This is a genomic window from Pseudoalteromonas sp. AWH4_217, from assembly GCF_056161105.1.
In genome coordinates this window covers 1-57,671 of the sequence record NZ_JBSWYM010000003.1, presented here as the reverse complement: position 1 = coordinate 57,671, position 57,671 = coordinate 1, and the positions used below count along the sequence as shown (strand labels likewise).

General features: G+C 46.9%; 46 protein-coding genes and 2 tRNA genes (1 of these 48 running past the window's edge). 9 read left to right on the top strand and 39 right to left on the bottom strand.

Annotation, left to right across the window (positions count from 1 at the left end):
• The 23 genes from ACXAH1_RS03685 to nhaR all read right to left on the bottom strand — a co-directional run.
• Window positions 1-1,668, bottom strand: the beginning of a protein-coding gene (locus tag ACXAH1_RS03685; protein ID WP_475193902.1) for an NAD-glutamate dehydrogenase. The gene continues 3,171 nt to the left of window position 1, outside the view; 1,668 of the gene's 4,839 nt are visible here — the first part of the coding sequence; it begins with the start codon at window positions 1,666-1,668; its stop codon lies beyond the left edge, outside the window.
• Window positions 1,669-1,870: 202 nt separating this feature from the next.
• Entirely contained in the window at window positions 1,871-4,201 is a 2,331-nt protein-coding gene (locus ACXAH1_RS03680; protein WP_475193900.1) for an efflux RND transporter permease subunit, read from the bottom strand.
• Complete coding sequence (locus ACXAH1_RS03675; protein ID WP_475193897.1) at window positions 4,201-5,199, bottom strand: WD40/YVTN/BNR-like repeat-containing protein; 999 nt, start codon at window positions 5,197-5,199, stop codon at window positions 4,201-4,203. Before ACXAH1_RS03675 ends, ACXAH1_RS03680 begins: the two co-directional genes overlap by 1 nt.
• Before the next feature lie 109 nt (window positions 5,200-5,308).
• A complete protein-coding gene (locus tag ACXAH1_RS03670; RefSeq protein ID WP_475193896.1) occupies window positions 5,309-6,676 on the bottom strand; it encodes a DUF1329 domain-containing protein in 1,368 nt (455 codons plus the stop codon).
• Window positions 6,677-6,687: 11 nt separating this feature from the next.
• Window positions 6,688-8,805 carry a DUF1302 domain-containing protein gene (locus ACXAH1_RS03665; protein WP_475193894.1) on the bottom strand — a complete coding sequence of 706 codons (2,118 nt, stop codon included), beginning with the start codon at window positions 8,803-8,805 and terminating at the stop codon, window positions 6,688-6,690.
• Window positions 8,806-9,041: 236 nt separating this feature from the next.
• Window positions 9,042-9,263 carry a DUF2835 domain-containing protein gene (locus tag ACXAH1_RS03660; RefSeq protein ID WP_082353332.1) on the bottom strand — a complete coding sequence of 74 codons (222 nt, stop codon included), beginning with the start codon at window positions 9,261-9,263 and terminating at the stop codon, window positions 9,042-9,044.
• Window positions 9,264-9,305: 42 nt separating this feature from the next.
• Complete coding sequence (gene pepN, locus ACXAH1_RS03655) at window positions 9,306-11,897, bottom strand: aminopeptidase N (RefSeq protein ID WP_475193893.1); 2,592 nt, start codon at window positions 11,895-11,897, stop codon at window positions 9,306-9,308.
• Between the two features lie 193 nt (window positions 11,898-12,090).
• Entirely contained in the window at window positions 12,091-13,566 is a 1,476-nt protein-coding gene (nhaC, locus tag ACXAH1_RS03650; RefSeq protein ID WP_138550612.1) for a Na+/H+ antiporter NhaC, read from the bottom strand.
• A gap of 241 nt (window positions 13,567-13,807) precedes the next feature.
• Window positions 13,808-15,844: a carboxy terminal-processing peptidase gene (gene prc / locus ACXAH1_RS03645; protein ID WP_475193890.1), complete on the bottom strand. Its 2,037-nt coding sequence runs from the start codon at window positions 15,842-15,844 to the stop codon at window positions 13,808-13,810.
• A gap of 10 nt (window positions 15,845-15,854) precedes the next feature.
• A complete protein-coding gene (gene proQ / locus ACXAH1_RS03640) occupies window positions 15,855-16,526 on the bottom strand; it encodes an RNA chaperone ProQ (protein ID WP_475193887.1) in 672 nt (223 codons plus the stop codon).
• An 8-nt stretch (window positions 16,527-16,534) separates the two neighbouring features.
• Window positions 16,535-16,819, bottom strand: coding sequence for a hypothetical protein (locus ACXAH1_RS03635; protein WP_138546150.1), 285 nt, complete (start codon window positions 16,817-16,819; stop codon window positions 16,535-16,537).
• Window positions 16,820-17,278: a GAF domain-containing protein gene (locus ACXAH1_RS03630; protein ID WP_054017184.1), complete on the bottom strand. Its 459-nt coding sequence runs from the start codon at window positions 17,276-17,278 to the stop codon at window positions 16,820-16,822. It abuts the gene before it with no gap.
• Between the two features lie 122 nt (window positions 17,279-17,400).
• Window positions 17,401-17,778, bottom strand: a complete 378-nt coding sequence (locus tag ACXAH1_RS03625; RefSeq protein ID WP_475194444.1) for a hypothetical protein — start codon at window positions 17,776-17,778, stop codon at window positions 17,401-17,403.
• 88 nt (window positions 17,779-17,866) lie between these two features.
• Entirely contained in the window at window positions 17,867-21,097 is a 3,231-nt protein-coding gene (locus tag ACXAH1_RS03620; protein WP_475193885.1) for a complex I subunit 5 family protein, read from the bottom strand.
• The gene (locus ACXAH1_RS03615) at window positions 21,094-22,608 is read right to left on the bottom strand and encodes a complex I subunit 5 family protein (RefSeq protein ID WP_475193884.1); all 1,515 of its coding nucleotides are present in this window, start codon (window positions 22,606-22,608) and stop codon (window positions 21,094-21,096) included. Before ACXAH1_RS03615 ends, ACXAH1_RS03620 begins: the two co-directional genes overlap by 4 nt.
• Complete coding sequence (locus ACXAH1_RS03610; RefSeq protein ID WP_475193881.1) at window positions 22,608-22,895, bottom strand: NADH-quinone oxidoreductase subunit K; 288 nt, start codon at window positions 22,893-22,895, stop codon at window positions 22,608-22,610. Before ACXAH1_RS03610 ends, ACXAH1_RS03615 begins: the two co-directional genes overlap by 1 nt.
• Window positions 22,892-23,653: a hydrogen gas-evolving membrane-bound hydrogenase subunit E gene (mbhE, locus tag ACXAH1_RS03605; protein WP_475193878.1), complete on the bottom strand. Its 762-nt coding sequence runs from the start codon at window positions 23,651-23,653 to the stop codon at window positions 22,892-22,894. Before mbhE ends, ACXAH1_RS03610 begins: the two co-directional genes overlap by 4 nt.
• Window positions 23,654-23,686: 33 nt before the next feature.
• Window positions 23,687-23,929, bottom strand: coding sequence for a hydrogenase subunit MbhD domain-containing protein (locus ACXAH1_RS03600; protein WP_475193876.1), 243 nt, complete (start codon window positions 23,927-23,929; stop codon window positions 23,687-23,689).
• The gene (locus ACXAH1_RS03595; protein WP_475193873.1) at window positions 23,916-24,260 is read right to left on the bottom strand and encodes a monovalent cation/H(+) antiporter subunit G; all 345 of its coding nucleotides are present in this window, start codon (window positions 24,258-24,260) and stop codon (window positions 23,916-23,918) included. The genes ACXAH1_RS03600 and ACXAH1_RS03595 overlap by 14 nt, the downstream gene beginning before the upstream one ends.
• Complete coding sequence (locus ACXAH1_RS03590; RefSeq protein WP_138546157.1) at window positions 24,257-24,514, bottom strand: MrpF/PhaF family protein; 258 nt, start codon at window positions 24,512-24,514, stop codon at window positions 24,257-24,259. The genes ACXAH1_RS03595 and ACXAH1_RS03590 overlap by 4 nt, the downstream gene beginning before the upstream one ends.
• Window positions 24,511-25,071, bottom strand: a complete 561-nt coding sequence (locus tag ACXAH1_RS03585) for a Na+/H+ antiporter subunit E (RefSeq protein ID WP_475193870.1) — start codon at window positions 25,069-25,071, stop codon at window positions 24,511-24,513. The genes ACXAH1_RS03590 and ACXAH1_RS03585 overlap by 4 nt, the downstream gene beginning before the upstream one ends.
• Entirely contained in the window at window positions 25,068-27,830 is a 2,763-nt protein-coding gene (locus ACXAH1_RS03580) for a cation-transporting P-type ATPase (protein WP_475193868.1), read from the bottom strand. Before ACXAH1_RS03580 ends, ACXAH1_RS03585 begins: the two co-directional genes overlap by 4 nt.
• Window positions 27,831-27,976: 146 nt before the next feature.
• A complete protein-coding gene (gene nhaR / locus ACXAH1_RS03575) occupies window positions 27,977-28,879 on the bottom strand; it encodes a transcriptional activator NhaR (RefSeq protein ID WP_475193865.1) in 903 nt (300 codons plus the stop codon).
• 170 nt (window positions 28,880-29,049) lie between these two features.
• Here nhaR and ACXAH1_RS03570 point away from each other — a divergent pair, with 170 nt between their 5' ends.
• Complete coding sequence (locus ACXAH1_RS03570) at window positions 29,050-29,355, top strand: hypothetical protein (protein WP_475193864.1); 306 nt, start codon at window positions 29,050-29,052, stop codon at window positions 29,353-29,355.
• 59 nt (window positions 29,356-29,414) lie between these two features.
• On the opposite strand, the gene ACXAH1_RS03565 is transcribed toward ACXAH1_RS03570, so the two are convergent.
• Window positions 29,415-29,505 (bottom strand) — tRNA-Ser (locus tag ACXAH1_RS03565).
• A 58-nt stretch (window positions 29,506-29,563) separates the two neighbouring features.
• A tRNA-Ser gene (locus ACXAH1_RS03560) sits at window positions 29,564-29,654 on the bottom strand.
• Between the two features lie 261 nt (window positions 29,655-29,915).
• On the opposite strand from ACXAH1_RS03560, the gene ACXAH1_RS03555 reads away from it, so the two are divergent.
• The 5 genes from ACXAH1_RS03555 to ACXAH1_RS03535 are packed head-to-tail and all read left to right on the top strand — an operon-like array spanning window position 29,916 to window position 31,949.
• On the top strand, window positions 29,916-30,581 hold the full coding sequence (locus tag ACXAH1_RS03555; RefSeq protein WP_138550624.1) for a Bax inhibitor-1/YccA family protein: 666 nt from the start codon (window positions 29,916-29,918) through the stop codon (window positions 30,579-30,581).
• Between the two features lie 54 nt (window positions 30,582-30,635).
• Entirely contained in the window at window positions 30,636-30,989 is a 354-nt protein-coding gene (locus ACXAH1_RS03550) for a DsrE family protein (RefSeq protein ID WP_475193861.1), read from the top strand.
• Window positions 30,986-31,345 carry a sulfurtransferase complex subunit TusC gene (gene tusC, locus ACXAH1_RS03545; RefSeq protein WP_475193860.1) on the top strand — a complete coding sequence of 120 codons (360 nt, stop codon included), beginning with the start codon at window positions 30,986-30,988 and terminating at the stop codon, window positions 31,343-31,345. Before ACXAH1_RS03550 ends, tusC begins: the two co-directional genes overlap by 4 nt.
• The gene (locus ACXAH1_RS03540; RefSeq protein ID WP_475193857.1) at window positions 31,342-31,617 is read left to right on the top strand and encodes a hypothetical protein; all 276 of its coding nucleotides are present in this window, start codon (window positions 31,342-31,344) and stop codon (window positions 31,615-31,617) included. The genes tusC and ACXAH1_RS03540 overlap by 4 nt, the downstream gene beginning before the upstream one ends.
• 2 nt (window positions 31,618-31,619) lie before the next feature.
• Window positions 31,620-31,949: a TusE/DsrC/DsvC family sulfur relay protein gene (locus ACXAH1_RS03535; RefSeq protein WP_010386021.1), complete on the top strand. Its 330-nt coding sequence runs from the start codon at window positions 31,620-31,622 to the stop codon at window positions 31,947-31,949.
• 12 nt (window positions 31,950-31,961) lie between these two features.
• On the opposite strand, the gene ACXAH1_RS03530 is transcribed toward ACXAH1_RS03535, so the two are convergent.
• The 7 genes from ACXAH1_RS03530 to ACXAH1_RS03500 all read right to left on the bottom strand — a co-directional run bounded on the left by ACXAH1_RS03530 (window position 31,962) and on the right by ACXAH1_RS03500 (window position 45,194).
• A complete protein-coding gene (locus tag ACXAH1_RS03530; RefSeq protein WP_475193856.1) occupies window positions 31,962-33,950 on the bottom strand; it encodes a propionyl-CoA synthetase in 1,989 nt (662 codons plus the stop codon).
• Window positions 33,951-34,075: 125 nt separating this feature from the next.
• Window positions 34,076-35,773, bottom strand: coding sequence for a hypothetical protein (locus tag ACXAH1_RS03525; protein ID WP_475193854.1), 1,698 nt, complete (start codon window positions 35,771-35,773; stop codon window positions 34,076-34,078).
• A 315-nt stretch (window positions 35,774-36,088) separates the two neighbouring features.
• Window positions 36,089-38,743, bottom strand: a complete 2,655-nt coding sequence (locus ACXAH1_RS03520; RefSeq protein ID WP_475193851.1) for an ATP-binding protein — start codon at window positions 38,741-38,743, stop codon at window positions 36,089-36,091.
• 66 nt (window positions 38,744-38,809) lie between these two features.
• On the bottom strand, window positions 38,810-41,041 hold the full coding sequence (locus ACXAH1_RS03515; protein WP_475193849.1) for a TonB-dependent receptor: 2,232 nt from the start codon (window positions 41,039-41,041) through the stop codon (window positions 38,810-38,812).
• Window positions 41,042-41,206: 165 nt separating this feature from the next.
• On the bottom strand, window positions 41,207-43,444 hold the full coding sequence (locus ACXAH1_RS03510; protein WP_253045717.1) for an NAD(P)-binding protein: 2,238 nt from the start codon (window positions 43,442-43,444) through the stop codon (window positions 41,207-41,209).
• A gap of 9 nt (window positions 43,445-43,453) precedes the next feature.
• On the bottom strand, window positions 43,454-44,416 hold the full coding sequence (locus ACXAH1_RS03505; protein WP_253045718.1) for an acetoacetate decarboxylase family protein: 963 nt from the start codon (window positions 44,414-44,416) through the stop codon (window positions 43,454-43,456).
• 163 nt (window positions 44,417-44,579) lie between these two features.
• Entirely contained in the window at window positions 44,580-45,194 is a 615-nt protein-coding gene (locus tag ACXAH1_RS03500; RefSeq protein ID WP_475193847.1) for a dienelactone hydrolase family protein, read from the bottom strand.
• 291 nt (window positions 45,195-45,485) lie between these two features.
• Between ACXAH1_RS03500 and ACXAH1_RS03495 the strand changes: the two genes are divergently transcribed.
• Window positions 45,486-46,370: a hypothetical protein gene (locus ACXAH1_RS03495; RefSeq protein WP_475193845.1), complete on the top strand. Its 885-nt coding sequence runs from the start codon at window positions 45,486-45,488 to the stop codon at window positions 46,368-46,370.
• 7 nt (window positions 46,371-46,377) lie between these two features.
• Here ACXAH1_RS03495 and ccoG read toward each other — a convergent pair whose 3' ends face one another.
• From ccoG to ACXAH1_RS03470, 5 genes are all read right to left on the bottom strand, one after another.
• Window positions 46,378-47,763, bottom strand: a complete 1,386-nt coding sequence (ccoG, locus tag ACXAH1_RS03490) for a cytochrome c oxidase accessory protein CcoG (RefSeq protein ID WP_475193844.1) — start codon at window positions 47,761-47,763, stop codon at window positions 46,378-46,380.
• 137 nt (window positions 47,764-47,900) lie between these two features.
• Window positions 47,901-49,337, bottom strand: coding sequence for a sigma-54 interaction domain-containing protein (locus ACXAH1_RS03485; protein WP_475193842.1), 1,437 nt, complete (start codon window positions 49,335-49,337; stop codon window positions 47,901-47,903).
• Window positions 49,338-49,401: 64 nt separating this feature from the next.
• A complete protein-coding gene (locus ACXAH1_RS03480; protein ID WP_475193841.1) occupies window positions 49,402-50,745 on the bottom strand; it encodes a DUF1501 domain-containing protein in 1,344 nt (447 codons plus the stop codon).
• Between the two features lie 12 nt (window positions 50,746-50,757).
• On the bottom strand, window positions 50,758-52,806 hold the full coding sequence (locus ACXAH1_RS03475; protein WP_475193839.1) for a DUF1800 domain-containing protein: 2,049 nt from the start codon (window positions 52,804-52,806) through the stop codon (window positions 50,758-50,760).
• 73 nt (window positions 52,807-52,879) lie between these two features.
• Window positions 52,880-53,833 (bottom strand): GlxA family transcriptional regulator, encoded by a 954-nt coding sequence (locus tag ACXAH1_RS03470; RefSeq protein WP_475193838.1) that lies wholly within the window; start codon window positions 53,831-53,833, stop codon window positions 52,880-52,882.
• 97 nt (window positions 53,834-53,930) lie between these two features.
• Between ACXAH1_RS03470 and ACXAH1_RS03465 the strand changes: the two genes are divergently transcribed.
• Entirely contained in the window at window positions 53,931-54,338 is a 408-nt protein-coding gene (locus tag ACXAH1_RS03465; protein ID WP_475193836.1) for an MAPEG family protein, read from the top strand.
• Window positions 54,339-54,378: 40 nt separating this feature from the next.
• Window positions 54,379-55,167 carry a metal-dependent hydrolase gene (locus ACXAH1_RS03460; protein WP_475193834.1) on the top strand — a complete coding sequence of 263 codons (789 nt, stop codon included), beginning with the start codon at window positions 54,379-54,381 and terminating at the stop codon, window positions 55,165-55,167.
• A gap of 52 nt (window positions 55,168-55,219) precedes the next feature.
• On the opposite strand, the gene ACXAH1_RS03455 is transcribed toward ACXAH1_RS03460, so the two are convergent.
• Both ACXAH1_RS03455 and ACXAH1_RS03450 read right to left on the bottom strand, forming a co-directional pair.
• Complete coding sequence (locus ACXAH1_RS03455) at window positions 55,220-56,632, bottom strand: glycosyl hydrolase family 18 protein (RefSeq protein WP_475193832.1); 1,413 nt, start codon at window positions 56,630-56,632, stop codon at window positions 55,220-55,222.
• A gap of 127 nt (window positions 56,633-56,759) precedes the next feature.
• A partial coding sequence (locus ACXAH1_RS03450; protein ID WP_475193830.1) for a hypothetical protein occupies window positions 56,760-57,671 on the bottom strand: 912 nt, incomplete at its 5' end.

The window sequence follows — 57,671 nt, the reverse complement described above, 5'->3', positions numbered from 1 at the left end:
GTAGAAAAGCATTTCCAGCTTTTTCTCATCGCTCAGTTGCTCCAGCTTCTCAATGTCGACCACTGCGGCACTAGGTAAAACCTGATCTTTGTATGAGTGTGGGAACGCGTTAGCATATTTGCGGTTTAGCTCGTTACCACGGGTTTCTCCATTACTGCCAAGCAATGCAGATTGTAGTTTATCTTCCCAAGTGCGAGCGGCTTCTGCCAGATTGTTTTCGATGTCTTTCACGTTGTACTTAATACTGTTATCTGCCACACGCACGATGTAATGCGTTCTCGCCAGTGTGGACTCTGAGAAAAAGGTCGTAAACTCAACTTTTTCATTGGACTTAAATGCATCTGCCAATAACTTTTGAGTTTCACGACGTAGTGCCGTGTTATAGCGCTCACGTGGTACATAGACCATACATGAGAAGAAACGTCCGTATACATCACGGCGGACGAACAGACGACACATGTCGCGTTCCTGAATTTGCAAAACACCTGTCGCAACTTCTAATAGCTCGGCTTCGCGGGCCTGCACGAGTTCATCACGCGGGTACGTTTCCAGCAGGTTCAGTACCGCCTTGTAAGCGTGCGTCCCTTCAGCAAAGTCACACTGCTCCATAATGCGTTGGATCTTGCTCTTAAGGACTGGTACATCTGCCGCACTATTATTATAAAAACTTGATGAGAACAAACCAATGAAGCGGTCTTCGCCGATCACATTGCCCTGCTCGTCAAAACGCTTAATACCGACATAATCAATGTAAGCTGGACGATGAACACGAGACAATGAATTAGTCTTAGTTAAAATCAGCAGGTTTTTACTGCGCGCTTCTTTACGCGCAACTTCTGGCAATTCTGAAAGCAGACGGCCACCATCGTGGCTTGAGTTTTTCATCAAACCCAGGCTGGTGTCTGGCACTGCCCGTAATTCGTGATCCCCTTGTACAGGCACTAAGTCATATTGACGATAGCCCATAAAGGTGAAGTTATCTGAAGATAGCCATTCAAGGAACTCAACCGCTTCATCGACTTCTGCCTGAGAGCAGTCATGGTGACGCGATGGGATTTCTTTACTGACTGCAACCAGCTTATCGCGGATTGGCTTCCAGTCTTCAACGGCCACAGACACGTCTTTTAATACTGATTCCAGTTCCTCGGTGAACTCTTTGATTGCCTTAGCATCGGTCTGACGATCAATCTCAATGAAAAACACCGTCTTGGTCGACGATGATTCTTGATCTGCTTTTAAATTTGATAGTGCAGTGATCTTATTATTACTGTCGCGCTTGATTTTAAGCGGGCTATGTAACAGTAGGTGAGACACGATGTTTTTACGGCTAAGCGCCATGCGCACAGAATCAACCAAAAATGGCATGTCTTTCGCGATGATCTCTACGATCGTGTGAGAGGATTGCCAGCCATCTTTGGCGACTTCAGGGTTGAAAACGCGAATAACCGCATCGTCAGAGGCATTCTTTTCAAGAGAATTCCAAAGACTCAATGCGGCTCCGTATAAGTCACTGTCGTTACGATGTGCCAAGTCCTCTTTAGACATATTGCTGTACAAGGCTTTGGCAAAAGTTTCAACGAGCGACACGTTTTCGGCATGAACTTTTTTGTGGATCAGCTTGGTGACGTTATCCAGGATAACCGATGCTGGACCTTCATTTTGTGTCATTATGTGTTCCTTAATCTATACCACCTTTGAACGGTAGATTATTTGTACAGCCATTTATTAGCGTGGAGTCATGTGAATTTTAACCTTTCTGGCGCTAATAAAAAGCCTTTTCGACGAAAACATTATAGCCTTTTCAGCCGGTTGGTCAGATATTCACTAAATATAGATATAAATGGCCGAAACCGGCCATTTATAAGCACTTTTATTCACACTTTTTTTTCTGGTCTGTCCAGATTAAGGTTCCTATTGCAGGTAATAATAAAACCGCACCCAACATATTAACCAGGAACATAAAGGTTAATAATATCCCCATATCCGCCTGGAACTTGAGCGCCGAGAAAATCCAGGTACTGACACCTATCGCTAATGTAATCCCAGTGAACAAGACTGCACTGCCTCTTTCAGCCAGCGCATTACGATACGCATGTGAAAGTGGCATGCCCTGTTTGAGCTGTGTCATCATAGAAGACAGGATATAGATACCATAGTCGACACCAATGCCCACGCCCAAAGCAATTACTGGTAAGGTAGATACAGTCAGGCCAATTTCGAGTTTGACCATCAATGCTTGTGCCAGAGTCGATACTATATACAAAGGCAATACAACGGCGATAGTCGCGCGTATACTTCTGAAGCTAATCAGACATAGTATAATCACTGCGCCATACACGTAAATCATCATAGGCAGCTGCGCCGCCGATACAGACTCGTTCGTTGCAGCCATTACACCTATGGGACCAGACGCAAGTTTAAATTGCACTGTATCTGTGCCCTCTTCCTTAGCAAAAGCTTTGATCTGAGACACCACATTATCTATGGTCTGGGCCTTGTGATCGGCCATGAATATGATGATAGGCATCACAGAGCAATCACCATTTAGCAGACCGGTACTCGTTTCTACACGAGACGTAGCCTGCACCAGAGATGCACTGTTACGTGGCAGAGTTTGCCATTTCAGATTACCCTCGTTATAACCCGCGTTGACAGATTGCGCGACTGAGCTCAAAGACACAGCTGACTGAACGCCCGGTAAGTTTTCCACACGCCATTGGAAACGACTGATCCTATCCATCGTATCATGCTCAGTACAAGCAGCAGGATAAGCCTCTACCAGTACTTTAAGGATGTCAGATGAAATTGCGTAGCGATCAGAGATCAGAAAAGTATCCTGATTGTAACGTGCATCCTCATGCAGCGCTGGTGCACCGGCATGTAGATCACCGATTTGCATATGCTGAGATTGCCAGTAGCCCAGACCAAATAGCACCGCACTCACCAGTAAAATAACACGTGCAACTCGTTTGTCGGTGGTTTTAACTAAGGCTTCACGCAACGCCGTAAATAACCTGTGGCTCAGAGAGTTACCATCATCAACACGGTGAATTTTGCTGGAATTGTAGTAAGACGCCAGAATTGGTAGCAATATCAGGTTAGTGAAAATAATCACAGCCACACCTAAACTCGCGGTGATCGCCAGTTCACGAATGATGCCGATATCGATGGCAAGCAAGGTCAAAAAGCCCACTGTATCTGATAGTAAAGCGATACCACCCGGGATTAACAAGGCTTTGAAGCTCGCTTCTGCGGCCACTTTACTGCTCACGCCTTCCGCCACTTTTTTACCAATCGCGTTGATCATTTGCACACCATGGCTCACACCAATTGCAAAGACAAGGAAAGGCACCAGGATAGACATGGGATCTAAACCAAACCCTAGTATAGTGAGCAGGCCCATTTGCCATACCACGGCAATCAAGGAGCACATAATAGGCAAGAGCGTTAACTTGAAGCTCTTACAGAATAGCCACACCATCACAAAGGTAAACAAAATCGCGACCGCAAAAAACAGCACAACGCCTTTTGCTCCATCTGCGATATCGCCAGCCATCTTGGCAAAGCCAATAATATGGATAGAGACTTTATCTGTGCTCAGTGGTGCACGAATTTCACTTTCCAGTTTTTTAGCAAACGCCAATGTATCGAGCTTTTCCTGCGTTTGTGGGTCAATTTCCATTAACTGAGCAGTTACCATGGCACAGGAGTAGTCGCTGGCCACCATGCGCCCTACGACTTTGGCTTTTTCTATATTTTGTTTAACAACTGCGAGTCCGGCCTCGTCCGCCGTAAAATTAGCCGGAATGATAGGGCCACCGGCAAATCCATCTTCCACGACCTCAACAAAACGCGCGCTGGGCGCAAAAATCGAGTTCACCAGAGGACGGTTTACACCGGGAATAAAGTAAAGTTGGTCATGAACGGCTTTTAACTGGGAAAAAAATTCGGGGTTAAAGATATCACCGTCTGCGTCACACACCGAAATAAGGATACTGTTCGCACCGCCAAATTGCTTTTCATGCTTGAGGTATACTTTCATATACTCATGATTTAACGGAATGTTTTTATTAAAAGATGCATCGAGCTGGATGTGGGTTGTGCGGTAACCCAAAAATAAAGTGGCCACAATGAACATAAAGATCATCGCAACTCTGTGTCTGAACACGACATACACAAGTTGGTTTAACAATGACTGCATTAGTGTTTAGCCTCTACTATCTGGATCCCTTGTTCAGTCGCCAGGACCAGTTTTCCATTGAATAAAACGCCGGCCATAATGGATTTGCCATTTTTCAGCTGCTTACTGGATAACCCGTCTTCGGTTCGGTTGAAAATCACACCGCTGTTTGCAAAGAGGTACTGCTGCTTATCAACAGACAGAACTTGATTAATAGTTGCGGTTTTACTGAGTGCCAAGCGATTGAACGAGGAGAGATCAGAGTCGGATATAAATGCATTTCCGCGCAGACCGGCTGTGAGTATACGGCCATCAGACGTTTTATTTACTGAAAACAGTGAGCCTGCGTAAAAACTTGGCATTCTCTGCCAGCTTTTTCCGGCGTCCTTACTGACGGCAAACAGACCCATTTCTCCAGCCAGATAATGGTCTGAACCATCAATCATAAGTGAGTTAAAGTGAGGGAGAATGAACGCAGTTTCGTCTTCATAAGCGACGGGGTCTTCTTCTTTCAGGTCGGCCAGATACTCAATGTCATCCGGGTGGACAAAGGCATCAATAAAGCGCTTTTGCCAGTTTCTTCCACCGTCTGTGGTTTCGTACATCATGCCATAGGCACCCACAGCATACCCAATTTGCTCACTAGCAAAGGTAATATCCAGACAGGGCTTTTCGATGTCTGGTAAATGTTGCTGGATCTGCCAGCTCTGACCACCGTCCTCGGTGTTCAGAATTGTAGCGTCATGACCACATGCCCAGCCTTTGCTTTCACTTACAAAAGTCACCGCAGTTAATAAGCTTTGCACAGGAACCTGGGCTTGTTGCCATTTATTCCCATCACTACTTGTGACGATCGTGCCGTATTTGCCAACTGCAACGAGCCGGGAGCCTGTAAAACTGATATCTGTTAGTAATGTGCGCTGTGGATGTGCCACCATTAGTGCATCAGAAGCTGCGACTACTGCATCACTTTGCATTGCCAGAACAGCAATCGTGGTTGCGACTAACTTCTTAATCATGATGAATACTCGAAAATTATTGTGAGAGAGAAATAGGAAGTGCAATTCAGGAGCCACTACTGTGGCTCCTGAGGAGTTGCGTATTGCCAGCACTAGCCGGCAGTTACGCTTATCGTCTGCCCTCGCGGCGTAAAGCGCTTTGTGTGAACTCATTGTCCTGGAAAGACTGACTGAAATCATACATGCTTTCTTCATTATCCAGGCCAATTGCCAGATAACGACGAGAGTTGAGATCGTGATACACGTCTAACGTACTCCAGTGTGTCGGTACTTCATAGTAGTTCAAACCATGAGCCATTGCGACGCGGTACATTTGGTCACGGTTATCGTACAGGTCGGCAACATGGATTTGCCAGCTGTCTTCGTCAATGTAGAAAACACGCTTCTTATAAATATGGCGAGTGCCCTCTTTCAGGTTTGCTTCAACCACCCAGACACGGTGTTTTTCATAACGAACGTGCTCAGGATTTACGTGACCTGCCATCAGAATATCATCATACTTTAGCTTATCACTGTGAAGTTTGTAGCTGTTATATGGAATATAAAGTTCCTGCTTTCCTTTCAATGTCCAGTTGTAACGGTTAGGTGAACCGTTAAACATATCGAAATCGTCTGTCGTACGCAGACTGTCTGACGCAGTTCCTGGCGCATCATATGCTACATTCGGAGCACGACGCACCCGACGTTGCCCAGTGTTATATGTCCAGGCCTGACGAGGTGTCAGGATCTGATCCATTGTTTCATGTACTAACAAAGCAGTACCAGCCAGGTTTGCAGGCTGAGTTACTTTCTGTTTAAACTTAAACAGAACATTAGACTCTTTTAGCTCTTCAGGTGTAACTTCAGGGCTTGAGTACTTAACCAACAGTTTTTCATCAAAGCCGATGATGTTGTATGAGCCCGATGCAGTTGGCATTGCCTGCCCGCCGAAACGTGCAATAGACAAACCGCGATAGCGAAGCAAGTGATTCCAGATAGCTTCTAAGCCATTCTTAGGGATCGGAAACGGGATACCAATTGCAGTATCTTTAATACCGTTACCGTCTTCAATCAGCTGTGCTGTTGCGGCATATTTTTTCGTTGCATCGTACACTAACTGCGGATATGCAGCACTGCGTCGAGTCGGGTAGATATGCATTTTGAACGTGTCAGGATACGTTTCAAACAAGGCAACCTGACCTGGGCTCAATTTATCTTTATGTTTGTCCAGGTTGGTTTTATCAATCGTGAACAATATTTTGTCATCTGCGAACGGATCTGGGTGGTGCATACCCACTTTATACCCTGCGGGCGGCTTAGTGATTCCGCCTGTCCAGGCTGGGATACTGCCGTCTGCGTTACCTGCTTTTTCTGCACCGATTGGCGTCAGGTCGGCGCCCAGGCGCGCAATTTCTTCTGGGGTCATTTTTGCAAATGCACCCGGTGCTGCCATCATCGTTATAATTGTTGCAGCAAGCATAGTAGGTTTTCTAAACATATTGAAAGCCCTTAAATTGAATACTTGATATTAAATGAAACAAAGTCGCGATCTGAGAATGTGTTGGTCTTGCCACCACCCCAGAATGCGTTATAGCCAAAGTCAAATGACCAGGCATTTTGATAACTGAAGTTCAGTGTCAGGCCCAGTGATTTACGGTCCTCAACAAACAAAAACATAGGATCTGGCGTGATACCGTTAACATCGTGAGAAAATACAATGCGCGGTGACATATTGACGCCTGCGAACAAGTTGTTGTACTCACCTTTAGCGATGAGTCGATAGCCCCATGCCGAAGCCGTTGGGAAAGGATTCACCTCAGGACCGTTTGAAATCGCTGCATGAAGCAGGTCATACTCGTAGTCTTTAACCCCTTCGATTGTGCCACTTCGGCCAGTTCCGGCAACGTTCAAACGTAACTCATCATAACTAGGCATGTCTTTGATGGTGACACCACCCACTTCACCAACCAATGCCCAACTATCGGCCCCCAATGATGGACCAAACAAATGCGTTGCAGTAAATTGCAGCTGCATTGTGTCTTTCAAAATGTAGCCTTGTGCAATTTTTCCAGGATTAACATAAGCGGTTTGATCACCCTTACTCAACTGAGATAAGCCAGCAACGTCTTCGCGGATGCCTGACAATGCCAATTGCTCCAGCATACCGGCATACAGCAGTTCTACGTCGTCGATCTGTAGTGGCTCGTCCTGGCGATATGCAAATTCACCAGAGAGTGCTGTTTCACCGATTGCGGTATTAAAGCTCAAACCATATAGTTTGATATCTTCAGGATATTCGATCAGACCCTGTGTGAAGGCTTTCAGGTTAGTGAAATTATCGGCATCCAGCGTGTTGTTTTTGATATATTCAAGATCAGCAGCAATTGACTCGGCGCGGAAGTCAGACGCTTGACCTGAAATTAGCGGTCGACGCGCATGGTAGTTGATGTAGTAAAGTGCAAACTCAGTATCATTAAGCTCAGGCGCGAAGATACCTAGTCGAATACCAAACTGACCGCTGTCCTTTGGCTCTATCTTACCGTTGTGGCCTTTGCCCTTCAGAGCTACCTTAGTTGGATAAGCCAGGTACATTGACGTTAACTGAGAAATGGCTTCTTCACTTTGCAGTACATTTGCATCAGTTACATCCAAACCTTGAGCAGCTAATGCCCCCATCCAGTTTGTATGCAGGTTGTTAAGCGCTTCCGTCAGGTGAGCCAGATCTATATCAGGGTTAGCGGTAAAGCCGAGCTGAATATTCTGGTTATAACCGTTTTCTGACGCGAAGTCGTTAGTGGAGAAATAACTCCCTGTCGCAGGAAGGCGAGTCTCGTGCCATTCGTACTGATAAAACGCTTCAAGCGTCACATTGTCTGTTAAACCAAGAGAGGCCCAAAACATACCAACAGGAATGAAGGCTTCTTTAAGTTCAGCCCCGGGTGCTTTCAGACGGTCAATGTCCACCGGGTTTACGTTGATACCATGGCTGATCAGTGTACTTTCACCCCAGTTGACAACCTGACGACCAAGTCTGACAGATAATGGGTTTTGACCACCATTAAGATCAAAATCAGCCCAAACGAACGCATCTAACAAGCGTAAATCTGAACATACCTGCTCCTTAGTATCGTCGTCTGCACAGGGATCCACTTTTTGACCTGACACTGGGTTAGTGTAAGCAAAATCACCATCTTCCATTGCAAAATCTTTGAAATACATGAAGCGAGAGAAGAAACCGTAGTTGTCCTTCGTAATGCCAAATTCATGTGTTCCTTTTAGCAACTGAGAAAATGTGTCGCCCGAGTCAAAGTTTAAATTACCGGCATCACCATTGTTTGAGTATGCACCCTGCTGCGACCAGATCTGAGAAGATGAATAGATGGTGTTGCCTAACGAGGCATTATAACCTGTCCAGTTATAGCGTGGGTGATTACTTTTACCAATATGGTCAAAGTCGCGGTCTTCTATACGAATACTCTGGCCATAAGAAAACGTAGAATCAAAGGTTACATCAAAATCACCAACTTGGAACGTGGCGGCTTGCGCAGCAGTGCCAGCGACACCAAGACATGCAGCACTGAGGCCCAGCATGATCTTGTTCTTCACAAAGCGCGATGTTTTTATCATTATTTCTCCCCCCTTTGGCGGGTAATTCTTATCAAGTTATTGTTTTTTGTTGTCGTAACGATAGAAGCGATAGCTTTAAATTACAAATAATACGCGTCTGATCGGTGCATTTTTATCTCATTGGAGCGCATTTCACTCATGGTAAGACGTCCTACCAGAGTAGTTATAACACGTAATTTAAGTTTAAAACAAACCGATTTAACAAAAATACTTTATGTCTCGTCGCATAATTGTCATCAAACTACTTTTTCCAACGCTACGAAGCGGTTATTTTCATCAAGCAACAAACGAAAGCGCCCACGGACTCCCAAACTTGAGACATGCCGCCGGATATGATGAGCAGGAAAGCGGATCCGCTTCCCACCATCCTCAACGACCTGTATAAACTCAACATGTCCATGGTAATACGCCATGCACTGTTCATGGCTCAAATCCATGTAAAAGTAATACTCATGCATTTTGTGGATAAAAACCTTTACATATCACAACTAAAAGCGCTGTTAGTTCAGCGCTTTATCGATTTTTTCGTACAAATCATCACTCAGTTCAGGCAATCGCGCTAATTTCTCTAACTGTGCCCTCATCAGAGCCTGACGAATCTCGTCAAAGCGTTTGAAAGACAGCAAAGGTGTAATGATCCTGGCTGCATTTTGCGGGTTAACCTGATTTAGCTCTGCGATCAATTCGCCCAGTAGCGCGTAGCCTCGACCATCCTCACGATGGAAGTGGCGCGGATTTGTGCGAGTAAAAGCACCTATCAATGCACGTACCCGGTTTGGATTCGCTTTGTCAAAACAGGGATGGGTATAAAGTGACAAAATGTTGTCTATACAGTGCTCATCGCGTCGGCTTGCCTGCAACGCAAACCATTTGTCCATTACCAACAGGTCTGACTGCCATTGCTTGTCAAAATCGTCCAACAACAACTGCGTCAGCACGTGCTGGGCATTCACTGCCGCCCTGAGCGCACCCAGTTTCAATGTCATATTGTGGCTTTCACTTTGTGCCTGTATCCAGCCTTGGATCTGCGAGTCCGATACCTGAGCAAGATAAAACAGGCACTTGTTTTTCATTGTGCGAATTGCCACAGCCTTAGCATCAAGGCTACCATCGTCCTGGAGCTGCGAATAGGTTGCACACCAGGCTGGCTTAAGTTGTTCTGCTATTTGGTACTCTACCGTAGAAATAGCCTGCTCCAGCTGTGCGACTGGAACCGGAGTATAGTCCGCACTGAGCGCATCAAACCCGGGGACGGTAAATAGCTCAGCTAAAATTGATAAATCACCGCTGAGATCGTCAAGTAACATGTTTAGTGCCTGCGTCAAACATTCGGGCAACTGATACTCGGAAAATGTCTGGGTGTTTACCAGAGTCTTAATTTCCGCTTTGTAAAGTTGCTGAATGGCTTCCCAACGCGCGTAATCACTGCTTGCATATTTGGCGATGTGGAGCAATTGATGCTGCTGATAATCGTAACTCAATGAACAAGGTGCGGAGAACCCTTCAAGTAACACAATCACAGGCTCGCTGTCGAGTCCACAGAATACAAAGCTCTGTTGCTTCTCGGTCAGCTCCAGAACTTTGCCCTGCTTGGCAATCGACTCAGGCACCTTAATGACCTGCCCTTGCCTATCAAGCAGCTCTATAGCAACCGGAATATGCAGTGGGGCTTCTACCGGGTCATTATCTGCATGGCTTTGCGCCAGATGTAGGGTAAACTCCCCTTGTTGTTCGTCAAAACTCGTGCGAGCGCTGACCTTTGGCGTGCCAACCTGGTTATACCAGAGTTTAAACTGGGTTAGGTCTTTGCCATTGGCATCACTCATGGCGGCGACAAAGTCATCACAGGTCACAGCCTGCCCATCGTGGCGCTCAAAATAGAGCTTCATGCCATTTTGAAATCCAGTTTCACCCAAGATAGTATGCATCATTCGGATCACTTCGGCGCCTTTGTTATACACAGTGACCGTATAGAAATTATTCATTTCGATTACTTGTTGTGGCCTGATTGGGTGCGCCATAGGCCCGGCGTCTTCAGCAAACTGATGTGTACGGACCGTATTAACGGCATCTATCCGGTTCAGTGCGCGAGAGCCCAGGTCACTACTGAATTCCTGATCACGGAATACCGTGAGGCCCTCTTTAAGGCTCAGCTGAAACCAATCGCGACAGGTCACGCGGTTGCCAGTCCAGTTGTGAAAATACTCATGTCCGACGATCGACTCTATGATATGGAAATCCCGATCCGTTGCCGTTTCCTGGTTTGCCAATACACAGGCGCTGTTGAAAACATTCAGACCTTTGTTCTCCATCGCGCCCATATTGAAAAAGTCGACCGCCACTATCATATAAATGTCGAGGTCGTATTCCAGGTCAAAGCGTTGTTCGTCCCAGGCCATGGCCTTTTTCAGAGAGGTCATTGCATGAGGTGCTTTGCTCAGGTTTCCTTTATCAACAAACAGCTGTAAATCAACTTTACGCCCCGTTCGTGTTTCAAATTGATCCGTCAGAACATCGAAATCCCCTGCCACCAAAGCAAACAGATAAGAAGGCTTTTTAAAGGGATCTTCCCAGCAAACATAATGGCGACCGTCTGATAATTCACCACTGTCGACCTTATTACCATTGGATAAAAGGCACGGCATTTGTTTAGGGCCGATTATCTTCACTTGGTAGGTCGTCAGTACGTCTGGACGATCCAGGAAGTAAGTTATCTTACGAAAACCTTCTGCCTCGCATTGCGTGCAATACGCGCCATCTGACAGGTACAATCCTTCAAGTGATGTGTTTGTCCCTGGAGAGATAGTGTTCACAATTTCAATTTCAGCGCGCTCACCCAGTCCGAATAACTCCAGGCCAGTATCGTGTAACCTATAATTGGTGTGCACTTGTCCATCTACATGCACTGAGTTCAGTGTCAATTCAACGCCATCGAGCATAACAGAGCTGGCGTCGCCCTGTGCCGTTAATATAAACCGAGCAGTTACCTTAGTGTGCTGCGGATCCAGTTCAAACGTTAGGGAGAGGTTTTCAACTGCATGTGTGGGCGGCTGATAATCATGCAGGTATTTGGCCTGAGGTTTTGAGGTCATGACAATTCCTATTATCAATTTACAGTTGCCGAAGTGCGTGTGACGCGACGAAGCAAAATGTAAAAAATGAGTATAAATCAATATCTTTATTGTAGAACGGCCTGCGCTGAGGGCAAAGGGATTTATGAATTGAAGACGTGCAAAAACGCCTCAAATTAAGTGAGGCGCTTTGTTTATTGTTATGTGTTAGCAATTACGACGCGTTAGCTGTGGTCTCAGCCTGTTGCATTGCCTTTGGTTTAATTTTCAAAATCTTAATACCCAGGTATGCATAGACTATTGCAAGGAATGGGTTGATCAAGTTGAAGAACGCATAAACGGCATAATCCAGAGGGTTAATCAACAGCACACTTTGCATATAAGCACCACAGGTATTCCACGGGATAAGTGGACTTGTGATCGTGCCACCATCTTCAAGCGTTCTGGACAGGTTGACACTACGCAGGCCCCGCTGCTTGTATTCTTCTTTAAACATGCGTCCCGGGACTACGATTGCAATATATTGGTCAGCTGCCACCAGGTTGGTACCAAAACAAGTGGCGACGGTTGAAGCAATTAATGAGCCTGTGCTTTTCGCAACCTTAAGGATACTCTTAACAAACAACTCAAGTAACCCAGTTTTTTCCATGATAGCGCCAAACATCAAAGCCGTCATGACTAGCCAGGTTGTCGTCAACATGCTGGACATGCCTCCGCCACTAAGCAGATCATCCATTTTAGCATTGCCTGTTTCCAGGCTGAATCCATCAAAGAAGGTAGCCCAAACCAGTTTGAAGTGACTGACCAACACACCTTCATCCGGGTTGACCTGACTCGCTATTAAGTCCCCCTGAAATAACAACGCCCAGATTGCACCAATCACAGCCCCGATAGAGATGGCGGGAAAGGCTGGCATTTTTTTAATCGCCAGAGCAAGTAGAATGATCAAGGGTACCAGGTTCACCAAACCAATATTAAAGTTTGTTTCCAAAATCGTAGCAATCTCGTCGATTTTGCCGGATTCGCTCGATACATCGGCATTGAAACCCATTACGATGAAGATAATCAGGGCAATGACAAAGCTTGGTACTGTCGTCCACAACATATGCTGAATATGTTCGAACAGATCACTTCCGGCTACCGCGGGCGCCAGATTGGTAGTTTCTGAGAGCGGTGATAATTTGTCGCCGAAATAAGCACCTGAGATCACCGCACCGGCGGTAACTACCGGGTCAAGCCCTAAGCCGTTGGCCACACCGAGTAATGCCACACCTATGGTTGCAGCTGTGGTCCAGGAACTGCCAATACTCATGGCCACAATGCCACAGATCAAACAACCAGCAGCATAAAACCAGGAGGGGTGGATTATTTGCAAACCATAGTAGATCAAGGTTGGTACCGTACCAGACAGCAACCAGGTGCCAATCAATGCACCTACCATGAGTAGAATCAGAATTGCACCTAAAGAGATGGTGATCCCTTTAATCATTGCCTCTTCGAGTGTTTTCCAGGTAAAGCCGTTCTTCAGCCCAATCAGCGCAGCTGTAAAGGTAGCAAATAGCAGGGCTATCTGGTTCGGCCCCGAAGAAGAATTATCACCGTACAGGTATACAGCCGCACCTAACAGGCTGACCAATACCACAATAGGAATAAAGGCATCCAGATAGGATGCTTGTTTTTGTTGTCTCAAACCAGAATACTCCTTCGCACTTAATGGAGTGCTTTATTATTATCTCTGTCGGGTCAGTTCAATGTTGAGCACAACACATGAATCTGCGCCCAAGACAGCGCCAGGCATATTCCTGCCTGACTATTTTTAATATTGCAGCTGACAATAATAACAAATTTCCCACGCACTGGTAACGAAAAAAGGCGCTCAATGCGCCTTTTCATAGTTTAGCCTTCTGTACGTCTTACCTGCAATTAAATACTCAGTCACTCGCTTCGTTTTTAGCCAGACGGCCATAGTTGATCATGTCTTGTGTGATCAACGCTGCTTCTTCCAGGTAAGGGTCCAGCTCAGCAATGATATCTGGTACATCGTCCAAATCTTTTACAGGCTCTTGTCCAAGACGCTTGAGGCGTTCATTGGTACGTTTTAGCGCTCGTTCATCACGCTCTTCACGCTCTTTTGTGCGCTCAGCTTCAACCAGAGAAATAGCAATATCGTCTTTTTGGGCTTTGTATCGCGCAATATCATCGTAAACGTATGCAAACTCTGGTTCTTTCGCAATCCGCAGGCCATGACGTTCATTCAAATATGCAATGGTTGGATTCAAATCATCCAATTGCTGGTACTTGGCCCTGACAATACTGTCCCAAGGCAAGGCATTATCTTCCTGGCTCTCACCCCATTCCGCAGGGTCGACCGCAGAGGGCAGTAAAATATCCGGGATAACACCTTTATTCTGCGTACTGCCACCATCAATACGATAGAACTTGGCGATTGTATAGGTAATACTACCAAGAGCATTGTCGAACAGATCATAGGTCTTTCTGAGGCCCCGGTGTTGCTGCACCGTTCCTTTGCCAAAAGTTTGTTCACCAATGACCACGGCGCGCCCGTAATCCTGCATCGCCGCCGCAAATATCTCCGAAGCAGATGCACTGTAACGGTCAACCAACACGGTTAGCGGGCCGTTATAATAGGTTATCCCATCGCTATCTTTCTGTGCTTCCACACGGTTATAAGCGGTATGGATTTGAACTACCGGACCTTTATCTATAAATAAACCTGACAGCTGAGTGGCCTCATACAAGGAACCCCCGCCATTTTGCCTAAGATCAACGATAATCCCATCAACATTTTGTTCTTTAAGCTTTTCAAGCTCTTTTTTCACATCTTTTGACAGATTGTTGTAAAAGCTCGGGATCTCTATCACGCCTATTTTGCTGGTGAGATCTGAATATTTTGCTTCGAAGATTTCCGATTTTGCGGCTCTGTCCTCAAGGCGTATTTTATCACGGACGATTTCAACAACCTTAGGTGTACCGTGGGTATCACTGCCTTTGAGGTATTGTAGTCTTACTTTGGTCCCCTTAGGACCTTTGATGAGATCAACGACATCATCAAGACGCCAGCCAATCACATCGACAAATTCTTCCCCGTCTTGTGCAACGCCAACAATACGGTCGTCAGGCTTTATCTTTTCCGTCTTGTCAGCTGGGCCGCCAGGTACCAGGCTGCGGATAATGGTGTAATCTTCGTCGTAACCAAGTACTGCACCAATGCCTTCAAGTTCAAGCTCCATATCCATCTTAAACTGTTCGGCACGGCGAGGTGACAAATAAGAAGTGTGGGCTTCGATGCTACGTGCAAATGCATTCATTACAATTTGAAAAGCATCTTCATTGTTGGTTTGTACCAGGCGCTTAATGGTATTTTTGTAGCGCTTGGTCAGGACTTCTTTGATGCCTGCCCAGTCTTTGCCTGTAAGTTTTAACCTTAATGCATCAGACTTGACACGCTGACGCCAGTACTCATCCAACTCGGCCTGGGTCGTGGCAAATTGCATGTCTTCTCTGTCAAACACAAATTCGTCTGGTTTATCAAACCTCATTTCTGTATCTAACAGAGAAATTGCATAGTTAAAGCGCTCATAACGACGTTGCATACTGTCGTTGAACATAGCAAAAGCAAAATCGAGCTTGCCTTTTTTCAAAGCGTCGTCGAATTGCTTTTTATACCCTGCATATTTGTCAATATCAGACTGCAGGAACAGAGACTTATTATAATCGAGGTTTTCGATATAACGGTCAAATATCTGCTCAGACAAGGCATCGTCTAGCTTAAAGCGCTTATAGTGTTCACGAGTAAATTTACTGGTTACCCTTTTGGTTGCCGTCGCATGCTGGATTTCGGGTTCCAATATGGGAATATCTTTTTCCGTCACCGTCTGTGTTGCAGCTGAGCACACGCCAGATACAAACAGTGCGATTACACCAACTAAAGGTAACTTATTACTCATACACGACTCCTTAAAGAATAAACAGGCTTTCTGCTTTGGTTTTAACTTGCATTCCCGTCACCAACTCAACATGAACTTCATCTTTGTTGACTTCTGTGATGGTTGCATTGACCAACGCCTGTCCCAACTTCACTTTAACCTTATTATTTACCTTGACCTCATTTGCTGGCAGAGGTTCAACTTTCCCTGAACTACGACGCTGTTGCTGCTCAGGCTTAGCATTAACTTTAGCGTTTTTATTCCCGTGGCGGTGCTTGTTATCACCACGTGATTTGTAAGATTTTGTGTCACCATCGCGACGGCGCTCGCCACGACCATCTTGTCTGGGACGTTGAGGCTTTTTACGTTTAGCCATTTTGGCACGTGATTCTTCCAACGCCTTTTGCGCGTGCTCTACGTGCTCTTGTTCTACTTTCTCAGCATCATTTCCGTCTAAATCAACACGAAATTCATTGTTGATGACGGCTTCTAAATAACGCCAAGAAGAGGTGTACTTGCGTAATGCCTGACGAACCTGAGTCTTACTGACCTTATCAGAACCTTCGATTCTGGAAGCAATATCTTTAAATATGCCAACCTTCAGCGGTTTAATACCGTCTTTTTGTTTAAAACACTGAGGAAACTCGGCATATAAAAAGTCGAGAACCTCTTTGATATCTTTTAGCTTGTTTGTGGTTTCCATGTCTAAACCTATAGTTCAATATTTTCATCAAGAGATGACTGAATGTAATGTGTAACCCAGTCGACGAGTTCATCATACTCGGCTTCGACAAGCGCCAGCTCGCCGCGCAGATGTTCCCATATTCCATTTATAATTAAATCGATCTTCTCACATTCCAGGTCATCGGGAAGCTGATCCCAGGCTACGTGAATAAGCTCATTCAGCGTCTCTGCAACTCGCTCTTCTTCCCCTTCCCAGTCTCCCACATCAAAGTTGGAAAACAGGTAGTCCTGAACGTTGAGTAATTCTTTCATTTACAATGTACCTTCAAAGCATTTTACCAGTGCTTCCAGGCCAAGTTTATCTTCATCGTCAAATCTAGCCAAACTCGGACTATCAATGTCCAATACAGCAAACAGTTCACCGTTTCTCATAACGGGAATAACAATTTCAGAGTTTGAAGCAGCATCGCAGGCAATATGACCATCAAAGCTGTGTACATCTTCTACGAGCTGAGTCGTTAACTCAGCAGCCGCGGTACCACATACGCCTTTGCCTAACGGGATTCTAATGCAGGCTGGATTGCCCTGGAAAGGACCTAGTACGAGCTCATCTTTACCATCTAACAGGTAAAAGCCAGCCCAGTTTATGTCTTCCATTGAGGTAAATAACAGGGCGCTGAGGTTTGCCATATTGGCGATGTAGTTGTGCTCATCACCAATTAGGGCCTGAGCTTGTAGGCTGAGAGTATCGTAGAACTTTTTCTTCTGCATTGCGGTCATTCAACAAATTTACATAAGAAGTAAAGGTACTCTTTCGTGCAGCTAAATGAAACCTTTTAGACAGAAAAACTATTAAATTAGTGTAAATCTACGCCATGCTGTACAAAAAGCCATCAGGCGCTCTGAGCATTGCGCCGTAAACTGAACAAAAACAGCCCGCCTCCCAGCGCCGCCATCACTGCATTAATGATAAAAACCATACCAGAGCTTGCAACAAACAAGTAGCTAAACAGTGCGCCTCCGAGCATACCCGCGGTCAAAATACCCGAGTAAGTCAGTTTGTTGTGGCGCAACAGTATCAGATAAGCTGGCAAAACAAAAAACCCCATCGACAGGCCAACGATATGGGCATTAGCTACAGCCGTCATGAGTATTTGAAACAAAATCTTACTCTGACCACTTATCAGGGCATAATACCCTCCGAGCACTATGCCAACGATTAGCGGTGATAATAACGAATATGCCACCGCTTTTGCCACTTGCCTTCTGATCATCTCTTTCACCTTTATTACCTTGCACAGAGATAGTCAGTGTCGACGCGAAGCATAAGTATCACAAGTCAACTTTGGTCGTATAAGCTTACCTTGCTGCTATCATCGCCCACAGCAGCATGCACAAAAGCAAGGCAAACAATACGCCAGGCGTCATCAAAGAACGTACGGCCGCCATCGCGAGACCGACTACACGCGCCTGCCGACAAACCACACGCTGAGGCAACTGCCAAGAGGTATTCTCTATTTCACCTTTTAACAATTTTAAGCCCTGCGACAGTGTCTCTGCACCAAGACGTACCAGACTGCCCGCTTCCGTATAAGCGACATTGATATCGCCAGCCGGTAATGGTCCCATACCCTCAACAAATGCTCGTGTTATAAAATAGATCCCCAGACCAAGAAGTACAGGCCATGCGCTGTCCCAAAAGCTTGCCGCAGCCAGTTGATTAGCCCAAGCACCATTGGCTTGCGGTATCAGATAACTCAGCACCGTCACCAATATCAATAACGTGCCGTACGCACCTAACTGAAATACATCAGGCTGGCCAGTCACCTTTTTTGGTTGCTTTTGCGCAATCAACTGCAAGAATCGCATCATCAGCCAGGTGGTCCCTATTGCTGTCAACGGAAGTACTGTCCCCATGAGCAAATCCCGCTCCACAACATCCTTTAGCGCGACCTTGGCAACCGCACCACTGGTTAGTGGCAACCCGGCCAGTGCAGCAGCGGGTAATGCAGCTGCCAGCCAGCAAACCCAGCGATACTTGTGCCATGTTAAAGTGCTATTCATACCAGCAAAAAGAAACAGTGCAGCCTTAGCCAAACCATGATGCACTGCGTACAACACAATAGCGGGCAGCAATAAGGACCATAATTCGGGATATTTCAACCCGACCCCCACAGCCGCAATCAAAATGCCCATCTGGCTCATCGTTGAGTATGCAAGTAAGGCTTTAGGGTTATCCTGTGTAACCCCTACCAAAACGCCAAAAAATGCCGCAAATAACCCAAGCACCACGAGCACAGAGCCATAAGTTGCGAATGCCACCTCACCGAAAGGGATAAATTTAAGCCACCCCAACAGCCCCGCTTTCACCATAACCCCGCTTAGTAACGCACTGGCTGCAACGGGTGCAACCGGATGCGCCATTGGCAGCCATACGTGCAAGCCAAACAAGCCTGCCTTTACTCCAAACCCGGCAAGTAAAAACCCGATTGCCCAGGCCGGATAAGTTTGCTCCGGATTTCCAGCTGAGGAGGGATCAATTGATCCAAATGCCAGGCCTGCGAGTCCTGTAAAAAGCAACAACTCTCCCAGTACCGCCCATTGCATGTAAGATTTGCCCGCCTGATGGGCTTCATCCGTATCAAAGTGCACGACCAGGCCATACGAAGCCAGACTCATCAAGGTGAAGAAGCTGATAAAACCTGAAATATCCTGGGCCAACACAAGCCCGAAGTTGCCGCACATAGCTAGCAGGAAAAACAGACAAAACCTAACTTTGCGCTCATCAGCTTTAACAAAATTAACGGCAAAAACCGCTGCCAGTAACCACAGACAGACAGCAAGCAGGAAGAAGGTCGATGTTGTATCATTTAGCGTCAGCACACTGCCAAAAAATAACCAAGGTGTGGTGTTGGTGCCTTGTCCAGAAATTGCATAGGCAAGCAGTGCTATACCTGCTGATAAGGGTAAAAACCAGTGTGCAACCTGCTGCATTTGCTTGCGCACCAGCAATAGCGCCCCCAATAACGGTGCACCAAGCGCCAGCCACATCGCAGGAATTTGTTGCGAACTGGCTGCCAGTATTGATACAAACTCACTGCCATATTCTCGGGCTGCTATCAGTTTCACCCAGTTCAGCGGGCTAAACTGGGCATCAGCAAACAAGCCTGCGCTGAGCGCCAGTAGTGCAGTCACTACAGGTGGTAACATGAGCATCCAGTGCGTTTCTAGCCGCCCCTTGGGTTTTTCTTTTGGCCAGGCCCCCTGCTGTGGTTTAAACCAAGCCGCGTATAAAATTGGCAGAAAGTAGATAGCATTGAGCAGACTACTGATAATAAGTACCCCCAGTACCCAATAAAAGCCTGCCTCAAGTGCTCCGGTGCCCAGATACCATTTTGAAATAAAACCCGCTGCGGGCGGTATCCCTATCATGCCCAGTACCGCCAGGCTAAACGCCAACATGGTTAATGGCATTCGTTTTCCGGCCCCATTCATCTGACTGACCTTAGTGACACCCAGAGTTTCTGCTATGCTACCGGCGCAGAAGAACATGGTGATTTTCATCAACCCCTGATGGACCAGGTGTGCAATGCCGCCAATTGTGGCGATTGGCCCGGCAATGGCAGTGCCCAGTGCAATGTAGGAAACCTGACTGACCGTTGAATAAGCCAGCCTGCGTTTAAGGTCATCCTGGAACACGGCTCGGGTAGAGCCATAAACAATTGTCACAGAAGCCAACACAGCCAGAATGATGGTTAGACCAAGTTCCTGAGCAAATTCAACTCCATAGACATCATAAACAACCCGCACTATGCCAAATGCACCCGCTTTAACCACGGCAACCGCGTGTAACAATGCACTCACAGGAGCAGGTGCAGCCATGGCAGAAGGTAGCCAACCATGCAACGGGATCAATGCCGCCTTTACCCCTAACCCTACAATTATGAGGGCAAAAATCACTTTCAGGTGGAATGGGTCTAAATGAGGCATGGACGCGAGGATCCCCGTCGCGGTAAAGTCCAATGATCCCGCCAGGGCTTTTAACCACACAACACCGGCGAGCAAACTGGCGCCACCTAGCATGGTATAAATCAGGTATTTACGTCCTGCCGCCAGCGAGGCTTTATTCCCCTTATGGACTACCAGTGGATAAGTTGTCAGCGTCAGTAGCTCGTAGAAAATCAAAAAAGTGATCAAGTTACCAGCCAGCGCAACACCAATGGTTGCGAATACACACAGGCTAAAAAAACCGAAAAAGCGGCTACGGTTAGGTGATTGCTCCAGATACCCGATGGCATAAATCGTCGTTAATAACCACAAAAAACCGGATAAGGCGACAAACAGTAATGACAACGCATCCGCATGCAACACCAAATCCATATTAGGCAGCAAGGGCAAACGCGTTTCAAAAACCTGTCCCTGATACACACCCGAGATCATCACCAAGATCAGGCCAACACAGCTGCCGGCGCCAAGAAAGTTCAGAGTTTTTCTAAGTATAGGCTTGTTGTCGCTGACAAAAAATATCGCAACCCCGGATACCAGTGCGCTCAGTAAAATTAACAAAGGCAGAGTACTTTGCCACATCATTTACCGCCTCCTATCGCTATCAGGTCAATGATCAGGTCCGCATTGAAACCCAGCGCCATTGTACACAGAGCCAACGCCAGGCCACTGACAGGCATAGCCACAGGCACCTTCTGCCAGTTGTCAGGGGCAACTTGCTCAGACGCCTGCTCTGGTTTAATAAATGCCAGGTCCAGCACTCTGAATATCGCCAGTGCTGCCAACAGTCCACCGGTAAGAATGATCACAACCCACCACCACTGGTGAGTATCAATGGCAACATTGAGCAATAACCATTTGGCGATAAAGCCTGCACTGGGTGGCAGACCGATTAAACTGCCTCCAGCTATCGCAAAAGTGAACAAGCTCAATGGCATATACTTTGCCATGCCCTGCAGCTTAGCAATGTCATCATGGCCAAGCGAATGTATGATGTTGCCGGCAGCAATAAACATCGCTGCCTTGGCACAGGCATGGGCGACAATAAAATAAGATATCGCGGCGAGCGCACTTTGTTGCTGGGCAGCCAGTTGCGATGCCGATGCTTCCTCAGTGCTCATCAAAAGTGGAAACAGCAAAAACAGATAACCAATTTGCGCGACGGTCGAGTATGCCACCATCAGTTTGAGACGCTTTGCTCTGAGTGCCTGCACACACCCCCACAGAATAGCTGTCCCTCCTAATATGCCCAATAGCATTAACGCTTCATTGGTAACGGCGGGTGCCAGGATCTCCATCCAAAATCGTACCAACAGATAAAACGACGCTTTGACAACCAAAGCGGACAAAATAGCACTAACTGGTGCCGGTGCACTGCCATGAGCATGAGGTAACCAAAAGTGCAATGGAACCAGGGCGGTTTTTAGCACCAAACCCACAGTGATTAGCGCCAATGCAGCCCAGCTTAATGGATTTGATTCAGCTTTGGCTGCAAGCTGTGCAAAGTCTAGAGTACCATAGACGTGATACAACAAAGCCACAGCAAGCAGATAGCAAAGAGACCCTAACAGACCGACTAATAAATAACGCAACGCTGCCGTCAGGCCCGCTTTATTGCCACTTAACGCTACCAGAGCAACCGCTGCCAATCCGATAATTTCGAGTGTCACATAGACATTGAAAATGTCAGCAGACAGAAATAGCGCATTGATCCCCGCCACCAACAACCACCACAGAGGCCAAAAGCGCACACGTGCAGGTGATGCTGCGAAATAGAAAGCAGAATAAAAGGTCAATACTGTGACCAAAAAAACGGTCAATGACAGTAGCAGAGCTGAGAACCCATCAAGGCTTAGCGCAATACCCAAAGGAGCCTCCCAGCCTGCAAGGGCATACCTCAGAGGGGTCGCAAACTCGGAGACTTCAGGGGGAAAATTGGCCAAGATAAGCCCTATTACGAATACCAAGCCCAGTGCGCTAAGCAGCCCAATCAGCACTTGCGCATATCTGGTACTCAGCAATACCGAGAAAATAGCCCCAACCAGGGGGATCGCAATCAGCAAGGGTAGTAAAGAAGCAACGTCGATTACTGGCATTAAGCGTCTTCCTCAGGCTTTTCAAGTGCGTTGATCCGAACCATCAAAGACAAAGCCATTGCCGTACCTGCGACCGCGACCACGATCCCAGTTAATACCATAGCGTGTGGGACAAAATCTGGTACAGCGCCGGAGGAGGCATTGGCTATAAACAACATAAACACGCCCACACCACAAATATTGATGGCGAGTATTTTCTTAACGACATGGGCAATTGCCAAGACGCCAAACAGACCAATACCGAACAGTGCAATACCAAATACACCATATAACAAAGCTTGCGTCATGAGTGCTTCTCCTTCTCAACACGGTTTGCCAGTGAACACTGAGGCTCAATCTGTAACGCACAAAATAGCAAAACCAGGATTGCCGCTATGGTTAACGTCGCCGCCACTTCTATTACCAGAATTAACGTGCCAGCCATGGCCTCCGGGTAATCCAACGCGATGCCACTTGACAGGATGACTCCAGCACCGACCAACAAAAACATGGCTAAGCCAACCACTAACAACAGGCGTGCGGTGGGTGCATTGAAGTTAAAACTGTGATGACCGGCAAGTAGCAGCAAAATCCCTGCGCCTGCCAGCAATGCACCCGCCTGAAACGCACCGCCTGGCAATGCCGCACCAGTCCAAAGTAAATACCCGGATGTAACGACTATCGCCGGTAACAACCACCGCAGGAAGGCTTCAAGTACCAAACTTCGCTCTACGGGTTCAGATACTTTAATAAATGGCTGCCGGGCGTCTTGTAAACTGAAGGGCATCACTGCTAGGGCAACAATCAACAGCACCGCAACTTCCAGCAAAGTATCATAACTGCGAAAGTTAAGTAGCACGGCCGTAACCGGGTTCTCTACACCACTTTGCTCCAGGTTAGAGGCAACCAGTGTCACTAGCGGTTGGTCTGTAGACTGAAACTGGACCAGGGATATAGCCAGAAATAGACAGGCTGCAACAACCACCACACCAACAATCAACAGGATGCTGCCAGGCAAGTCTGCTTCTTGTTGTGCACTGTTACTTAATGTCATGTTATTAAACATAAGTTACCTCTGTTGTTATTATCTAACGCAGTTTTATTGGTTGAGCTGTCGACGTGTGGCGATAAGCAATGCGCCAGTCAAACCCGCTCCAATCGCCGCCTCTGCGATGGCAACATCCCACGCACCCAGCCTGACCCAGGCAAGCGTTACTAGCAGGCCCATGCTGATAAACAGTAAAATCGCCTGAAATAGGTCTTTGGCTGTGAGACACAATATTGCGGTTACTAAGGCCCCGCTGCCTAATAGCAGGTCGATAAATAACTCACCGCTTATCATGCACAGCCTCCTGTTCTTCCAGTCTGCTCCGGTGTTCTACCGGGTGTTCACCTTGATCCAAACCTGTGTGACTGGCTAATAAATAGCAAGAGACGGCTCCTGCCAACATCACAGCGACCCAAATCAACAACAGCTGAATTGCATCTGCTACTTCTACAACCTGAGGTAACACCCCCAGCACGACAAACCCTAAGCCCAGATTGTCGGCCTTGGTCAGCGCATGCAGCCGGGATAACTCGTCTGGAAAACGCCACAGACCAACGCCCCCAGCAATGAAAAAGAAAACCCCAAGCGTCACCATAACTACACTGTACCAGTCAAAAAATGTCATGATTTAGTGTCTCCCATTTTGACCAAAATGACCGTTGCGGTCGGAGCCAGCAGGGCCAATACAAGCGCTACGTTAAATAAAGCGCTTTGTTGATATACAACTGCCAGCAGCGCCAAAATCGCAACGCCTATGGTGCCAAACAGTTGTAGAGACAGTATCCGGTTAAGCTTCGATGGGCCCAGCCAGAGCCGCCACAGCCCGCCAAGCAGAACCAGGGTTAAAATTGTAATAACCAGGTTTAAATACTCACTCATAGTTGCTCCTTCAAAACCGGCACCACTTGCTTATCTAGTTCTAAATCAAACAAATAGGCGATCTTTTGTTCACAGTCAATCACATCCCGATAATTGCTTTCATTTACTTCCAGCATGTGTACCAACAAGAAATCACCATTCAGTTGGGCACTCAACGTGCCTGGTAGTAAGCTGATCAGGTGAATAAACCACAGCTGTGTATGGCCCGAAGGCAAACGTAGCGGATAAGAAACCGTACCAGGGCGCATTTCAATGCGGTGAGCAAAAGCCAGCCGCGCTGTTTGTATTCCCCCTTTCAACGAGTTAAGCAAAAAATACGGCAGCAGGCGCAACAGACGACCATAATGCAGCTGCCCTGTTCCAGAATGAACAGGCACGGCTGCCGCGTTATGAAAAAGACGCATGCTCATCCAGACCGACACAGGCACAACGAAAATACCTATTGCCCAGGAGGACCAAACCCCTTTTGTGAGCAGCAGCCATAAAGCGCTGAAGATCACTGCCCGGATAAGCAAGGTCCGTTTGTCTGAATTGTGAGAATGCGTCTTTTTATTCATACTGATTCACTCACTCTGTTGGTATTTGAATCTGAGGTTGGCTGTGGTTCTTTGTTGCGACTGCGCAGGTGCTTTTCAGCTCCGACAATCAGCGAAATCATCCAGCCACAGACAATAACTCGTAACCAGGCCTCAAGTGAGATAGGTGCACTCTGGAACCAGTCATTCATCAAGGGCAGGTAGGTAAACAGCAACTGTAATGCCATCATCAGCGCGATGCCTATCCAGATCCAGCGGTTTGAAAACAAGCCAACCGAAAATACCGACCGTTCCAACGAGCGACAGTTGAACAGGTAGAATGCTTCACCGACCACAAACATAGCGACTGCGACGGTTCTGGCTTGCGCTTCAGTTGCGCCCCACATTAATTCAAGCTCGTATAAGCCAAAGGCCGTGATACACAATAAAGAGGACACCAACAAAATTCGCCACATTAAGATCCTGTCAATGATAGGAGCATCCGGATCGTAGGGTGGACGGTCCATAATGCCCTTTTCTCTGGGCTCAAACGCCAGCATCAGACCGAGTAAAATGGCAGTGGTCATGTTGACCCACAGAATATGCACCGGCAATAACGGCAGTGACACGCCAAGTAACACCGCAAGTAAAATCACCAGGCCTTCGCCACCGTTGGTTGGTAAGGTCCAGACAATAAACTTCTTCAGATTGTCAAAGACACCCCGACCTTCCTCAACAGCAGCCCGCACAGTGGCAAAGTTATCATCAGTCAGCATCATATCCGACGCATCTCTGGCCACTTCAGTGCCATTGAGTGCCATGGCAACACCAATGTCGGCCCGTCTGAGCGCGGGCGCATCATTAACACCATCCCCAGTCATGGCCACAACATGGCCTTCGGCCTGTAACGATTTCACCAGCTGAAGTTTATTTTCAGGGCTGACCCGTGCAAACACATCATTATTACAGGCAATATCACTGAACTCATGCTCCGATAGGTCACCAAGCTGATAGCCCGTAACGGTTTTTCCTGCGCTTTGCGGTTGAATAATGCCGAGCTGCTTGGCAATACTGGTGGCAGTCAGCGCATGATCTCCGGTGATCATCTTGACCCGGATCCCGGCTCTGTGACAGGCAGCAACAGCTTCAATGGCCTCAGGACGAGGCGGATCTATCATTGCTTGTAGCCCCAGGAACACCAGCTCCTGAGCAACATCGTCATGGCTCAGGCTCGTTTGCTCCCGACTTGTCGCTTTGCTGGCAAAAGCCAGTACGCGCAAGCCTTTAGCAGCCAAGCGTTCGGCTTGTTGCTCAATCGCCCCCTGATCAAGAGGAATAGAGGCGCCCTGCTCATTAAGCATAAACCGACATTTAGGCAGAATACTCTCGATAGATCCCTTCATATGGATTATACGCGTGTCGTCGACGTCATCCAGGGTGGCCATATACTGATACTCTGATTGAAATGGTATGCAATCAATTCGTTTGGCATTCAGGCTTTCTGAGGCCATATTAGCTTTACGTGCAGACACCAGTAATGCTGCCTCGGTCGGATCACCGCTGATACGCCACTGTGCATTTCCTGTATCCGGTGCCAAGAGTTGAGCATCGTTGCACAGCGCACCAGCTCTGAGTGTTGCATAAAGACCAGGCTGGGTGTTGGCCTCAACTGTGGCTGACTGTAACTCAGACTGCGACATGTGAGTTTGGATCTCACCAGCAGGATCGTAACCATTGCCAGATACCGCATAGAGCTGCCCGCCGCTGTAGATCTGCTCTACGGTCATCTCATTTTTGGTCAAAGTACCAGTCTTGTCGGAGCAGATAATGGTGGTACTTCCCAGCGTTTCAACCGCGGGTAGATTACGAATAACGGCTTTACGTTTAGCCATGCGGGAAACGCCAATGGCCAGCATAATCGTGACTGCTGCAGGCAAACCTTCCGGAATAGCCCCCACAGCTAAAGCAACCGCGGCCATAAAGGAGTCAAGTAGTGGTTGTCCGTGCAAGTACCCTATCAGCAAAGTAATCGCAGCCAGGCCGACAATCGCATATAACAAGACATGACTAAATTGCTTGATGCGTTTGGTCAACGGTGTGTCCAGCGTTGGCGTCGTCGCGATCAGCTCAGAAATTTTACCTATTTCGGTGTTATCACCAGTTTCAGTCACTACCCCAACGCCGGTACCATAAACCACCAGCGTCGATGAAAACGCCATATTCTGGCGGTCTCCCAGCAACGCTTCTTTGGCAAGCACCTCAAGGTTTTTCTCCACAGGTACGGATTCTCCGGTCAGTGCCGACTCATCAACCTGTAAATCTCTGACCTTCACCAGGCGCATATCCGCGGTCACTTTATCACCGGCCTGCAGCAGTACAATGTCGCCAGGCACCAGTTGTTGTGCAGCAATGGTCGTTTTTACCCCATCACGGATCACGGTTGCGGTTGATTTGATACTGCCAGACAAGGCATTGATGGCATTGATGGCTTTAGATTCTTGCACAAAACCAATGATGGCGTTGAGTAGCACCACAGCAAAAATGACGATGGCGTCGACCCACTCCTGGAGTGCCAGCGTCACCACCACTGCCGAAAGCAAGATGTAAACCAAAGGCTGATGGAACTGCAGGGCAAACCGTTTTATCGGTCCGTCTCCATCATGTTTAGTAATGGCGTTCGGCCCAAACTGGGCTTGTTGCCTGTCGACCTGTTGCGGTGATAAGCCCTGCTCCGGGTCGGCCTCGAACTGCTTGAGTACTGCTTCTGAGTGTTGACTGTGCCAGTCTTTCAGATCTTGCATAAAACACCTCGGGAACTAGTTGTACTAAAACTATACTAGGGTGCAGCAATGCTATGTAAAACTCGAATTATTAAATTTTAAGCGTCGAAAAATACGAACTGTAATTTTGGCACAAGGTTGATCTTTTACCACTTTGATAACGTAGCTCATTTGAATAACGACGATTTGGCTGTATTGAATATCGCAGCAATAGCCGGGTGTCGGATTTTTCGCTCTGCTGAAATCGCATAAAACTTTTGTTTTATGTTTGGCAGCTCACCCACCGGGCGTACATGGAATGCATCACACACATCTTGAGCAATGGTACTGGGCATAAAAAACAGCCCCAAACCAGACTGGCCAAACGATTTCATTAACGCACTGTCGTCAAACTGCGCCACGATATTGGGGTGAATATTCTGATCGCTCAACCAAAAATCAAACTCTTTGCGAATTTCATGTTGCTGTGTCGGCAGTAATAAAGGTGCATTATTAAGCGACATAGGAAAATTCTGGGCGTATTGTCTGGCAAGTGCTGGGGCCGCCAAAAAGGTAATACTACTTTCTCCCAGCAAATGGTTATACGCCTTTACACTGAACGCCCCTGTAACAGGCACATCACTCAACACTAAGTCAACTTTATGAACCGCCAAGTCTGCAAGCATACTTTCTACTGGCCCTTCCAGGCTAGTCAGGCGAATGTCCTGCTCAATATGCATGGCAGGCTCAATAATCTTATGGACTATGGTTTTGGGCAATACACTGGAGGCGCCAACAATAAACTCTGCCGGGCCCACAGCACTGTTGCCTTTTAAAACATCACTCAACTCATTACCCAACTCAAAGATCTCATCAGCGTAGCGCAATACGACTCTGCCAGTGTCGGTTAGTCGCAGCCCACGGCCCTCTTTTTGCAAAAGCTCATTACCGACGCGCTCTTCGAGCAAAGACAACTGACCGCTGATGGTTTGCGGGGTAATGTTCAGCTTAGCACTGGCCTTGGCAATACTGCCCTCATGCGCAACAGCCCAGAAGTACTTTAAGTGTTTGTAGTTAATGACATCCTGCATGGGGCTTCCTCATAGTTAAAGACACTTCGAATAATCCGAACTGTAGTATATAGAACAAACGATTTCACTTAATTCTTTTCGATTGATACGCTTGATGAGGTAGCACGATCACATTACAGGCGACGTTTAAGCAGATAAACGAACTTTAAATCAATTAATGAGAGTAAATTATGTGGGTAGATGTGTTTTCATCCCATAGTGACACGACAGAAGCCGAAAACAATCATGTAGATGCACAAATCAGGCTTATGCTTGGCCGCTATGCAGGGCAAATTGACAAAGTCGAAGTTTATGTTTTGACGGATGAAAACCAGTTAGACGACATTCAACAAGTTCACTGTACGATCCGAGTCGGGCTGAGAGGCTATCAGCAGGTTGAAGTGAATGAGGTGGCAGATAAGGCGTCCGATGCAATTAATGCCTGCGCTCACCGGGCTAAACGTTACGTAAAACGCGCACTGAGGCTATCAGGCTAGCAACCTGTGCAAGATGAAAAAGTAAAAAGGCCGCGAGTCTGAGACTTGCGGCCTTAATATGGCGGAGAGATAGGGATTTGAACCCTAGATACGCTATTAACGTATGCCGGTTTTCAAGACCGGTGCTTTCAACCACTCAGCCATCTCTCCAAAACAGATTGTATAAACCCGCCAGTGAACCTCACTTGGCAGATTTTCGTAAAATTAGTGGCGGAGAGATAGGGATTTGAACCCTAGATACGCTATTAACGTATGCCGGTTTTCAAGACCGGTGCTTTCAACCGCTCAGCCATCTCTCCGCAGCGGGGCGAATATTAGTGAATCCTGACGCCCTTGTGAAGCTTTTTTTTCGCTTTTTTGTTTAATTGGTTAAATTTCATTTTATTTGTACAAACATCGGACACATTGAGAGGTTTTATGGTCAATAATCGGGAGTTTGAGAACTTTTAGCACAATTTTAGGGTCTACTGATCCAGAAAGGTTTGCCGAGCGATTTAACTCTTGGTAATCTTGACCTAGAATAATTTTCGGAACATTGTGTTTCTAATAAGGAGCTGATAATGGCGTTCAATCATTCGTACACTGGCCAAAAAGTGGCTATGTCGACGGTCGAAACTAACAAGGTGCTTAAAAACACCTACTTCCTACTGGCAATGACACTGGCATTTAGTGCGATTACTGCTGCCATCTCTATGACTATGGCACTACCGCGCTTCACCGGTCTTGTCTGTTCACTGGTTGCTTTTGGTCTTTTGTTCGTGATCCAGAAAAAAGCGAACTCTAGCTCAGCGATTGGTTTGGTTTTCCTGTTCACAGGTCTACTTGGCTTTGGCTTGGGTCCATTGCTTAACCACTATGCCTCGATGCCCAATGGCAGCTTGCTGATTGCACAAGCGCTGGGTTCAACAGCGTTGGTGTTCTTTGGTTTATCTGCTTACGCACTAACAACCAAAAAAGACTTCTCCTTCATGGGCGGCTTCCTGGTTGTAGGTATGCTGGTCGTGATTGTCTCTAGCCTGGTTAACCTGTTTATCGGTAGTTCAGTTGCCTTTATCGCGATTAACGCCGCTGTTGTATTACTGATGTCTGGCTTTATCCTGTATGACACCAGCCGCATCGTAAATGGTGGTGAAACAAACTACATCCTGGCAACAGTAAGCCTGTACCTGAGCATCTACAATCTGTTCACGTCTATCCTTGCGCTACTTGGCTCAAGTGATGACTAATCTGCTCAGTTTGCTAAAATAAGCCCCATTCGGGGCTTTTTTTATGAGTAACTTTTGAGCCAGTACGTACTTTCCCTGCACAGCGATGTCAGTGACCACGATGCATTGCAGCAACTGCTGCGATTCGCTAATGCTTTAAAAGCACAAGATCACCAAATTGAATGTATCTTTCTTTATCAGCAAGCCGTTTTGTTTGCCAGTCCGCATTTCAGCCTGGCCAGCGATGAACTTCAGCCAGCTCAGGTATGGCAATCCCTGCATGACGCAGGTATTGCGCTCAAGCTATGTGTTACAGCGGCAGAAAAGCACGGGCTGGATACCACACAGTGTGCTCCTTTTGAGGTTGCAGGGTTGGCGGAATTTGCCATGTTAGCAACCAAAGCAGATAAGTGGGTGCAATTTAAATGAGTGAAAACATTCTGGTGATCAACCACACCGCTCCTTTCGATGGTGCACATATCCGCGAAGGGCTAGATATGGCACTGATTTTTGCTGCGCTGGATCAGAACATCTCCTGGCTTTTCAAGGGCCCAGCCGTATTAGCCCTAAAACAAGGCAATGATGCATCCACACTGGGAATTAAAAACTACTTTAAACAGCTTAAAACGCTGGAGATTTATGATGTTGAGCAAGTCTATGTATGTGCCGAAGCCATGAAGCGCTTTGCGCTTACCCCTGACGACCTGAATATCGACGCTCAGCTTCTGACTGTAGACGAACAGCAAGCATTGCTGTCTCAACAAAGTAAGGTGGTCAGTTTATGAGCCTCTCCACGTTACATATTTTTTCTAAGCCGCTGAGTTACTATCATGACGTATTCAGTACAGGTTTGCTCGCTAAGCAGGATGTGATACTGCTCACAAGAGACGCCTGTTATGATCAGGCAGCATGGCGCGCACTAAGTACTAATCGTACTTGTATGCTGAATGTCTGTGCACTGGCACGCGGTATCAGTGTGCAAAAAAATATCGAACCGCTCAGCGACCAACAGTGGATCACGCTGGTTGAGCAATGCAATAAAACTATTACGTGGTAACTATGCTCGTTTTTCAAGACAAACAGATCGAAACAGATAAAGAAGGCTACCTGCTAAATCATCAGGACTGGCATAAAGAACTGGCGCCATTGTTGGCGGAGCAAGAGAATATTACGCTCACAGACGCACATTGGGAGGTCGTCAACTTCGTCCGCGACTTTTATGAAGAGTACAATACCAGCCCGGCCATTCGTATGCTGGTTAAAGCCATTGGTCAAAAGCTGGGTGAAGACAAAGGCAAAAGCATCTACTTGTATAAGTTGTTTCCGAAGGGACCTGCAAAGCAAGCCACTAAGATAGCCGGCCTGCCAAAACCGGCTAAATGTATCTAGCTCTTTGTATCGTTATGGCTGTGTGGCATGCCACAGCACACTGATTTCATCAAGCGTGGCAGGGTCGTCAATGGTCGACGGGACTGTCATCGCTTCACCATCCACCAGCTGGCGTAAGTTTTTGCGTAGTATCTTTCCGGAACGTGTTTTTGGTAATCGCTCTACGACCAGAATTTGCTTCAGACAGGCAATTGCCCCTATTTTGCCCCGAACAGACTGAACGAGTGCTTCGCGTAACTGTTCCTGGGTAAGTTCCACGCCATCTTTAAGCACCACCATAGCCACAGGCACCTGGCCTTTTAGCTCATCTTTAGCCGCAAATACGGCACATTCGGCTACAGCCTCATGCGCAGCAACGACCTCTTCCATCTCTCCGGTCGACAAACGATGACCAGCCACGTTTATCACATCATCCGTGCGTCCCATAATAAACAAATACCCTTCTTCATCCAGGTAGCCCCCGTCACCTGACAAGTAATAACCTGGAAATTCAGACAAATAGCCTTGTTTAAAACGACTGCTATTTTGCCAGATGTTACTCAGGCAACCAGGTGGTAAAGGAGTCTTAATTGCAATTAACCCTTGCTCATTAGGCGCACAAGGCTCGCCGTTCGCATCCAGTATGCTTAGTTGATAACCCGGTGTTGGCACCGACGAACTGCCCGCTTTAGTCGGTAAAGGTGATAACCCCATTGGATTAGCGGCAATGGGCCAGCCCGTTTCGGTTTGCCACCAGTGGTCAATAACCGGCAGGCGCGTGACAGATTGTAGCCAGTCATAGGTCGCGGGGTCCAGGCGCTCACCCGCAAGAAACAAGGTTTGTAATGAGCGGGTATCATATTGTGAAAACAATTTACCTTCAGGGTCTTCTTTCTTAATAGCACGAAACGCAGTCGGCGCACTGAACAGCGCATTCACCTGATATTCCTCAACTACCCGCCAAAATGCACCAGCATCCGGAGTTCTGACCGGCTTGCCCTCGTACAACAAAGTTGTACAACCAAACAGAAGTGGTGCATATACAATATAAGAGTGGCCCACTACCCAGCCGATATCAGACGCGGCCCAAAATACCTGACCTGGTTTCATACCATATACCGTTTCCATACTATAGTGCAGCGCTACAGCATGACCACCATTTTCACGCACAACGCCTTTTGGGGTGCCGGTCGTACCGGAGGTGTACAAGATATAAAGAGGGTGCGTTGCACTCAATGGCACAGCATCGGCCTGCGGGGCCGCAGCAACCAGCTCACACCAGTCAAGATCACGCGGCGCAGACATGTGTGCACGATACTGAGGACGTTGCCAGACAATCGCGTGCTCTATTTGATGCTCCGCCAGAGCCAACGCTTCATCCAGCATGGGCTTATATTCAATCACCCTGCCAACTTCAACACCACAGGATGCACTCAACACCAGCTTAGGTTTTGCATCATCAATGCGTACCGCAAGCTCTTTGGGTGCAAAGCCACCAAACACCACAGAATGAATTGCCCCGATCCGTGCACATGCCAGCATGGCTATCACAGCTTGCGGGATCATCGGCATGTAGATTACCACCCTATCTCCGGCTATCACACCAAGCTTACTGAGCGCCCCGGCGAATGTACTGACCTCGTCGAGCAATTGTGAATAGGTGTAGTTCTGCTTTTGTCCTGTTACCGGTGAATCATAAATCAGTGCGGCTTGCTTACCTCTGCCCTCGTTTACCTGATGATCCAGTGCAAGATAGCTGGTGTTTAGTCTGCCATCTTCAAACCAGTGACTTAACGACGACTCGTCGTAACTGACTCCGATTTTAGGTGGGGTATGCCAGTTGATGCGGCCGGCCTGATTGAGCCAGAATGCCTCTGGATTTTGCTCAAATTGTTCGTATGCCCGTTGATAGGCTTGATATGCAGTTGTTGTCATAATGATTTCCTGTTGGGCCGGGTTTGGCAGGTTGAAACTCTGCCAACTGGTTAAAACCCGGTTAACGACCGATACCCTATTAAACATAGAATTACTGAAATAAAGACAACACTAGACATTGGTCGATGCCAGGAAGAAATTTGATCTGTCGCAAACTTTCGATTAGCCGAAAAAGTTAAAGGCCCTCTGCCGAGAGCCCGGTTTGATTCAATTTATTCATCAACAGGCCAGGTATAAGGGACCGTAGGCACCGACAAGCCTCGATCGGTTATAGATTCAGCTACTGTCTTGCTTGGATCAGTTGGCGCCCACAGATCCTGACTGAACGCCAGCGTCGCATCTTCCTGAGCGATATCGCCTAATATTCCACTGGCATCAATATCAAACACAAAGCTGCCCGTGCCGTCATAGCTGCACGAAGCCGTTGGTGCATATTCAATATTCGCTTTGCTACCACTGCCGTCATAGGTAGCCGTTGCAGTGTCGTACTGGAAGAATTGGCGTTGCGAGAATGCCTGCATACTGTGATCGTTTCCCGGACCAGCCCAATTACAGATAAAGCCTTGGATCAGCCCGTCGGTGTCCTCTATTTTCGACCCATAGCCAAAGTGCGCTTCGCCATTATCCAGACTGGGGGAGTTAAACCCGATATTAAAAATTCGGCTGTTACTGTCGTTAACTCCGGCCTGCCAGACATAGGCATATTGCCCGGCCAATGTGGTCAGGTCAAAGTTCGCACCAAATATCGAAAAGTTTTCGCTCCAACCATCGGGATTATCGACGTTGTGATACTTGTTGTTCACATCTACCTGGTTATCAGTATTGAACATACCACTGTTACCGTGACCACATAGGGTGACCACTCTGGCTTGTAAGGACATGTTGTCTCCAGCCCGCTCATAAGCCAAAGAGCCCGCCCGGGTACGCTCATTTTGGGCGCAATTTCCGCCGGGAAATTCAATGCCACTCACGCCTTGTTCGCCTTCCACCAAATAAGTCAGATGACCTGAATAATTCAACAGATCGGCGCCGGGAGTATGAGCCATAGAGAGTGAAATATCGTAGTCGGAACCACTGACTGTATAAGTGAGCGAAACGGTATATTGCCATTCACTGCCAGCACGAGTGATAGCGGCAGTGCTGAACGTCACACCAGAAACGCCTTTGGCATTCATTTCACCGGTTACATCAATACTGCTGCCATCTGCAGGCAGGCTCATACCAGAGTCAAGCGCCGCAGAAACCATGCTGGCTAAGGTCATCAGGCTCATTCGCGATTGATCTCTCAGACCACTCAACAACGCGTTGGTCTGAGCCACAGCACAGGCATTGCCATCAGTGTCACTCTCTAACCACAGCCCTAAGTCGCCACCTGGTAAAGTGCCGGAAGCTGAGGCTGGATCGGTTGCATCAGGGTGACCTGTATAAGCGACCTGAGGACCAAAGCATGCTGCATTAGTACTATTGCGATAAAATGACTGAACTTTAAAGACATCCAGCAAAGGCACTGTACCATTGAGTATGCGACCAATCCGCTGTGTCGACCACAAATAAGTGGGAACTGAAGGCCCGTACTCTACCGCAGGCCGAGCGCCAAAACCACGCTCCACCTCGTTGCTGCTATCACTAAAAGGAGATGATGCCATTACCTCACGGGGGAAATAGGCGCCACGCGAATCATCCGGCTCGTTCTGATCAGCACCATCATCCGAGCCGTTGTCGCCAGACCCTGCATCACCCGAGCTATCTCCTTCAGAACCGTTATTACTGCCCCCCGAATCACCATCGGATGAATCATCAGAAGGGGCTTGTTGTTGATCCTGAGCGTTGGTGTTACCAGGTTCCTCGTTGTCTGACGATGAACACCCAGCCAATAATGCCAGTAAAATATAAGGAATATATGTTTTCATAGTTGCATACCTTGTTGTCTAACCCGCTTTAAAGGTAAGCCAAAAAGACCGGTAGCTCAAAAAACAACCACCCTGAAGTGTGAAAATATGTTTTGCACTTCAGTGCTAAGGCTTTGATGTTTCTACTTTTGCACAAAGTTAGCAAAAGTATGTATTCTCATTTAGATTTCAGAAAATAAACTAGCGTAGTGATTACATTACAATTTATTGAATTTTTCAGAACAAAAGATTGTAATCTGCAAAGTACACAAATTAAACAACTTATTACAATTGAAGCTGTGTGTTATTTAACTTGTACCGTTTATTCGCCAGCAATTAGATGGCCTGATTACACTCGGACTGCTGGATTGCAATATGTATCAGTTCAAATAAATCAACCATTGGTTCTTCAACCTTGTCATAATGTTTTTCTTTAAGCAGCCCATCAATCTTAGTTACTGTCTGATAAATATCATGGCAATCGAACATAGCTGATGTGCCTTTTAACGCATGAATAGACCGCGCCAGGCCATCAAAGTCGTGGTATTTCAGCTGGTTTTGTAACTGTACAAGCTGTTCATGCAGTCCTGCTATGTACTGGGATTTTAGTAAAGAAAACTCTTCGTCAGGTAAAGCAAGGTCCTCTTCAACCGTGATGTTCAGGTAGTGACTGACCTTCTTAGCAAATTCAGCTCTGTCGATAGGTTTGGCAAGATGATCGGTAAAGCCAAGCTTGAGGTAGCGTTCTACTTCATGGCTCATCGTATTTGCAGTCAGCGCTATCACAGGTGCAGTACAACCCGTTGCCTGGATAAAGTTAAATGCCTGTTCACCGTCCATCACAGGCATCTGTATATCCATAAGGATCAAATCAAATTCGTCATCCAGCACAGCTTGCACAGCAAGCTGGCCATTTTCAACGGCAGTAACACTCAGCCCCATTCGCTCCAGAATACGCGTGATCAACCGGCAGTTATCGAGGTGATCTTCGGCCAGTAATACTTCACCTTTTAACGATTCGGTTTCATAACTCTCTGACTCTGTGCCGAGTTCCTCTGATTGATGAATTTCCGAGAACGTATTTAACCACTTTGTACGTTGCGTGGTATACAAGCCTACAGACAGCGTAAAAGCAGTCCCTGAGCCGACTTCACTCTCAACGGTAATATCCCCGTCGAGTTTCTGTGCCAGGCTTTTCGAGATATTTAACCCAAGGCCGGTGCCGCCATATTTTCTAGTCGTTGACGAGTCGGCCTGATGAAAGGCGTTAAACAGCTCTTTTTGCTCAGCAGAAGTCATCCCAATCCCGGTATCCTGTACCCGAACGGATAAAATATCCTGAGTGCAACTCACATCGATCGAAATTTTGCCTACCGAGGTAAACTTAAGTGCATTAGAAGTCAGATTGAGCAATATTTGTCGCAACCGAGTCGGGTCAATCACAATATAATCAGGCAATGGAAAGTGATAATTCAACTCAAACTCCAGACCTTTGTCTCTGATCTGTTTACCCAACAGTGATTCGACATGAGTAATGGATTGAAATAAATTCGCCTCAATGAGTTCAACTTCGAGTCGGTTGGCCTCGATTTTAGACATGTCGAGAATATCGTTGATCAAGCCCAGAACATGACGTGAGTTTTGCAGGATCACCGAAATCGCATGATTGCGTTCATGAGGTTTAATATCACCCAACATGATGCCATCTGCATAGCCAATAATAGACGTCATCGGAGTACGTATTTCATGGCTCATATTGGCCAGGAAGCGACTTTTTGCTTCGCTGGCATCACGTAACTCTGACGCCAGCTGCTCCAGTTCATAAGTTCGCTTAAGGACCTTTGCTTCTAGATTTTTATTCAGCTCTATGTTTTCTTCATTCGTCAGGCGATATTTATCTGCCACCGCAAAAGCCAATAGCAAGGCATCCAGGGCAGTCCCTATCAGCCCGATTAAATACAAGTTGACAGCGATAGGAGGGAGTAAACCGAGGTTAGTGAAATTCCCGACCATGTTTGGTATCGCCATACACACGTATGCCAGAACAAAATAACGTGCCGGTTTAAACCCTTCCGTCAGCCGTAATATCCCAACATAAAGACCCATACACAAAGCTGACCCCGTGGCCAGCGTTGCCCACAAAAAGCCAAATCCAGGAAACAGAATACAAAATGGCGTGCCAATCGCGCCGATTGCGCCAACCCAGAGCGATGCCGTCGACAAGGCGGGGTGCGTCTCTTTAAGCTTAAGCAGTTGATTATAAAATAATACGTTAGTGATCGGCGTCAGGGCAAAACCCAGCCAATGTAAGTGAGCTGAGTAAAAGCCAAAGAGTTGATCTGAGATATGGAAGAAATGGCTCCAGGCGAATACCCAGGTTGCAGCAAACATCGCATAATAAAGATGCGTCATGTCCTTTGAGCCAATGTAAATCAGCAAGTTGTACAAACCAAGTACAATACCGACACTAAAGCACAGGGACATCAAAAGGTTGTCCATAGTAACCTGGCGCTCAAATTCCTTCACGGGAATAAGCTCCAGCTTAATTGGCGTATAAAAATAGTCACTTTCAAATAAAGTGACTATGTAATACCTCTGATTTGGTAACAAATGGATTTTGTTGCCATAGTGAAAAGGGTATTCGTTGGCATGCATACCACCCGTAAAGAACCGCTCAACCTCCGTCTCGGAGTAGATTCGCGTCTCTACATTGGATAATACGGTGTTATAGGGGTAAAGCACCAGATCCTGATACCTGGAGTGATTTTCAATCTCAGTTACCAACCAATATCGGCCAGAAAATAACGCACGTTGCGTCTGTTCCGCTTGCATACTTGCCCACTGTTCTACCTGAGCAAAACTGTCCGGGAACCGTGCGTTATTCTCGGCTGATAACACTAAGCCTTTGTCATGCAGATTATGCCCGCGTTGTGTTCCGTCGAACACATATACGTTTGCGCTGGCAAAAAAAGTGCACAGGCACAGTATCATTATAGTTAATAGCCTAAAACTACCCATATCGGACCTTAACTTAGATAACTCAGGGCAAAAGCCCGGCTAAAACCGATACGAAAAATCAACCCCAAGACGTCTCCCCTCTCCTTTAAAGTCTTCCAGCATACCCAAAAAGGCACTTAAGTCGAATTTTAAATGGCTGTATTCTTTATCAAATAGGTTCTTTCCCCAAATACCTACTCGCCAGTCACCTTGTTCAAAGTGCACACTCCCTCGCCATAAAGTATATCCTGATTGCATCGCATAGGCGTTTTGATTTTGGTCGAAGTAATATTCTGATTGATAGTCAAACCCAACTGTTGACACTAACTCTCCCTGCCAAAGCGGTAAAGAGTGTGTGAGATCCGCATTAATGTTCCACTCTGGGGTAAAGGGTAAACGATTGTCTGTTAATACATTGCCTACTGGGTCGGTGAATTGATCAAAGTTCGCTTCGGGCACGTAACCCGCGGCACTTCTGAATCTAAAAGACTCGTTCATCTTATATTGCACAGCGAACTCTGCGCCATATATTGTAGAACTACCAACATTCTCAAGAAGCTGCAATGGCGGAGCACCAGGCACAGTGGATGCCTGATTCATAAACACTTGCTGGTCACTGTAATCGTAGAAGAACAACGCGCCGTTGAGCGACAGGTTGTCGGCATTGTTGTACTTTACTCCCACTTCATGGGCATATAACTCTTCGGGACCATAGTCTGCCAGGCGAGCCTGCTCTTCCGTCGCTAGTAAGCCACCATTGTAGCCGCCACTTTTAGTCCCATTAGCAAAGCTATAATAGAGCATTAATGGATCTGAAAGCTGATAATTCCAGGCCAGGCGACCAGATAGTCCGTCATCCTCCACTTTTCCATTTACTCGATAGTATGGAATGGTCACACCATCAAGTTGTGCCACATCTAATACAGTATTCAGCCGGGAAACAGAGTCATAATCAACGGTCTCATCGCTGTAGCGAAGGCCCACTGTAATACGGTGTGCATCGTTTAGTTGCCACTCATACTGAGCAAATACGGCCGCTGACTTCACAATAATTTCATTATCATAGAAAAAAGTATTCGTCAGGGTAGTGTCTAACAGACCACGCATGTCACGTAAAATGTCGTTAAAGTTGTCCTGGTATATGCGCTCTTCTATATGAAATAAGCCCAGTGTCAGGTGGTCTCTGTTTATGGTTTGACTGTACCTTAATTCATTGGAGAGGATTTCATTTTTAAGACCGAGCTCCCCTTCACATAACCTGGCTGGGCTTCCATCACAGTTGAACGCATGGCGCCTGTCGAGGCGGTTAAAGCCATTTATGTAGGTCAATTGCTGACTGTCAGATAACTGCCAGTCTCCCTGTACTGTCCAGCCTTTATAAATTGACAAGTGCGGTGAATTATTATTCACACTAACAGCCCAATAATCCGAGCTGCCATCATTGAAACCAAATGCGTCGTAACATCCCGCGCCTCCCGCTTCACTCGGGGTGCAACGAACTCCATTTGCAGGGTCTTTGTAAATACCTATGCTGCCAACTGGCTGGACAATACCATCCCAATGACCATATTCGAGCTTTGCATACAGTGAAAACGCATCCCACTCAGCCAAGTAACTGAGACGGACGTCTTGCTGTTTTAGGCCCGCTTCCGGAGAAGGCTCAAACAAATTGTAGCTCGTATATTCGTAATCAGTGTGGTTAAAGGAAAATCGCAGCGCGCTTTGGTCATTCACCCTTGCATTATAGGCCCCCTGAACCCGACGCCACTCGTCAGTGCCCACACCGGCTTTAATAAAACCATAATTCCCGTCATCTGGCCGCTTGGTCCTGACAAGTAATGCACCACCGGTACTATTACGGCCAAACAGGGTGCCCTGAGGTCCTTTTAACACTTCAATTTGTTCAACATCAAACAAGTTCGCAATCTGATTGTTTGCAGAACCGACAGGTCTGCCGTCTATATACATAGCTATAGGTGACGTATTGGCCGTATTGTAATCTATCAACCCGACACCACGAATATTCAAAGCAGGTGGTGTGCCTTCTGCTGCATTCTGACTGACCTTAAAATTGGCGACATACCCACCCAATTCGCTGATATCTTTAATGCCCTGCTGGGTCATGTTATCGCCATTGAGTGTGGCGATTGAGATACTCACTTCCTCTAGTGTTTGCTTACGTTTTTGCGCATATACCTCGATGACTTCCATACTATCATTGCTTGCAAAAACACATACGGGAGAGAGAAAAACTGAAATTAATGATATTGAGATCGCTGAGAGTTTAAACATATCCGTGCTCTTTTTCTGCTTCACGCTTGTGCTTGTTTGAGTATAGTCTAAATGTAAAGACCTCCAACAAAATTGGAGGCCTTTTGTATATTCTATCAGTAGTTAGCTAACGCTGTTACCTGACCAGTTACCTGACCAGTTACCTGACCAGTTATCTGAGCCAACTTAATCAGGTTTAAATCCATCCTCCCCACTGATGTTTTCCGGCAACCCGCAAATTGCACGCGAAGTTTGCATGCCAGCCATTACTGCGGCTTCTACACACCCGGCATTTACGCCCGTACTGATCCAGTCTCCTGTCAGATACAAGTTTCTAAACACAGTGCCGTCCGTTGGTAACCTGTACTGACTACTATCCACAACCGATAATACATAGCGCTCACTGGGGTCAACATTCACACGCCAGTACTGGCTGTCAAATCGCTCTTCACCTTGCGCAATGCTATCGTCATAGAGTGTGTTCCAATTGTACTGCCCTGCAGCATTGTAAGCATTGGGCCACAGCGGTTTCATTTCAGTTGCCAGCTTGTTAATCGCATTAACTTTAACTTTGGCCTTTTGCTCAGCGGGGAAACCATGATCATGGCTGGGCGGATATTCCTCACAGCCAAATGCACTGCAAAAATAAGCGATATTTTTTGGGCCGTTGGCCGGCCAGTCTTCGCGTGGTAACAAGAAAGACATCGCAGCCCAGGTATCAAATGGTTGTGAAAAGCCACTGAGTATAGGCCGCTCTTCACTGGGCGGTGTGTAGTCAAACCCGAGCTGCTCGTCAGTTTGATTTAGCCAAACCTGAAACGCTTGCGTTGCCACCGTTTTAACTTCACTGCTTTGCAACCTGAGCCCACCATCTAATGCCAACAGTTGAGGACACAAATGTTCCAGTCCGCCCACTGAGATGCCAAAGATCACTTTATCGAAGTCTTGCCCTCGCTTCAGTGATAGTCGGGGTAAAGGAGTACCAAATTCGGCTTCATAAAGTGCCGACCAATTACTCCAGAATGATTCCAGATTGACATTGTGCTGTTGCAACAACGCAGCCTGCGCATCGTCTATCTGCTCATAGTTAGGCCGATCCGGCCAACATGGTAGCCCTTTGACGTCTACAAACGGGTCATAGTGACCATTTTTCAGCTTAACTTGCTGCGTCATTGTGATTTCATCAACCACATATTCACCGTCCTGCGATACCGGGATCAGTTCATCCACCTGATGGAAATACTCAAATTTCACGCCTCGCTTGCTGAGTAATTCATAGATAGGTGAAAAGATGATGTCGCCCATGCCCGCTTGCATTTTCCACATCACTCCACCACGGTAGCACAGCATCAAACGCAACATCGCCAACGAAGCGACACCCGCTTCTACATTCCCCTTGTCAAAATCACCATCGACATAGCCAAAAACCAGATCATAAAACCCCCTCACAGGAGCCGATTCAACTACATACAATTCATCTGCGCCGTTGCGCTTTAACCAGGCTTTAAAGTCATATTTGTTTATGGCTTCAAAGCCATCTGAGTGGACATGATCCCTAAGCAGACCTATTAACATTGCGATAGCCAGATCGGCGCAAATGTATAAACGCCTGATCACTGGATGGTCGTCCAGTAAATCTCGAGCTTCTGCTCTGAGCCAGCGTTTGAGCTTACGGACAATATACCAGGTCACCAATCGATCTCGGCTGTTTGACAAGTTCTTATCTGCAGCCCGTAAGTTGAGTAACTCATGCAGCTGGGTGATCAACAATCTGGGAGTAGACCAGATTTCCTTTGCCTCATCTTGAGCGCTGTCAAAAAAATCAGACACTTTGTCTTCCAAACTGTCAAATGCCGAAGTGATCTCACTCGCAAGGTGCTGGAGCAAGCCACGGTCACGGCGCTTACGAGTTTGTAAGCGGATTTCCCGATGCGCAGCCTCAACCTCGTCTTCCAGTCCATCAATCCATTTGTGTAGCCAGGCAATAGTCATCTGGATCAACTGCCAAAAGTGCAGATCTAACGTGCCATCTGCAGGATTACCTGGTACCAATGGAAAATCAATCGGCCAGGTTTCCCACTCATTGTCTATGTACTCCTGCAACACTACAAAACTATGTGGTTTTAGTGCTTGCTGCCAGGTTGCAATCGGTACTGAGCTGGGCCTGTCCAGGTTATTATAAACCGTTTCAATAGCCCGAAATGAGTTGACGTACGCTCCAAACCAAACATGTAAGCCATGCTCTTCAATACGCTCGTGCACATCCGGATTACGTCCACTCGCCCCTTTTCCTCCTAACCGCCAACCCAGCTGGTATACCGTAATGTCGTATTCTTCCTGCCAGTTTTCTTTCTCAGTCAAATAGACCGCTGCGGTCATGGCTGACACACCACCACCCAAAATTGCTATTTTTTCTTTACTCATTGCATCCACCTACCCCAACTCGGCCCTGACAATCTCGTGTGCGCCATCCTGGTCAAAGTCCATACATAGGTAATAAGGCAGCTTGGCAAATTGCTCCCCGACAGGGATCCCAAACATATCTTCAAGCGGGAATGCCTCAACCTGGTTAAAAGTGACTTTGTACTCATCTTTCAAAAAGCCCAGCTTGTGTAGTTTTTTAACCTCCGAGGGTGAATGAACAACGGCACTATAAACACTGTTTGTGGCAAATCCGTCGGGAAACTGCTTAAAGAAAATTTGATCCAACATTGGGTTTGTAAACCCGGTGAGTAATTGCTTGATAAACTCACTACTAATATCGATTTCGCTCGCACTTTCGTGCAGTAGCTCAGCAACTTCCTTACTGATCTCAACCGCCTCTTCAAACCAGGTGTCATCATCAGCAACACGATCAATAGACAACAGCTCGTACCAGGCCATTTTCTTATTTGGATCATAAGGTTGAAATGTTTCGAGGCTCAGTGAAAAGTGGTCAGCATGACGGCGATCCGCAGGCATTTCGTAGCGACACAAGTACTTATTGTACCCCCAGGTCTCACGGCCATTGATCAGCGCATTAATGTTATTAACTGTGATGAATGCCGGATACCAGTATAGGTGAGTCATGCGGTTGGTATTTTTACACACCTCAGCAACAGGTACCCAAATGATGATGTCTGTTTCCTGCATATAGCCATAATTACTAAACGGTGGTACTTTGGAAGCAATATTTTCGATGTCCGTGAACGTTAGCAGGCAGTGTGAAGAAATGGCTTTATACGTATTGGTTTCGTTCGGAACGGAGTTCAACGTAGCGTCGAAAAAGGCTTGTATTTTTTCAATTTTTCCCTTCACAAAAAATCCGTACATCATTGCATTAAGCATTCTGCACGGGGGTTTAGCAATCGGATTGCCAAGAAAATGTCGATAAGGGACAGTTAGTTTTTCAGACATAGAAAACTCCTTCTATTGCGGTGGTAACATGCGGCGCTAAAACACAGCGATACCAAATCAGTTTGCTATCACTGCTCCTTTAAATTATCAGCAACCACCACTTCACAACCTTAGGCTGTACTTCCATGACTGATAACTGGGGTGTATTAAGTGCCCACAACGATTAAGATGACACTAAGTCTAGTTCATCTTTGATACGCCGATAGTTAAATTTGATCTTTGCTAATTGCGCTACTTCCTCCTGACATTTCGCCAGATAATGCCCATAAGCATCGCTGTTATAATGGCCTGACAGACTATTCATAAACCCGTGCTCATATCGGGTGCGAAAACATTCGATATTCGGCTGTTGTTGCAAAATTTCCATTATTGGCACAATGTCAAAATGGCTTTCCTGATAGGGGAAGAAAACATCGACTCGACACCCGGGGTTGAGATGCAGGTAATTACGGATCTGCCCGGGATAAAAAGCAATGAGTTTAACGGAGCTTTTGAGCGCAATTGCTGACAGAGCACGCCAAGCTGCAACAGCCCCAGCGCTGAAGGCGATGATGAGATCAGGTTGATGTGCAAGGATGTCATCAAACACCTGCCTCATATATTTGTCATGCCCAACTTCATCAACAAAGCTCTGATATACCTGACTTTCTGGAAGATTTACTTTGGCCTCATACTCGCCGTAGGGCGAACTGACTTTGTAATCCGTCCCCAGGTTCTGTGCAAAGTCCTCAAGATAGTCACTATGACCGAATATGTCACCAACGATGAGCGTAACCATAATTTTTTCTCTTATTTCCAGTAAAATTATTATTGTTACGCCAACCCCTGATCTTAACTGAAAAATGCACCGATTGCAGCGTAACTGAGTTTGACTGTCCATGTTCTTAAATTAGCGCAAAACTCTAGGGGAACCTTTAAAATGTAGCAAACCTTTGCAATTTGTAAAAATAATTTAAAAAATAAATGGTGTTAAACACCCCCTTTTAAAGAACCGAGCTGTACAACCGTTCCTGCGTTTTAAATCGCCTCTGCTACACTGATTAGTCAGGTAACACTGTCGGAGTATTGCGTGAAAGTTTTTTTGTTGCTGTTAACATGTTTTACTCTATTTTGTCATGCACGCACCGATAACGACGTCATATCATGGATCACCATAGATTTTCCGCCCTACTACATCTACTCAGACCGGGACGAAGGCGAAGGCCGGGATGAGCAACTGATTACGCTCTTACATACTTTGATTGATAATCGGCAACATCAGCGCCAGGGGTTTCCCGCAAGCCGCGCCATTTATGAGCTTAGCCACAGTCACTCTGGTTACTGTATGGTCTCCTTATACAAGACAAAAAGCAGGGAAAAGCACATCACCTATACAAAACACTATTCAACGCTGGGCCTGGCACCCGGTTTGGCGCTTCGCAAAGAAACAGCCAGTGCACTGGGTCTGAACGTCCATCAGGATATCTCCCTGGTCGATCTGGTCATCAAACATGGGCTTACTCTTGGCGTTGCCCAAAGCCGCTCATATGGACAAGCACTGGACCAGCTCATTGCACGATTACCACGCGACCAGATTGTTGTCAGACCAGGATGGGACACCTTACAAAGCCTGACCAACATGTTACTGAAGAAGCGTGTCGATTTAGTGCTGGGCTACCCCAGTGAGCATTACTATCTGAGTAAACGTCTTGGAACAGACAACCTGACTCAGCTGTCCCTGTCTGGCGTGCCACTTGTCGCCAAAGGCTATATTGGCTGTACCAACAATGCAGCTGGTAAAAAACTGGTTCAGCTCTTTGACAATGCACTCATCAGATTGGTCAAAGAGGATGAATACAAAACGATTATGTTAAAATGGCTACCGGATCATTTAAAAAGCAAACTGAATAGACACCTCATCACTGAGACAAATAAACTCAGTAATGAGGTGTACATCGGAGAAGACCGAAATTAAAACGCCTTTAGCGATTTTTGTAGAAGTAACTTTCTTTTTCAATCGTGATGCCGGCATCTTCTTCAGCTGTCACGATAAAGTTAATGGGCGTTGCAGTGCGACTAAGATCGTAACCATCAGCGGTAACAGTTACAGGCACTAGCAGCATTTGCCCCGCTTCAATCTTAATAGAATCGGGCGCCGAAAGAGTCGCGTGCTCTATCCCACTTATACCGATCCGATAATGCAGAACCTGCTGCGTTTTGTTGATAATGCTCAATGTATAGGGGTTTTCAACCAGTCCTTCATAGTTTACTCGGTATAACGCATTTCGGTCACGGATCACCGAAGCTTCTATAGGCGTACGGTTCATCGCCCAAATCACCATAGTGACAACAATCATGGCGAATAAGGCCGCATAGCCAACCAACTTAAGCCTGAATGGATTGGTCTTTTTGCCTGATAGTGTATTTTCACTGGTGTACTTGATAAGTCCGGTGTCATAACCAAACTTGTTCATCGTCTCATCACATGCATCAATACAGAGTCCGCAGTTAATGCATTCATATTGCAATCCGTTTCTGATGTCGATGCCAGCCGGACACACTTCAACACATAAATTACAATCAACACAATCACCCAGCCCCAATGCTTTGTGATCTGCCTTGCGCTTTCTGGGGCCTCGGTTTTCACCCCGTGCCGCATCGTATGATACGACTAAGGTATCTTTGTCAAACATCACAGATTGAAAACGAGAATAAGGACAAGCTACATTACACATTTTCTCTCGCAGGAAGCCTGCGTTTCCATAAGTACAAAACGCGAACAAGAAGACCCAGAAACTGACCAGGCCAGACCATTGCAGAGTAAACATCTCGGTATAGAGTGTTTTTGCTGGCACAAAATAGGCCATGAAAGAAGTGGCAGTAAAGACGGAGATGAGTACCCATACGGCATGTTTTGCCAACTTTTTAGAGATCTTTTTACTATCCCAATTACTTTTATCCAGCTTAATCCTTTGGTTTCGAGTCCCTTCGATCCGATGTTCAACCCAAGTGAACATCAGCATCCAAATCGTTTGTGGACAGGTGTAACCACACCACACCCTACCCAACCAGTTAGTTACAAAAAACAAGCCAAACGCGCCGGCCATAAATACCCAGGCCAGGATCATGAAATCATGTGGTAATAAAGTCACGCCGAAAATACGAAACTGCTGAGAAGCCACGTCCAGCAACACGGCCTGCTGGCCTTTGTATGGGATCCAGGGAATAGCAATGAAAACCAGCATAAGGAACCAGCCCAGGTAGCGACGGATCTGCTGAAAAGGCCCCTTTTGCTCACGGATATAGATCGGCCCGTCCTGCTTATAGGGCTTGATGATCATATCTTCTTCTTTAATATCGAACTTCATAATACTTGCTTATTGTCAGTGAAACACACCATACAATTTGCAAGTTTCAGACCAAACTGAAAGTTTTTAACCTATTGTTTTAGCTAATAATTACAAACAACCAAGAAATTAGAGTCGTGAAATATCGCGAAAACCCGTTATATTTCGCGATCCCTTTGAATATTTAGCTTTTTCATTTTAGATCTCAGGGTGCTTTCAGGCATACCTAGCAGGGCTGCAGCACCTTGCTCACCTGCTACACGCCACTGGCAAAGATCAAGCACCGTTACTATGTGCTCACGTTGAGCATGTTCAAGGGATAAATCCTGAGCTACAGCGACGCCACTGGTATTAGCTGCCAATGCCTGGGTCAGCCTCAATGTTCTGCCAGTCGTTAAAATGGCTTCACGTTCCAGAATATTTTGCAATTCGCGGATATTACCGGGCCAGTCATACGCCTGTAGTTTTGCCAGCGAAGACTTGGCAATGCCCCTCAAATGCTTGCCCAAACGTGCATTGAGCCGGGATAGCATATTGGCACACAGTAGTGGAATGTCCTCCAGGCGTTCTCTGAGCGCGGGCACTTTGATTGGAAAGACGTTCAGCCGATAATATAAGTCCATCCTGAATTCGCCTTTTTCGACCATTTGCCATAAGTCTCTGTTTGTGGCAGCTATGACACGAATGTCCACGGAAATCGTTTTGCTACCGCCAACACGTTCAAACTCCTGCTCCTGCAGCACTCTCAGTAGCTTACTCTGCGCTTCCAATGGTAATTCGCCAATTTCATCCAAAAACAATGTTCCCTGATGTGCTAATTCAAAACGCCCCTTGCGTCTTTCATTCGCCCCTGTAAACGCCCCTTTTTCATGGCCAAATAACTCAGATTCCAGCAAACTCGGCGAAAATGCTGCGCAATTAACCCGTACAAAGGGCTGTGTGTTACGCAGGCTCAAACGGTGCAAGTTACGTGCGACCAGCTCTTTACCGGTGCCATTTTCACCCAAGATAAGTACGGTACTATCAGTCTGGCTCACCAGCTTGATCTGCTCGAGCATAGTCTGAAAAATATGACTCTGTCCCACCAGCCCCGAGTCTTGCCAGTCTTCATTGATCTCTGCAAGGAGGTAACTATTTTCATCTTTAAGCTGTTCAGAAAGTGTCTGAACCTGTTCAAGTGCGTTCCTCAGTGCCTGCTCAGCTTCAACTTGTTTGGATATATCGCGAAATATCGCGACAGCACCTATTATCTGCTCATCTTTAAAAACCGGTGTTGAGGTATATTCTACGGCAAAGCAACTGCCATCTTTTCGCCAGAATACTTCATCAGTGACATGGCGAGTCTTGCCGTCAAACATAGTGCGATAAATCTGACAATGATCAGCTGGATAAGGTGTGCCGTCTGCATAACTATGGTGGTGATACTGATGAATTTTCTTGCCTAGTAAATCATCCGCTGACCAGCCGGTCATTTTTTCAGCAGCCGGATTAATGAAAACCGCATTGCCGGACAGATCAAATCCATAGATCCCTTCGCCCACGGCATTAAGCAACAGGCGGGGATCATTCAAAAATTGTGCAATTACTGAAGACATAGCTTACCTCGTGACATTTCACGAGCTAATTTACCACGCCAGTCGTTGAAGAAAAACCGAAATACTAACTCTTAAATAAGGACAGTGCCTGCGCATCAAAATGACTGAGATTGGGAAACAGTTCTGTCAATTCACTGTCGGCAAGACCAAACCAACGTGCAAGCGGCGCAAAATACTGCTCGTTACTGAACGCAGGGATCAGGCGCCCACCGCCAACATCTTCACTCCCATCAAGTCGTTGTGCCATCATAGCTCCGTGTACATCCCCTCCATTCACTGCGCCACCCAATACCAATTGGTTGCCCGCCCAACCATGATCTGTACCATCACCATTCGAGGTCAAAGTGCGTCCAAAATCGGACATAGTAAATGTGGTCACCTGCTCTGCCAGGTTAAGTTCAGCCATTGCACTTTGAAATTCGACCATGCTTTGCGCCAGTCCTTCCAATAAAGCCGGATGGGTTGATTCCTGATTGTCGTGCGTATCAAAGCCGCCCATGGATACGAAGAAAATCTGCCGTTTAGCACCGAGCTGAGACTGAATGCTGATGGTTTTTGCAACTGCAGCGAGTTGCGCAGACAAGCTAGATTCACCAAATTCAGTGGTTAAAGTCGGTGCCTGCTCAAGTAAGGTATTCATATGCAAGGTGTGATCAATAGAGCCATTCAACCTGCTCGCATAAGCTGCAGCCAAGGGGTGTGCAGCCTCACTAAATAAGGTTTGCATAACACGCCGCACATGTTCAACACGCGGTTCATAGCCACTCAATGCATTTATTTTACTGATCCCACTTTTACTTAGCGCAAAAGCACTGGTGTTGGTACCTGTTTGCCAGGGATTAGCTCCATCAATTGTGATATTACTGCCAAATACCGTACCTTGATCCAGCCGCTCTAACAGCCTGGCACCCCAGCCGGTATTCAAAGTCTGTTTTTCCTGACCATGCATCCAAGTCGCTTGCTGATCATTATGAGAAAATAGATGCTGTGGCAGTGGAACGCTGTTAGCTTTGTATTGTGTCAAAGACGTTGGTGTAATTAATGTACCGACCCCACCGACGAAAGCAAGCGATTGCTGTTCAAAGTGCGGCTGCAGTGCATTCAATGCCGGATGCAACCCCACTCCCCCTTCGAATTCACTTGTCGGATTGAGAACCGTCGCTCCCTGCACGGCCAGATTTTGTCTGCTTGCTTCATACCAGGTGCGTGGCTCACCACTCAGCGGCACCAGCATATTCATCGAGTCATTGCCACCATATAGATACACACACACCAGTGCTTTATAGTCAGAAAAACTGCGCGCCTGTATGCTGCCAGAGAGGGCCTGAAGCTGTAAACTGGTTAGCGCCGCCGCAGACATGCCGCCTTTCAGGCACAATGACAAAAAGTCTCTTCTGCTTTTGTTCATCTTCTTTGCCTCCTAATACTGCACATTAAATTCAGGTGATAACGACACCATGAATAAAAGCTGTCCAACCCTGTCTGCGGTACTCTTATTGCTGAAGTATTCGTCCAGCTCAATCAGGGCATTGCGAGTCGACTCTGACATATTGCCGGCAAAATACAGCACGTTGTATCTGTTCAGCAAAGCGCTCAGACCGTTTGACTCCAGCAAAGTAATATCACTGTGGCCATACAGGTAAATCGCTGATGGATTCAAGGTCGTGTGGCGCTCTGCCATTCGCCATATTAGGTCACTATATTGTTGATTTAGAGTGCCTATCATAGCTGCATCATTGGCTATCTGTAATTCAGGCGCAAATAACCCCTGGGCGCTGAGCTCTGCCGGTTGGTGGTCAGGCCGGAAAAAATTAAATACTGATGGTGATAACATCGGACCCTGACCATACCTGTCATCGAGGTTCCAGGTGAAATAGTTACCTTCTTCGCTGTGGGCGTTCAATGTGCGCCACATCTGAACACCTTTTAGCAGTGGCTCCTTGATTTTACCCTGATAGGTAAGTACCGAACCATATCGCCGGGCTTCGTCATCGAGGTATATTGCGCGGACCACCGCGCTCAAATCCCCTCTAACGCCGTTGCCGTTGTCATTAAACACCTCTGCTACCCGTTCAACATACTGAGCAGAGGGGTTGGAGGTGATCAAACGTTGGATCAGTTGCTTGCTGATAAAAGGGCCCACATTAGGATGGTTGAACAAGTTATCCAGCGCCATCTGCATAGACTCTTCAGGTCCAACTCCGGCAGGGATCACAACACCATTTAACAGCGTTTTTTCAAGCGCGGAGTGATATTCCGGAAATGCCTGCATAGGCAGAGAGAAGTTTCGGCTCGGGCGATTCCAGCGTGCTGAAAAAGCAAAGGTCCAGCCGGTAAATACCCGGGCAAACCCGGTGATTTCCTGCTGCGAATAAGTAGCAATGGGCTGATTACCTTCGTCCAGCTTGACAGTGCCATCCTGGTTTAGCACTTCAAGCCCAATAGTGAATAGCTGCATGACTTCACGCGCGTAGTTTTCATCAGGGCGGATATTCCGTTCAGGATCCGCTTTTTCGTTGCCCAGATGACTCAGGTAGGTCCCCATCACAGGAGACAAGGTTACGGCTTCCAGCAAACTACGGTAGTTACCAAACGCATGTTCAAGCAATAAATCGTAGTATGCCAGCATCCCTTCTGGCTCACCTTTAAGTGCATTGTTTGCATCGGATACCACAAATATTTCACTTAAAGCGAAGGCTACTCGCTGTCTGAGCTGGTCGTCGGCATGCAAAGTGGCCTTCCACCAGGCATCTATGCGGTTGATTTGATATGGGGTATCCCTATCTGGATAGTTCTCCAGTAATGGCGAGTGATACGTTGCCGGCAAGGCCATTTGGTCAGCTAACCACTGCTCTTCACTCATGCCTGTTGCTGCATTCACTTCTTCAAGTGTCGGTCCCATCGTGCCCTGATGCAGTAGCATGGCTGCCTGTATATCAGACATTGCATTGCTGGCGTAAACCTCGATTTCTGTTGTTGTTTCAGCGCCCTGAGCATTCGTAACGGTCACAGAAAATTGATAGTTATCACCTTGAGCCTGATAGGTTTCAGGCAAGGTTACGGTGAGAATTGGGCCAGTAACATCGCCCAGCTCTACTGGAGGCCCGGTAAGCTGTTTCCAAAGGTAACTAAATGAGGTGTCCTGAGGATCTGCAACGTTTGCAGATAAAGTCAACGGCGCCCCCTTAACGACCTCGGGTTGAACAACAGAGACTTCTACCTCAGGGGGCGCATTTTGCGGCTCAGAGTCGCCGCCCCCCTCTCCCTGATCACCAGATGGATCGACTGCACCACCAGAATTCTCATCTGAAGGCGAATCTGCCCCACCCGAGGGCTGCTGGCCGTTGTTTGCATTCGCTGTCGTATTAGATGAATTGTTATCAGTGGCACCACCACTGTCAGAGGAGCCACCACCGCAGGCGACGAGAGTTGTCAGGCAAAAAGCGACCAGACCAAGGTGTGCGTTCATAATTGCAGAGTCCACAATGACACTTAGTACTTTTATAACAGTAACAGAACAAAATACATATACTAAATTACTATTATTCTCTGAACGCCCTCATACTAATCTGGAAGTGTTTCTTAAACTGTTTCGCCAGCGCTTGCGGGTCCTGGTAGCCGACCTTATACGCGATCTGCTCCTGAGATAAAGTGGAACCAGCCAGTAGATGTTTGGATTTCTCCAGCCGTACCAGGCGAACGTAGTCCATGGGCGTCATGCCTACGTGTTGTTTGAAACGCCGGATCAAAGTACGCTCTGACATATACACCGCGCCTGCCAGAGTTTTCAGACTCAAGGTCTCGTTGAGCTTTTCATCGATAAGTGATTGTACCGCTCTGACTTGTTCATCTGCATGATCCAGTAGCACGCTAAGCCTGATAAACTGATTTTGATTTGCCGACTTTTGCGGAATTGCCAGCCAAGAGGCTATTTGCTCCGCGACCTTTTTTCCTGCCATATCGCTGATAAAGGTCAGGATCAGGTGTAAGTAACTGTGTGCCGCCCCAGCGGTGTAAACGTTATCACTACGAAACACTATTTCATCTGCTTTAAAGTCTATATGCGGAAAGTACTTGGCAAAAAATGGCGCTAACCACCAACTCGCAGTAACCCTGTGTTCGTTAAGCAATCCTGTTGCGGCCAGATAAGCAACACCGCAACAGCCCGCTAAATGATAGCGGCAACCGTTGAGTGTATTATCAAGCCCATTAAGCGCCTGATTTACCTCTCTGCATTGCTTCCACAAGGTATCAGACCCGCTGTACTGAGCCCCCACCCAAACAATGGCATCGTAATCTCTTAGCTCAGTCAAAGTGGCATCACAGTGGATCGTCAGCCCCTGGCTACTGGCAACCCGAAGCTCGCTGCTCAGTGCTGCAATTTTCCAGGTGAAAAATTGCCTGCCCATTACCTGATTAGCCACGTTGAAGATGTCTATTACACCAGTTAATGCGCTGGCGAATACTTTAGGAGGACACAAAAGTACAACCTGCATGTCACTTTTAACCTGAAATTAGTCAATATTGACACAGTAACTTATCGCTTGCCTCAGATAAAGTAAAACCAGTCTTAATTAAAAAAGGAACAACCCAATGTGGATCCATATCCCTATCTTTTTCTTAGTGTTACTTTACACCTTATTGTGGTTTACCACTGCCACCTTGCGTATTCGGGCAGTCTACCAACGGAAAATATCTCTGACAGACATACGCTTTGTCAGTAAAGACGGCTTTCCTGAACGGATAAGGCTATTAACCAACAGCTATGACAATCAGTTCCAGCTGCCAGTCTTGTTTATTTGTCTGTTACTCCTGCTGCACGTTCAGGGGATTCAAAGCCAAATTTGGTATGTGTACAGCACCGTATTTGTTGCAGCGCGATATTGGCATTGCTACGAGCATATACTTGGGCACAATCTGAAAATGCGCACACTGGCTTTTGCCCTTGGCAGTATCACCCTGTTCGTTGCCTGGTTTACCCTGCTGTTCCAATCGCTTTAAGTAGCCTTTTTTGGACTAGTCATATGTTGAAAATGTCATTATGATCAGACCGATAGAGCAGCCACAGACACTTTCTGTGGCTGATGTAGTCTCCATTCATTCGGAAATATATTCAGTGGCTAATTTTGCAACTCACTTTAAAGCATCCGTGGTGGTGAGCGCCGCCGCTTCATCCGTTATACTGGCAACCAACCTGGCAGGCCTCAACGATATGCTTGTGTTATTTATCGTTGGCTCGTTAGCGGGATTACTCCCCGACCTTGATGCCGATAAATCACGCTCTTTAAACAGTTTGTTTTCAATTTTCGCGCTTTGCACTGCAATCAGCCTGCCCCTGGCCATCGAGTTTAATTCATTGCTCACCATTTGGTTGTCTGGGATTGGCATCTATTTGCTTTTTATGTACGCCCTGAAACCTATCTTCGAAAGCTATACCATTCACCGCGGCGCAAGCCACTCACTATTGTCTGTGATAATGTTTGCCGTTATCGCGGTTAACATGCCCTTATTTTTGGGTAAAGCGCTGCCTTTTGCGCTGCTATGCGGTGTAATGGTCACGCTCGGCATGTTGACCCACCTGATCCTGGATGAGTGTTACGCGGTGGATATTAATAATAACGAACTGAAATCTTCGTTTGGCAGCGCGCTTAAACCGGTTGCAACCAGTGCTCCGCTGGCATCAATCCTTCAATTAATCGTGGTACTACTGGGTAGCTATTTGCTTCACCCTCATTACGAGAGCATACCTGAAGTTATCCAGCACTGGCAAAACAGGCTATCTAATCTGCCTTTACTGCCGGATCTGGACACGCTAAAACAATTTTACTAAACACAGAGTTCAGCAGCTGCATTTGCCGCTGAACTCTGTGATTATTGATGAATTACTGACAGCTATAACTGGGGGCCAGGCCTTTTGCAACTTCCCATTTTGCAGTGAGCAATGAAGCTGCTCCCTTGCTGTCATGAGACAACTCCCAGTTCATAATACCGCCCGCGTTTAGCTTGGCATACTCAGTTTTTGCTCGAATGGTTGGAATACCGTTGTAATAACTGCTGCCATCTGTATCCCGACAGGCGTTCGCTGGGTTTTCCTGCACCAATGTCCGATATGCCTTCCAGGTTGGGCGCGCATAAAACGGCACACCTAAAACTGTTTTCTCTTTGCTCAGACCACGGCTCTGCCAGTATTCAATAGAGTCTTTGGCATACTGCATCGACGCATGGTTGCCATTGTTCGCGTCGTAAGCCATCAGGTTCAGAAAATCGATATCCTGGAATACAGACTCCAGAACCCCACCGCCTGTATAGCCTAACGCAACAACCGCAGCGGTCAGGAACTTACCACGAGCACGTAACTCTGCGCTTAACTCCTTTATCAACAACGCATAGTTATTAGCAGAGGTGCCAGGATCCGGATATTCCCAGTCCATATCTACACCATCCAGATTATGCAGCTCTACGAAGGCCACTACTTCACGTACAAACGTCGCGCGACCTTGCGCTGACGCCGCAAATGTTTCGAATGCGCTGTCATCGCCACCATTCCAGCCACCTATGGCAATGCCAACTTTTACATTGTTTGCATGCGCAGAATTTACCAGCGCTGTCATTTTGCTCAAATTTTCAAGCGGCTGAAGCGTGCCATCCGCGTTAGGTAACAAGAATGAGTAATTGATATGCGTCAGTTTGTCAAACTGGATATCACTGACAGCCCCCTGCCAACTTGGGAAGTAGCCGACAATTTTAAAATTAGGATCACCCGGAGGGAAATCATCGACAGCGACTGTAAAGTTTACAGCGCTGGACTCCCCTCTGCCGCCTGCGGCATCGACTGCAAATACCTGCAACTGATGGCTACCTAGTCCTTGTGCTTGCCAGGGTACAGAATACGGCGCGGTATTGTCTGTCGCAATCAGCGTTCCATCGATAAAAAATTCAGCCCGCTCAATCGCAACACTCTGCGGATGAGAAACAGATGCAGCCAGATCGACCGGCGTCCCGATAATAATGCTCGCATTGTTGCTCGGTGAGGTGACGGTTACTTGTGGTACCGGATCAGTTGCATCGCAATTACCATCCTTATTCCATACAGCATAAGTCGTAGAGTTATTTGCGGGGTTTTGATTCTGAGTCCACCACTTTGCGGTGTAACTCACAGACTGAAAAGTAACTGAGTCCCCTTTGGTATACACACTCTGAGCCTGCCAGTCAGTTAAGTTACTACAGTCAACCGCAAGCGCGACTTCCATCGCACCAAGCAATGGCAACGCCATTAATAAGTTTTTATATTTCATTACCTTTTCCATGTTGTATTTGTCGGCAAACGCAGGCCGCGCCGACGTTTTAAGAGTTGATGGCCTGCCCTCTCAGAGTAACAGAGCGAACAAAAATCATACAGCCAACATATTCTGCGACCTTAGTCTAAGAGCAAGCTGTAAAGGCGCATCTATGCGACAGAGTGATAGTAGGTACTTTCATTGAACACAGACCCACTTGCGTTGCAAAAAGGAGCATGTTTGAGTAGTTGTATTTGCTATACGTACAGTGTAGTTTTCCAGCGGTTGCTCCTGGCTTACCCTGTTCTACCACACCTCCAACAACTCCGTCGTCATCCCGCACGCGATGCGGGATCCATTTAAACCTGTTTTTCAGTGCTGAGTAGGTTTGTTTCGGTGTATTTGTCATACGTACGGAGTGGTCTGTTGGTAGATCCCGCATCAAGTGCGGGATGACGGCAGTGTGGACTTGTATGAATGGAGAAATACATGACACTTCGTCAGAAATTGCTCTATATATCATGAAAGCAAGGAGTATGTTTGAGCCGGCGTATTTACTACACGTAAAGTGTCGCCTTCCAGCAGCGACTCCAGGTTTGCCCTGCTTTACCACACCTCCAACAGCAACTCCGTCGTCATCCCGCACGCGATGCGGGATGACGGTAGTGTAGACCTGTTTGAATGGAAAAATACATGACACTTCGTCAGAAATCACTCTATACATCATGAAAGCAAGGAGTATGTTTGAGCCGGCGTATTTACTACACATAAAGTGTCGCCTTCCAGCAGCGGCTCCAGGTTTACCCTGCTCTACCACACCTCCAACAACAACTCCGTTGTCATCCCGCACGCGATGCGGGATCCATTTAAACCTGTTTTTCAGTACTGAGTAGGTTTGCTCCGGTGTATTTGTCATACGTACGGAGTGGTCTGTTGGTAGATCCCGCATCAAGTACGGGATGACGACAGTGTAGGCCTGTTTGAATGGAGAAATGTCAGCGTTCTCACCTAAAATATTTTTAAACCCAAACGCAAAAAAGCCCGACTCTTTCGAATC

Coding starts and splice junctions, on each gene's coding strand:
- ACXAH1_RS03680 (WP_475193900.1), bottom strand. CDS start 4,201: ATGCAGTCATTGTTAAACCAACTTGTGTATGTCGTGTTCAGACACAGA.
- ACXAH1_RS03675 (WP_475193897.1), bottom strand. CDS start 5,199: ATGATTAAGAAGTTAGTCGCAACCACGATTGCTGTTCTGGCAATGCAA.
- ACXAH1_RS03670 (WP_475193896.1), bottom strand. CDS start 6,676: ATGTTTAGAAAACCTACTATGCTTGCTGCAACAATTATAACGATGATG.
- ACXAH1_RS03665 (WP_475193894.1), bottom strand. CDS start 8,805: ATGATAAAAACATCGCGCTTTGTGAAGAACAAGATCATGCTGGGCCTC.
- ACXAH1_RS03660 (WP_082353332.1), bottom strand. CDS start 9,263: ATGCATGAGTATTACTTTTACATGGATTTGAGCCATGAACAGTGCATG.
- pepN (WP_475193893.1), bottom strand. CDS start 11,897: ATGACCTCAAAACCTCAGGCCAAATACCTGCATGATTATCAGCCGCCC.
- prc (WP_475193890.1), bottom strand. CDS start 15,844: ATGAGTAATAAGTTACCTTTAGTTGGTGTAATCGCACTGTTTGTATCT.
- proQ (WP_475193887.1), bottom strand. CDS start 16,526: ATGGAAACCACAAACAAGCTAAAAGATATCAAAGAGGTTCTCGACTTT.
- ACXAH1_RS03635 (WP_138546150.1), bottom strand. CDS start 16,819: ATGAAAGAATTACTCAACGTTCAGGACTACCTGTTTTCCAACTTTGAT.
- ACXAH1_RS03630 (WP_054017184.1), bottom strand. CDS start 17,278: ATGCAGAAGAAAAAGTTCTACGATACTCTCAGCCTACAAGCTCAGGCC.
- ACXAH1_RS03620 (WP_475193885.1), bottom strand. CDS start 21,097: ATGATGTGGCAAAGTACTCTGCCTTTGTTAATTTTACTGAGCGCACTG.
- ACXAH1_RS03615 (WP_475193884.1), bottom strand. CDS start 22,608: ATGCCAGTAATCGACGTTGCTTCTTTACTACCCTTGCTGATTGCGATC.
- ACXAH1_RS03610 (WP_475193881.1), bottom strand. CDS start 22,895: ATGACGCAAGCTTTGTTATATGGTGTATTTGGTATTGCACTGTTCGGT.
- mbhE (WP_475193878.1), bottom strand. CDS start 23,653: ATGTTTAATAACATGACATTAAGTAACAGTGCACAACAAGAAGCAGAC.
- ACXAH1_RS03600 (WP_475193876.1), bottom strand. CDS start 23,929: ATGATAAGCGGTGAGTTATTTATCGACCTGCTATTAGGCAGCGGGGCC.
- ACXAH1_RS03595 (WP_475193873.1), bottom strand. CDS start 24,260: ATGACATTTTTTGACTGGTACAGTGTAGTTATGGTGACGCTTGGGGTT.
- ACXAH1_RS03590 (WP_138546157.1), bottom strand. CDS start 24,514: ATGAGTGAGTATTTAAACCTGGTTATTACAATTTTAACCCTGGTTCTG.
- ACXAH1_RS03585 (WP_475193870.1), bottom strand. CDS start 25,071: ATGAATAAAAAGACGCATTCTCACAATTCAGACAAACGGACCTTGCTT.
- ACXAH1_RS03580 (WP_475193868.1), bottom strand. CDS start 27,830: ATGCAAGATCTGAAAGACTGGCACAGTCAACACTCAGAAGCAGTACTC.
- nhaR (WP_475193865.1), bottom strand. CDS start 28,879: ATGCAGGATGTCATTAACTACAAACACTTAAAGTACTTCTGGGCTGTT.
- ACXAH1_RS03570 (WP_475193864.1), top strand. CDS start 29,050: ATGTGGGTAGATGTGTTTTCATCCCATAGTGACACGACAGAAGCCGAA.
- ACXAH1_RS03555 (WP_138550624.1), top strand. CDS start 29,916: ATGGCGTTCAATCATTCGTACACTGGCCAAAAAGTGGCTATGTCGACG.
- tusC (WP_475193860.1), top strand. CDS start 30,986: ATGAGTGAAAACATTCTGGTGATCAACCACACCGCTCCTTTCGATGGT.
- ACXAH1_RS03540 (WP_475193857.1), top strand. CDS start 31,342: ATGAGCCTCTCCACGTTACATATTTTTTCTAAGCCGCTGAGTTACTAT.
- ACXAH1_RS03535 (WP_010386021.1), top strand. CDS start 31,620: ATGCTCGTTTTTCAAGACAAACAGATCGAAACAGATAAAGAAGGCTAC.
- ACXAH1_RS03530 (WP_475193856.1), bottom strand. CDS start 33,950: ATGTTTAATAGGGTATCGGTCGTTAACCGGGTTTTAACCAGTTGGCAG.
- ACXAH1_RS03525 (WP_475193854.1), bottom strand. CDS start 35,773: ATGAAAACATATATTCCTTATATTTTACTGGCATTATTGGCTGGGTGT.
- ACXAH1_RS03520 (WP_475193851.1), bottom strand. CDS start 38,743: ATGATACTGTGCCTGTGCACTTTTTTTGCCAGCGCAAACGTATATGTG.
- ACXAH1_RS03515 (WP_475193849.1), bottom strand. CDS start 41,041: ATGTTTAAACTCTCAGCGATCTCAATATCATTAATTTCAGTTTTTCTC.
- ACXAH1_RS03510 (WP_253045717.1), bottom strand. CDS start 43,444: ATGAGTAAAGAAAAAATAGCAATTTTGGGTGGTGGTGTGTCAGCCATG.
- ACXAH1_RS03505 (WP_253045718.1), bottom strand. CDS start 44,416: ATGTCTGAAAAACTAACTGTCCCTTATCGACATTTTCTTGGCAATCCG.
- ACXAH1_RS03500 (WP_475193847.1), bottom strand. CDS start 45,194: ATGGTTACGCTCATCGTTGGTGACATATTCGGTCATAGTGACTATCTT.
- ccoG (WP_475193844.1), bottom strand. CDS start 47,763: ATGAAGTTCGATATTAAAGAAGAAGATATGATCATCAAGCCCTATAAG.
- ACXAH1_RS03485 (WP_475193842.1), bottom strand. CDS start 49,337: ATGTCTTCAGTAATTGCACAATTTTTGAATGATCCCCGCCTGTTGCTT.
- ACXAH1_RS03480 (WP_475193841.1), bottom strand. CDS start 50,745: ATGAACAAAAGCAGAAGAGACTTTTTGTCATTGTGCCTGAAAGGCGGC.
- ACXAH1_RS03475 (WP_475193839.1), bottom strand. CDS start 52,806: ATGAACGCACACCTTGGTCTGGTCGCTTTTTGCCTGACAACTCTCGTC.
- ACXAH1_RS03470 (WP_475193838.1), bottom strand. CDS start 53,833: ATGCAGGTTGTACTTTTGTGTCCTCCTAAAGTATTCGCCAGCGCATTA.
- ACXAH1_RS03465 (WP_475193836.1), top strand. CDS start 53,931: ATGTGGATCCATATCCCTATCTTTTTCTTAGTGTTACTTTACACCTTA.
- ACXAH1_RS03460 (WP_475193834.1), top strand. CDS start 54,379: ATGATCAGACCGATAGAGCAGCCACAGACACTTTCTGTGGCTGATGTA.
- ACXAH1_RS03455 (WP_475193832.1), bottom strand. CDS start 56,632: ATGAAATATAAAAACTTATTAATGGCGTTGCCATTGCTTGGTGCGATG.